Annotated in this window: 56 protein-coding genes (1 of these 56 cut by a window edge); 22 read left to right on the top strand and 34 right to left on the bottom strand. The window is 64.5% G+C overall.

Features of this window, described 5'->3' with window-relative positions; genetic code table 11:
• From trpB to FOY51_RS20740, 4 genes are all read right to left on the bottom strand, one after another.
• Positions 1-851: the 5' portion of a tryptophan synthase subunit beta gene (trpB, locus tag FOY51_RS20755; protein ID WP_187776407.1), read on the bottom strand. It extends 448 nt beyond the left edge of the window; only the first 851 of its 1,299 coding nucleotides appear in the window; its start codon is at positions 849-851; its stop codon lies beyond the left edge, outside the window.
• A 57-nt stretch (positions 852-908) separates the two neighbouring features.
• Complete coding sequence (trpC, locus tag FOY51_RS20750) at positions 909-1,718, bottom strand: indole-3-glycerol phosphate synthase TrpC (RefSeq protein ID WP_149432171.1); 810 nt, start codon at positions 1,716-1,718, stop codon at positions 909-911.
• A gap of 82 nt (positions 1,719-1,800) precedes the next feature.
• On the bottom strand, positions 1,801-2,475 hold the full coding sequence (locus FOY51_RS20745; RefSeq protein WP_149432170.1) for a TIGR02234 family membrane protein: 675 nt from the start codon (positions 2,473-2,475) through the stop codon (positions 1,801-1,803).
• Entirely contained in the window at positions 2,472-4,034 is a 1,563-nt protein-coding gene (locus tag FOY51_RS20740) for an anthranilate synthase component I (RefSeq protein ID WP_187776406.1), read from the bottom strand. The genes FOY51_RS20745 and FOY51_RS20740 overlap by 4 nt, the downstream gene beginning before the upstream one ends.
• A gap of 57 nt (positions 4,035-4,091) precedes the next feature.
• Between FOY51_RS20740 and FOY51_RS20735 the strand changes: the two genes are divergently transcribed.
• On the top strand, positions 4,092-4,559 hold the full coding sequence (locus FOY51_RS20735) for a peroxiredoxin (RefSeq protein ID WP_149432169.1): 468 nt from the start codon (positions 4,092-4,094) through the stop codon (positions 4,557-4,559).
• A gap of 9 nt (positions 4,560-4,568) precedes the next feature.
• A complete protein-coding gene (locus FOY51_RS20730; RefSeq protein ID WP_149432168.1) occupies positions 4,569-5,183 on the top strand; it encodes a permease in 615 nt (204 codons plus the stop codon).
• An 8-nt stretch (positions 5,184-5,191) separates the two neighbouring features.
• Here the strand turns inward: FOY51_RS20730 and FOY51_RS20725 are convergent, their stop codons facing one another.
• Positions 5,192-5,959, bottom strand: coding sequence for a dioxygenase family protein (locus tag FOY51_RS20725; RefSeq protein WP_149432246.1), 768 nt, complete (start codon positions 5,957-5,959; stop codon positions 5,192-5,194).
• A gap of 81 nt (positions 5,960-6,040) precedes the next feature.
• Here FOY51_RS20725 and FOY51_RS20720 point away from each other — a divergent pair, with 81 nt between their 5' ends.
• On the top strand, positions 6,041-6,541 hold the full coding sequence (locus tag FOY51_RS20720) for a MarR family winged helix-turn-helix transcriptional regulator (protein ID WP_149432167.1): 501 nt from the start codon (positions 6,041-6,043) through the stop codon (positions 6,539-6,541).
• Here FOY51_RS20720 and FOY51_RS20715 read toward each other — a convergent pair.
• The 14 genes from FOY51_RS20715 to nadA all read right to left on the bottom strand — a co-directional run bounded on the left by FOY51_RS20715 (position 6,489) and on the right by nadA (position 18,084).
• Positions 6,489-6,668: a tautomerase family protein gene (locus FOY51_RS20715; RefSeq protein ID WP_149432166.1), complete on the bottom strand. Its 180-nt coding sequence runs from the start codon at positions 6,666-6,668 to the stop codon at positions 6,489-6,491. The genes FOY51_RS20720 and FOY51_RS20715 overlap by 53 nt on opposite strands.
• Before the next feature lie 65 nt (positions 6,669-6,733).
• Positions 6,734-7,078, bottom strand: coding sequence for a phosphoribosyl-AMP cyclohydrolase (hisI, locus tag FOY51_RS20710; RefSeq protein WP_149432165.1), 345 nt, complete (start codon positions 7,076-7,078; stop codon positions 6,734-6,736).
• Positions 7,075-7,848 (bottom strand): imidazole glycerol phosphate synthase subunit HisF, encoded by a 774-nt coding sequence (gene hisF / locus FOY51_RS20705; protein ID WP_149432164.1) that lies wholly within the window; start codon positions 7,846-7,848, stop codon positions 7,075-7,077. The genes hisI and hisF overlap by 4 nt, the downstream gene beginning before the upstream one ends.
• Positions 7,845-8,663, bottom strand: a complete 819-nt coding sequence (locus FOY51_RS20700) for an inositol monophosphatase family protein (RefSeq protein WP_149432163.1) — start codon at positions 8,661-8,663, stop codon at positions 7,845-7,847. The genes hisF and FOY51_RS20700 overlap by 4 nt, the downstream gene beginning before the upstream one ends.
• A 6-nt stretch (positions 8,664-8,669) precedes the next feature.
• A complete protein-coding gene (gene priA / locus FOY51_RS20695) occupies positions 8,670-9,404 on the bottom strand; it encodes a bifunctional 1-(5-phosphoribosyl)-5-((5-phosphoribosylamino)methylideneamino)imidazole-4-carboxamide isomerase/phosphoribosylanthranilate isomerase PriA (RefSeq protein ID WP_149432162.1) in 735 nt (244 codons plus the stop codon).
• A gap of 11 nt (positions 9,405-9,415) precedes the next feature.
• The gene (locus tag FOY51_RS20690; protein ID WP_149432161.1) at positions 9,416-9,682 is read right to left on the bottom strand and encodes a hypothetical protein; all 267 of its coding nucleotides are present in this window, start codon (positions 9,680-9,682) and stop codon (positions 9,416-9,418) included.
• Complete coding sequence (hisH, locus tag FOY51_RS20685; protein WP_149432160.1) at positions 9,679-10,320, bottom strand: imidazole glycerol phosphate synthase subunit HisH; 642 nt, start codon at positions 10,318-10,320, stop codon at positions 9,679-9,681. The genes FOY51_RS20690 and hisH overlap by 4 nt, the downstream gene beginning before the upstream one ends.
• Positions 10,321-10,333: 13 nt before the next feature.
• Complete coding sequence (locus FOY51_RS20680) at positions 10,334-11,473, bottom strand: MFS transporter (RefSeq protein WP_235916576.1); 1,140 nt, start codon at positions 11,471-11,473, stop codon at positions 10,334-10,336.
• A 9-nt stretch (positions 11,474-11,482) separates the two neighbouring features.
• Positions 11,483-12,112 carry an imidazoleglycerol-phosphate dehydratase HisB gene (gene hisB / locus FOY51_RS20675; RefSeq protein ID WP_149432159.1) on the bottom strand — a complete coding sequence of 210 codons (630 nt, stop codon included), beginning with the start codon at positions 12,110-12,112 and terminating at the stop codon, positions 11,483-11,485.
• The gene (locus FOY51_RS20670; RefSeq protein ID WP_235916575.1) at positions 12,109-13,245 is read right to left on the bottom strand and encodes a histidinol-phosphate transaminase; all 1,137 of its coding nucleotides are present in this window, start codon (positions 13,243-13,245) and stop codon (positions 12,109-12,111) included. The genes hisB and FOY51_RS20670 overlap by 4 nt, the downstream gene beginning before the upstream one ends.
• A complete protein-coding gene (gene hisD / locus FOY51_RS20665; protein ID WP_149432158.1) occupies positions 13,242-14,570 on the bottom strand; it encodes a histidinol dehydrogenase in 1,329 nt (442 codons plus the stop codon). The genes FOY51_RS20670 and hisD overlap by 4 nt, the downstream gene beginning before the upstream one ends.
• A gap of 54 nt (positions 14,571-14,624) precedes the next feature.
• Positions 14,625-15,485, bottom strand: coding sequence for a carboxylating nicotinate-nucleotide diphosphorylase (nadC, locus tag FOY51_RS20660; RefSeq protein WP_149432157.1), 861 nt, complete (start codon positions 15,483-15,485; stop codon positions 14,625-14,627).
• Entirely contained in the window at positions 15,485-17,062 is a 1,578-nt protein-coding gene (locus tag FOY51_RS20655; protein ID WP_149432156.1) for an L-aspartate oxidase, read from the bottom strand. Before FOY51_RS20655 ends, nadC begins: the two co-directional genes overlap by 1 nt.
• A complete protein-coding gene (gene nadA / locus FOY51_RS20650) occupies positions 17,059-18,084 on the bottom strand; it encodes a quinolinate synthase NadA (RefSeq protein ID WP_149432155.1) in 1,026 nt (341 codons plus the stop codon). Before nadA ends, FOY51_RS20655 begins: the two co-directional genes overlap by 4 nt.
• 75 nt (positions 18,085-18,159) lie before the next feature.
• On the opposite strand from nadA, the gene FOY51_RS20645 reads away from it, so the two are divergent.
• On the top strand, positions 18,160-18,849 hold the full coding sequence (locus tag FOY51_RS20645; protein ID WP_149432154.1) for an NUDIX hydrolase: 690 nt from the start codon (positions 18,160-18,162) through the stop codon (positions 18,847-18,849).
• Between the two features lie 7 nt (positions 18,850-18,856).
• Here the strand turns inward: FOY51_RS20645 and FOY51_RS20640 are convergent, their stop codons facing one another.
• Positions 18,857-19,438, bottom strand: a complete 582-nt coding sequence (locus tag FOY51_RS20640; protein WP_149432153.1) for a DnaJ C-terminal domain-containing protein — start codon at positions 19,436-19,438, stop codon at positions 18,857-18,859.
• A gap of 135 nt (positions 19,439-19,573) precedes the next feature.
• On the opposite strand from FOY51_RS20640, the gene FOY51_RS20635 reads away from it, so the two are divergent.
• Entirely contained in the window at positions 19,574-20,428 is an 855-nt protein-coding gene (locus tag FOY51_RS20635) for a metal-dependent hydrolase (RefSeq protein WP_149432152.1), read from the top strand.
• Position 20,429: 1 nt separating this feature from the next.
• Here FOY51_RS20635 and FOY51_RS20630 read toward each other — a convergent pair whose 3' ends face one another.
• From FOY51_RS20630 to bioB, 3 genes are read right to left on the bottom strand one after another with little or no spacing between them, the layout of a single operon-like run.
• A complete protein-coding gene (locus FOY51_RS20630; RefSeq protein ID WP_149432151.1) occupies positions 20,430-20,984 on the bottom strand; it encodes a DUF2567 domain-containing protein in 555 nt (184 codons plus the stop codon).
• Entirely contained in the window at positions 20,984-21,232 is a 249-nt protein-coding gene (gene bsaP, locus FOY51_RS20625) for a biotin synthase auxiliary protein BsaP (RefSeq protein WP_235916574.1), read from the bottom strand. Before bsaP ends, FOY51_RS20630 begins: the two co-directional genes overlap by 1 nt.
• A 9-nt stretch (positions 21,233-21,241) precedes the next feature.
• A complete protein-coding gene (gene bioB / locus FOY51_RS20620) occupies positions 21,242-22,255 on the bottom strand; it encodes a biotin synthase BioB (protein ID WP_149432150.1) in 1,014 nt (337 codons plus the stop codon).
• A gap of 108 nt (positions 22,256-22,363) precedes the next feature.
• On the opposite strand from bioB, the gene FOY51_RS20615 reads away from it, so the two are divergent.
• On the top strand, positions 22,364-22,951 hold the full coding sequence (locus FOY51_RS20615; protein WP_149432149.1) for a TetR/AcrR family transcriptional regulator C-terminal domain-containing protein: 588 nt from the start codon (positions 22,364-22,366) through the stop codon (positions 22,949-22,951).
• Between the two features lie 101 nt (positions 22,952-23,052).
• Here the strand turns inward: FOY51_RS20615 and FOY51_RS20610 are convergent, their stop codons facing one another.
• The 7 genes from FOY51_RS20610 to FOY51_RS20580 form a co-directional block, all read right to left on the bottom strand.
• Entirely contained in the window at positions 23,053-23,520 is a 468-nt protein-coding gene (locus tag FOY51_RS20610) for a hypothetical protein (protein ID WP_149432148.1), read from the bottom strand.
• A 170-nt stretch (positions 23,521-23,690) separates the two neighbouring features.
• Positions 23,691-26,342, bottom strand: a complete 2,652-nt coding sequence (locus tag FOY51_RS20605; protein WP_149432147.1) for a helix-turn-helix domain-containing protein — start codon at positions 26,340-26,342, stop codon at positions 23,691-23,693.
• A gap of 130 nt (positions 26,343-26,472) precedes the next feature.
• Positions 26,473-27,633, bottom strand: coding sequence for an alpha/beta fold hydrolase (locus FOY51_RS20600; RefSeq protein WP_149432146.1), 1,161 nt, complete (start codon positions 27,631-27,633; stop codon positions 26,473-26,475).
• A gap of 18 nt (positions 27,634-27,651) precedes the next feature.
• Complete coding sequence (gene sthA, locus FOY51_RS20595) at positions 27,652-29,055, bottom strand: Si-specific NAD(P)(+) transhydrogenase (protein WP_149432145.1); 1,404 nt, start codon at positions 29,053-29,055, stop codon at positions 27,652-27,654.
• Between the two features lie 53 nt (positions 29,056-29,108).
• Positions 29,109-29,801, bottom strand: coding sequence for a dethiobiotin synthase (gene bioD, locus FOY51_RS20590; RefSeq protein WP_149432144.1), 693 nt, complete (start codon positions 29,799-29,801; stop codon positions 29,109-29,111).
• A complete protein-coding gene (locus FOY51_RS20585) occupies positions 29,798-30,937 on the bottom strand; it encodes an 8-amino-7-oxononanoate synthase (RefSeq protein WP_149432143.1) in 1,140 nt (379 codons plus the stop codon). The genes bioD and FOY51_RS20585 overlap by 4 nt, the downstream gene beginning before the upstream one ends.
• Positions 30,938-30,981: 44 nt before the next feature.
• Positions 30,982-32,247 carry an adenosylmethionine--8-amino-7-oxononanoate transaminase gene (locus FOY51_RS20580; RefSeq protein WP_371830474.1) on the bottom strand — a complete coding sequence of 422 codons (1,266 nt, stop codon included), beginning with the start codon at positions 32,245-32,247 and terminating at the stop codon, positions 30,982-30,984.
• Positions 32,248-32,349: 102 nt separating this feature from the next.
• On the opposite strand from FOY51_RS20580, the gene glgX reads away from it, so the two are divergent.
• From glgX to FOY51_RS20535, 9 genes are all read left to right on the top strand, one after another.
• The gene (gene glgX, locus FOY51_RS20575) at positions 32,350-34,473 is read left to right on the top strand and encodes a glycogen debranching protein GlgX (protein WP_149432141.1); all 2,124 of its coding nucleotides are present in this window, start codon (positions 32,350-32,352) and stop codon (positions 34,471-34,473) included.
• Complete coding sequence (treY, locus tag FOY51_RS20570) at positions 34,470-36,842, top strand: malto-oligosyltrehalose synthase (RefSeq protein WP_149432140.1); 2,373 nt, start codon at positions 34,470-34,472, stop codon at positions 36,840-36,842. The genes glgX and treY overlap by 4 nt, the downstream gene beginning before the upstream one ends.
• A gap of 45 nt (positions 36,843-36,887) precedes the next feature.
• A complete protein-coding gene (locus FOY51_RS20565) occupies positions 36,888-37,232 on the top strand; it encodes an ArsR/SmtB family transcription factor (protein ID WP_214633130.1) in 345 nt (114 codons plus the stop codon).
• Between the two features lie 46 nt (positions 37,233-37,278).
• Positions 37,279-37,923, top strand: a complete 645-nt coding sequence (locus FOY51_RS20560; protein ID WP_235916573.1) for a TetR/AcrR family transcriptional regulator — start codon at positions 37,279-37,281, stop codon at positions 37,921-37,923.
• Between the two features lie 15 nt (positions 37,924-37,938).
• Positions 37,939-39,201 carry a glycosyltransferase gene (locus FOY51_RS20555; protein WP_149432139.1) on the top strand — a complete coding sequence of 421 codons (1,263 nt, stop codon included), beginning with the start codon at positions 37,939-37,941 and terminating at the stop codon, positions 39,199-39,201.
• The gene (gene treZ / locus FOY51_RS20550) at positions 39,198-40,937 is read left to right on the top strand and encodes a malto-oligosyltrehalose trehalohydrolase (RefSeq protein ID WP_235916571.1); all 1,740 of its coding nucleotides are present in this window, start codon (positions 39,198-39,200) and stop codon (positions 40,935-40,937) included. The genes FOY51_RS20555 and treZ overlap by 4 nt, the downstream gene beginning before the upstream one ends.
• Before the next feature lie 374 nt (positions 40,938-41,311).
• Positions 41,312-41,704 carry a hypothetical protein gene (locus tag FOY51_RS20545; protein ID WP_214633129.1) on the top strand — a complete coding sequence of 131 codons (393 nt, stop codon included), beginning with the start codon at positions 41,312-41,314 and terminating at the stop codon, positions 41,702-41,704.
• Positions 41,701-42,414: a DsbA family oxidoreductase gene (locus tag FOY51_RS20540; protein WP_235916569.1), complete on the top strand. Its 714-nt coding sequence runs from the start codon at positions 41,701-41,703 to the stop codon at positions 42,412-42,414. Before FOY51_RS20545 ends, FOY51_RS20540 begins: the two co-directional genes overlap by 4 nt.
• Positions 42,415-42,470: 56 nt before the next feature.
• Entirely contained in the window at positions 42,471-44,009 is a 1,539-nt protein-coding gene (locus FOY51_RS20535) for an acyl-CoA synthetase (RefSeq protein WP_149432136.1), read from the top strand.
• On the opposite strand, the gene ilvA is transcribed toward FOY51_RS20535, so the two are convergent.
• Positions 44,010-45,362: a threonine ammonia-lyase IlvA gene (gene ilvA / locus FOY51_RS20530; RefSeq protein WP_149432135.1), complete on the bottom strand. Its 1,353-nt coding sequence runs from the start codon at positions 45,360-45,362 to the stop codon at positions 44,010-44,012.
• 63 nt (positions 45,363-45,425) lie between these two features.
• Positions 45,426-45,860, bottom strand: a complete 435-nt coding sequence (locus FOY51_RS20525; RefSeq protein WP_149432134.1) for a nitroreductase family deazaflavin-dependent oxidoreductase — start codon at positions 45,858-45,860, stop codon at positions 45,426-45,428.
• A 136-nt stretch (positions 45,861-45,996) separates the two neighbouring features.
• On the opposite strand from FOY51_RS20525, the gene FOY51_RS20520 reads away from it, so the two are divergent.
• Positions 45,997-46,224 (top strand): hypothetical protein, encoded by a 228-nt coding sequence (locus FOY51_RS20520; protein ID WP_149432133.1) that lies wholly within the window; start codon positions 45,997-45,999, stop codon positions 46,222-46,224.
• Here the strand turns inward: FOY51_RS20520 and dnaE are convergent.
• Positions 46,195-49,731 carry a DNA polymerase III subunit alpha gene (gene dnaE, locus FOY51_RS20515; RefSeq protein WP_149432132.1) on the bottom strand — a complete coding sequence of 1,179 codons (3,537 nt, stop codon included), beginning with the start codon at positions 49,729-49,731 and terminating at the stop codon, positions 46,195-46,197. The genes FOY51_RS20520 and dnaE overlap by 30 nt on opposite strands.
• 57 nt (positions 49,732-49,788) lie before the next feature.
• The gene (rarD, locus tag FOY51_RS20510; RefSeq protein WP_149432239.1) at positions 49,789-50,682 is read right to left on the bottom strand and encodes an EamA family transporter RarD; all 894 of its coding nucleotides are present in this window, start codon (positions 50,680-50,682) and stop codon (positions 49,789-49,791) included.
• Between the two features lie 149 nt (positions 50,683-50,831).
• Here rarD and FOY51_RS20505 point away from each other — a divergent pair, with 149 nt between their 5' ends.
• The 6 genes from FOY51_RS20505 to FOY51_RS20480 all read left to right on the top strand — a co-directional run bounded on the left by FOY51_RS20505 (position 50,832) and on the right by FOY51_RS20480 (position 57,044).
• Positions 50,832-51,965, top strand: a complete 1,134-nt coding sequence (locus FOY51_RS20505; protein ID WP_149432238.1) for a sensor histidine kinase — start codon at positions 50,832-50,834, stop codon at positions 51,963-51,965.
• Between the two features lie 39 nt (positions 51,966-52,004).
• Positions 52,005-52,772 (top strand): LytR/AlgR family response regulator transcription factor, encoded by a 768-nt coding sequence (locus FOY51_RS20500; protein ID WP_235916567.1) that lies wholly within the window; start codon positions 52,005-52,007, stop codon positions 52,770-52,772.
• A complete protein-coding gene (locus FOY51_RS20495) occupies positions 52,769-53,134 on the top strand; it encodes a DUF485 domain-containing protein (RefSeq protein WP_149432131.1) in 366 nt (121 codons plus the stop codon). The genes FOY51_RS20500 and FOY51_RS20495 overlap by 4 nt, the downstream gene beginning before the upstream one ends.
• Before the next feature lie 2 nt (positions 53,135-53,136).
• A complete protein-coding gene (locus tag FOY51_RS20490; RefSeq protein WP_149432130.1) occupies positions 53,137-54,885 on the top strand; it encodes a sodium/solute symporter in 1,749 nt (582 codons plus the stop codon).
• 171 nt (positions 54,886-55,056) lie between these two features.
• A complete protein-coding gene (locus tag FOY51_RS20485; RefSeq protein ID WP_149432129.1) occupies positions 55,057-55,419 on the top strand; it encodes a DUF485 domain-containing protein in 363 nt (120 codons plus the stop codon).
• Positions 55,416-57,044: a monocarboxylic acid transporter gene (locus FOY51_RS20480; RefSeq protein ID WP_149432128.1), complete on the top strand. Its 1,629-nt coding sequence runs from the start codon at positions 55,416-55,418 to the stop codon at positions 57,042-57,044. The genes FOY51_RS20485 and FOY51_RS20480 overlap by 4 nt, the downstream gene beginning before the upstream one ends.
• Positions 57,045-57,220 lie beyond the last annotated feature (176 nt).

Genomic DNA, 57,220 nt, shown 5'->3' with positions numbered 1-57,220 from the left:
CCGACCAAGCGAACGGACGCGTCGTCGATGAACGGATGGAAGATGCCGATGGCGTTGGACCCTCCGCCGACACAGGCCGTCACTGCATCCGGCAGCCGCCCTGTCATCGCAAGCACCTGTGCCCGCGCCTCGAGGCCGATGATCCGCTGCAGATCGCGCACGATCAGCGGGAACGGATGCGGACCGGCTGCGGTACCGAAGCAGTAATAGGTGTTGTGCGCGTTGGTAACCCAGTCGCGCAGGGCCTCGTTGATGGCGTCTTTCAAGGTGCGCGATCCGGACTCCACCGGCACCACCTCGGAGCCCAGCAGTCGCATGCGCGCGACGTTCAGCGCCTGCCGTTCGGTATCGACCGCACCCATGTAGATGATGCATTCGAGGCCGAGCAGTGCACACACCGTCGCGGTCGCGACGCCGTGCTGACCTGCGCCGGTTTCGGCGATGATGCGTGTCTTGCCCATCCGCTTGGCAAGCAGCACTTGACCGAGAACATTGTTGATCTTGTGAGAACCGGTGTGGTTCAAGTCTTCTCGCTTGAGCAAGATCCGAGCGCCGCCGGCTTCTTCGCTCAGCCGCGTCGTCTCGAACACCGGCGAGGGCCGACCCGTGTAGTCGCGCTGCAGCCGGTCGAGTTCGTTCAGGAACGAATCGTCACTGCGCGCCTTCTCGTATTCGGCGGTCACTTCCTCGATCACTGCCATCAGCGCTTCGGGGACGTGTCGACCGCCGTAGACGCCGTAATGCCCGCCGATGTCAGGCTCGTGCGTACTGCGTTCAGCTATGGCCGCGCTGGCCTTGGGCAGGCCGGCGCCCTTGAGGTCGAGAATCGATGGTTTTTCGCCTGTTGACACTTGTCCAGTTTGCCTCTCGAATGATGCGACACCGGCGCGAGTGTTTCTCCCCCGAAGTCAGCGCGCCGGTTTCGGGCACGACGGGTGCGTTCCCGCGGTGACCAGGTCTGAAACAGCGGTACGCGGATCACCGCTGGTCACGAGGCCCTCGCCGACCAGCACAGCGTCCGCTCCCGCGCCTGCGTACGCCAGCAGATCCGCGGTTCCACGCACACCCGACTCGGCGATGCGAATGACCTCGCTCGGCAGGCCCGGTGCGATGCGCGCAAAACTGTCGCGATCGACTTCGAGCGTCTTCAAGTTGCGGGCATTGACCCCGATCACAGAGGCGCCTGCTTCGAGTGCGCGGTCGGCTTCTTCTTCGGTGTGAACCTCGACCAACGCGGTCATGCCCAGCGATTCGGTGCGATCGAGCAACGACGCCAGCGCGTCCTGCTCGAGCGCCGCAACGATCAGCAGAATGACGTCGGCACCATGTGCGCGAGCCTCGTGAATCTGGTACGGGCCGACAACAAAGTCCTTGCGCAGCACCGGAATACCGACTGCCTTGCGCACCGCGTCGAGATCGTCGAGCGAGCCGTGGAAACGTCGTCCTTCGGTCAGCACGCTGATGATTCGCGCACCGCCGTCCTCGTAGGCGAGGGCGAGCTCTGCCGGATCGGCGATCTCCGCGAGCGCACCCTTGGATGGGCTCGCACGCTTGACTTCCGCGATAACCCCGATGCCCGGCTCGCGCAGCGCGGCCATGGCGTCGAGGGCAGTGGGGGCGGCAGCTGCGGCTGCCTTGATCGCCGCGAAGTCCAGGGCCGCTTCGCGCACAGCGACGTCGGCACGTACCCCGTCGAGAATCGAGTCGAGAACAGTCATGTGGCCCGAGTCCTTTCTGGGTGTCGTGTATCACGGCGAGTGTGTTGCTTGTCATCCAGAATAGATGGCTACCGGTCCGCGACTATCGCCGGGTACCTGCCTCACCATCGCCTCCAGCGGTAGGATCTTCGCCCGCGTCGAGGGCATCCCACAGCACGCGTTCGGATGGCTGTTCGCCCGGCTTGTCGTCGCCGTCGTCGGCGATTTGCCGCGCAACATCGGCACGGCGGGCGGCGGGATTGTCGTACTTCGACGACATCGCCGGACCAGCGGTTTGCCGTCGTACCAGAAGCAGGCTGGCAAGAAAGGCCGCGATCGCACCCACAAGGGCCAGCGCCGGCGGAAATGCGAAGGTATCGACGCTGGTCACAGTCGACCTTCCGGGCAGCTCGGCCAATTGCTTGGCGCGCTCGTCCGTCGTGGCCCCGATGAGCAACGCCAGTGCGGGCACCGCGCAGGCAGCTGCGACCAACGCGATTACCACACCGAGCACCTGCCGCAGGCGACCTCGCAATGCGAACAGTGCGGCGATCGCGGCAACCAACGTCAACGCCAACGGCGTCAGCACCGCAACCCAGGTACTACCGAGCAGCGAGTCGGTCTTGGCCTCCCCCAGCCCGTCCGACGAATGCACCCGAACCCACGTCAGCCGCGACGAGCCCCACAGGCACGCGGCCGCCGCCACGATCAGGACGACCGCGGGAACGGGGCTGCGCCTGGTCGGCAAAGATTTGTCCGGCACGGGAGCGGCCGTCACTTCTCGGCACCGCCATAGGCTCGCACCGTCGCTGCTGCCGCGATCGCGCTCAGTACTGCCATCGCCTTGTTCTGCGCCTCGGTGTCCTCGTACTCCGGATCAGAATCGGCGACGATGCCCGCGCCGGCTTGCACGTATGCGATGCCGTCTTTGACCAACGCCGTTCGGATGGTGATCGCGGTATCCGCGTCGCCCGCGAAGTCGAGGTAACCGATGATGCCCCCGTAGATGCCGCGCCGAGTCGGTTCCAATTCGTCGATCAATTCCATTGCACGAACCTTCGGGGCCCCCGACAGCGTTCCGGCGGGAAAGCACGCGGCGACGGCGTCGAGAGCCTGCTTTCCGTCGGCGAGGTGACCCGACACGGTCGAGACCAGATGCATCACATGGCTGTAGCGCTCGATGTGGCGATAGTCGCTCACCTTGACGGTCCCCGGTTTACAGACACGCCCAAGATCGTTGCGCCCGAGATCCACGAGCATCAGATGCTCGGCGTTCTCCTTCTCGTCGGCGAGCAAATCTTTGGCCAGGAGAATGTCGTCCTCGTCGGTCGCACCGCGCCACCGCGTGCCCGCGATCGGGTGCGTTGTCGCAACGCCGTCGCTGACGGACACCAATGCCTCGGGACTCGACCCGACGATCGAAAACGCTGTCCCGCCTTCGCTGTTCGGCACGTGCAGCAGGTACATGTACGGGCTGGGATTCGACGCGCGCAGCATTCGGTACAGGTCGATCGGGGCCGCGTCGAAGTCCATCTCGAAGCGCTGCGACAAGACGACCTGAAACGCCTCGCCTGCCTCGATCTCCCTCACCAGCCTCCGCACGTCGACACCGAATTCCTCGGTTGTGCGCTGTCTGCGGTAATCGGGCTTCGGTCGATCGAAGGTGGACACCGTCGATGCCGCCGGTGCGCCCAGATCTGCGGTCATCCGGTCCAGTCGTGCGACGGCGTCGTCGTACGCCTCGTCGACACGTTCGTCGTTGCCGTTCCAGTTGACGGCATTGGCGATCAGCGTAATGGCGCCTTCGTGATGGTCGAAGGCGGCCAGATCGGTCGCCAGCAGCATCACCATTTCCGGAACGTGCAAGTCGTCGACGGCGTTGTTCGGCAAGCGTTCGATGCGACGGACGGCGTCGTAGCCGAGGTAGCCGACCATGCCACCCGTCAGCGGCGGCAAGCCCGCCATCCGCTCGGTGCGTAACAGTCGCAGCGTCTCACGGAGGGCATCGAGCGGATTTCCGCCGGACGGCGCATCGGCGGGTGTCGCGCCCAGCCACGAAGCTTCGCCGTCCACGACAGTCAGGGCTGCCGGACTACCCGCGCCGATGAACGACCACCGCGACCACGATCGACCGTTTTCAGCGGACTCGAACAGAAAGGTTCCGGCCCGATCGGCACCGAGCTTGCGGTACGCGGACAACGGTGTTTCCGAATCTGCCAATACTTTTCGGGTGACAGGGACAACACGATGCTCGGCAGCGAGCAAGCGAAACTGCTCGCGCGTGGTCGTCGAATCGCCCGCCGGGGCGGTTGGAATCGTCGTGGACTCTCCGTGCATGCGGACCATCATCCCAGCCGCACGGTCGTTCACGTTTCACCGGTAGTGTCCGAAGCTATGAAAGCAGGCGATCGCGCTCCCCAGTTCGAACTTCCCGATCAGACCGGGACGGTGCGGTCGCTCGACGATCTGCTGGCCGACGGTCCCGTAGTGCTGTTCTTCTACCCCGGCGCGAATACGCCGGTCTGCACGGCGGAAGCGTGCCACTTCCGCGATTTGGCAAGCGAGTTCGCAAGCGCAGGGGCAAGTCGGGTCGGAATCAGCACCGACTCCGTGGACACCCAGGCGGGCTTCGCCGGCAAGCAGGGTTTCGACTACCCACTACTCTCCGACGTCGGCGGCACGGTCGCCGAGCAGTTCGGTGTGAAGCGCGGATTGTTGGGCAAATTGGCGCCCGTAAAGCGTCAGACCTTCGTCATCGATACGGACCGAAGCATATTGAGAGTTATTGCAAGCGAATTCAAGGCCGACGCGCACGCCGACCAGGCATTGGAATTCCTGAATAACCGGAGCACTTCCCCGTAAACTACTTTCATGACACTGCACAGCGAAGATCGCGCAACAACAGTCAAAGCTGGGATGGCGAGCTGGCTCAAGCGATTGATCGCAATCGCGATCATCGTCGTGATTCTTGTCATCACCTACTTCATCCTTGCCGCATTCATTCCACGGTGGTGGGCGCAGCGGGCGGGCAGAATGTCCGACGGCAGCTTCGCCAAGGGCATCGCCTGGGGTTCCATCTGGGGTGGGGCATCGACTCTGATCCCGCTGCTGCTGCTCCTGGTCGCGGGCTTGGTGTTCCGCAAGCGTGGCGGAAAGGTCATTGCGGGGCTCGCGGCCCTTCTCGCGCTGGCGGCTGCAGTTCCGAATCTGATGACCCTCGTCGTGGTACTCGGCAACAACGATGCCGCGCACGCAGGCGAGCGAATCATGGACGTCGACGCTCCCGGATTCCGCGGGGCATCCCTCATCGCCGCCATCGTGGCCGCACTTATCTTTCTCGGTATCGCCTTCCTTGTCGCGAAGTACAAGCGTCGAGGAAGTCAGCTGAAGAAAGCGCGCAACGCCGAGCAAGAACGCGAACTGGAACGGGAACGGGTGCAGGAGGCTGCGCGCGACCACGACCTGGACTCGCGCACCAACCTCTGACCCCGCTCTCAGACCACCTGGATCGAACGCTTCGACAGCCCCATCCAGAACCCGTCGATCACCTGTTGCGGCGTTTGCTCCGGATCGCTGGATGCGCCCAGCGTGACGAACAACGGCGCGAAATGCTCGATGGTGGGGTGCGCGTACGGCATGCCCGGCGCCTTCGATCGAAAGTCGATCAGGGCGTCCAGGTCGCCTGCGGCGAATCGTTCCGCTGCCCACGCGTCGAATTCGGCCGACCAGCCCGGCGCAACAGCTTGCGGCGACGGGTCGCGCAGGAACGGCAGTCCGTGGGTGGTGAATCCGGATCCGACGATCAAGACGCCCTGCTCGCGCAACGGTCGCAGACGTTGCCCGAGTTGCAGCAATCGTTCCGGGTCGAGCGTCGGCATCGATATCTGCAACACGGGGATGTCGGCGTCGGGATACATGACCGTCAGCGGCACGTACGCGCCATGGTCGAGTCCGCGATTGCCTTGGTGCGCAACGGATTCGCCGTCGGGCATCAGGGCGGCGACCTGACGGGCCAACTCGGGTGCGCCGGGCGAGCGATAGGTGACCTGGTAGTACTTGGGCGCGAAACCGCCGAAATCGTAGGTGAGAGGGGTGCCGGTGGTGGTCGACCCGATCGTCAACGGTGCCGACTCCCAGTGTGCCGAGACCACGAGGATCGCGGTGGGCTTCGGCAAGTCCTCGGCCCAGGCGCCGAGTTGCGCCACCCAGGTGGCGTCGTCGACCAACGGCGGTGCACCGTGGCTGAGGTAGAGAGCAGGGATCGTCACGATATCTCCTAACTTGAAGCTTCAAGTATCGTACGATGAAACACCGATGACGCACAATTATTCCGTGGGGAACCGATGACCGACTGGCTGAAACCCGAGCAACAACGAGCCTGGCGAGCGATCATCGCTCTGTCGATGCGCTTGCCCGCCGCTCTGGACACCCAACTGCAGCGCGACAGCGACATCACCCATTTCGAGTACTTCGTCCTCGCCGTGCTGTCCGAAGCACCCGAACGCCGACTTCGCCACAGCGAGTTGGCCGAGCGCGCGAACGCGTCGCTTTCCCGGCTCTCTCACGTCGTCGGAAAACTCGAGAAGCGCGGCTTGGTAGAGCGGATCACGATCACAGGCACACGCGGATCGACTGCGGTGCTGACCGATGCCGGCCATGCCAAGCTGGTCGACGCCGCGCCCGGGCACGTCGACACCGTGCGTACGTTGCTGTTCGACGGACTCGACGACGCCCAGGTAGCGCAGCTGATTCCGTTGGGCGAAGCCATGATCGATCAGCTGGATCGCACCATCACCCCAGCGGAGTCCCGCCGACCCCCCAGTGCTCCCGAGGAACCTCGGTGATCGTCACCCACACCGATTTCGGATCCTTACCCGTCGCCTCGGCGTAGGCCTTGGTGACCGAGTCGATGGTCGCCCGCTTCTGTTCGGCGGACAATCCTGGCGTCTGGCTGATCTGAATGAGTGGCATGGCGGCAATTCTGCCCGAGCCGGGGGACCCCGCGTGCGCCTAGACGTCGTGAGGGGACCATCGACTCACTCGGCGGGGAGCAGGACATCCGCATCGAAGCAGGTGTGCGTGCCGGTGTGGCAGGCCGCGCCCTCTTGATCGACAACCAACAGCACCGAGTCGCCGTCACAGTCGAGACGAACCTCGTGCACATACTGTGTGTGGCCGGACGTCTCGCCCTTCACCCAGTACTGCTGGCGCGAGCGCGAATAGTAAGTGCCTCTGCGGGTTTCGAGGGTGCGGGCGAGTGCTTCGTCGTCCATCCAGGCGACCATCAGCACATCGCCGGTAGCGCGCTCCTGGGCGACGGCGCTGAACAATCCGGCGTCGTTGCGCTTCAGACGCGAAGCAATTGCAGGGTCGAGACTCATCTCACCGTTATACCCTGAGCGCGCATTGCGTCCTTGACCTGGGGAATGTTCAGATCGCCGAAGTGGAACACGCTCGCGGCCAACACCGCATCCGCACCGGCTTCGACAGCGGGCGCGAAGTGGTCGACCGTGCCGGCGCCACCGCTGGCGATGACCGGGACGTGCACGGCGGCACGAACAGCGCGGATCATCGGCAGATCGAATCCCGCCTTGGTGCCGTCGGCGTCCATCGAGTTCAGCAGGATCTCGCCGACGCCCAATTCCGCTCCGCGAACGGCCCATTCGACGGCGTCGAGTCCGGTCCCCCGCTTGCCGCCGTGGGTGGTGACCTCCCAGCCCGACGGCGTGTCCTGCTGTCCGTCCGGAACGGTGCGCGCATCGACCGACAAGACGATGCACTGCGATCCGAATCGCTCGCTGAGTTCACGGAGAAGCTCCGGCCGGGCGATGGCCGCCGTGTTGACCGAGACCTTGTCGGCACCGGCCCGCAGCAGCCGGTCGACGTCGTCGACGCTGCGCACGCCGCCGCCGACCGTCAACGGGATGAACACCTGCTCGGCAGTGCGGCTGACCACGTCGAGCATGGTCGCGCGCTCCCCCGACGACGCGGTGACGTCGAGGAAGGTGAGCTCGTCGGCGCCCTGCTTGTCGTAGATCGCGGCAAGCTCGACGGGATCGCCTGCGTCACGCAGGTTTTCGAAATTGACACCCTTTACGACCCGGCCCGCATCGACGTCCAGGCACGGGATGACGCGCACAGCTACGGTCATGGTGTGTCCTCCTCAGCGCCTTTGATTCGGGTGATGATCTCTAGCAGTTCGTCGTGCACGCCGGGCGCGGACGCGAGCACCGAATCCGACGTGATGGTCCACGGTTCGCCGTCGAGGTCGGTCACGACTCCGCCCGCGGCACGAACCTGAGCGACGCCTGCGGCGTTGTCCCACGGGTGATGACCGAAGACCACCGAGCCGCCGAGGACGCCTGCGGCGGTGAACGCCAGGTCCACACCCGTCGACCCGGTCATGCGCAGTCGTCCGGAGACCTTGCTGAGCTCGCCGAGCACCTCCATGCGGAACCGTCCCGGGATCCGCCCACGACTTGCCACGTTGAACGTCCCGAAACCGATCATCGAATCGCGAAGGGTGCCAGGCTCCAGCAGTGGAAGAGGCGCACTGTTGTCGAACAGCGGGCCGTCGATCCCGGCGGCGTAGCGGTGGCCAAGCAGTGGCAACCAGGTCAGGCCGAGAACCGGCCTGCCCTCGTCCACCAGCGCCAACAGCATGCCCGCCAGCGGCAGGCCCGCCGAGTAATTGAAGGTGCCGTCGATCGGATCGAGCACCCACGTGGTACCGGTGGCCAACTCGGGTCCGCCGAATTCTTCGCCGTGCACCTCTATGCCGGTGCGGTCGACGAGCTCACCGGTCAGACGTCGTTCCAACTCCAGGTCGACGGCGGTCGCGAAGTCGGTCGGCCCCTTGGCGACTGCACTCGGCGCACCGAGACCGGCGACGAACCGATCGGACGCCGCATCGAGCAACTCGCTCGCGATCGCCAGCAGTTGCGCGGGATCCTGAGTGAGTGCCATGCGGTCTCAGCCCGAAACCGCGGCGAGGGCATCCGGCAGAGTGAACCGGCCCGCATAGAGCGCTTTACCGACGATCGATCCCTCGACGCCCTCGTCGACCAAACCGGCGATAGCGCGCAGGTCGTCCAGGGTCGACACACCACCGGACGCAATGACGGGCGCGTCGGTGGCCGCACAGACCTGGCGGAGGAGTTCGAGGTTGGGGCCGGTCAACGTGCCGTCCTTGCCGACGTCGGTCACCACGTAGCGCGAGCAGCCATCCCGATCCAGGCGCTCGAGGACCTCCCAGAGGTCACCGCCGTCGCTGACCCAGCCGCGACCACGCAAACGCCACTCGCCGTCGATCAGCTTCACGTCCAGGCCCACCGCGATGCGGTCGCCGTGCTCGCCGATCGCGCGTGCGCACCACTCCGGGTCCTCGATCGCGGCCGTGCCGAGATTCACCCGGGCGCAGCCGGTCGCGAGCGCGGCGACCAAGGAGTCGTTGTCGCGAATGCCGCCGGACAGCTCGACCTTCACGTCGAGTTCACGGACCACATCGGCAAGAAGATCGCGGTTGGATCCGCGACCGAATGCCGCGTCCAGGTCGACGAGATGCACCCACTCGGCGCCGTCGTTCTGCCACGCAAGAGCTGCGTCGCGGGGCGACCCGTAGTTGGTTTCGCTACCGGCCTCTCCCTGAACGAGGCGAACAGCCTCACCGTCGGCAACATCCACAGCGGGTAAAAGAACCAGGCTCACGTGGGTGAATGCTACTGCGTCGCAGGTCCGTCACCGCTATCGGGCTTGTTCGGCTCGACGTCGGCGAATGCTCTGTTGGTTATCCGCGTGGCCACGAAACCCATGGCGGCGATCGCACCGAACACGCCGAGCAGCGCGATCGTGAGACCGAGATCAGGACCCGGCTGGATGACGGACACCAGCACGGTGGTGAGCACCAACACCAGCGTCGCCGCGCCGATCGAGAGGAAAGCAAGCCTCGCGTACGAGAATCCGGGACTGCCATCGGGGTTCTTCACAAGCTGTTCACCCAGTTCTCCAACAACACCGCACCCGCATCGCCGGACTTTTCCGGGTGAAATTGGGTAGCCCACAACGGCCCGTTTTCCACGGCCGCGAGGAATTTTCCACCGTGCTGCGCCCAGGTCAACTTCGGGGCCGCGAAAGTCCCGTCGGACTCCAACTCCCAGGTCTGCGCTGCGTAGGAGTGGACGAAGTAGTAGCGCGTGTCGGCGTCGGTCCCTGCGAACAACGCGCTGTCGGACGGTGCTGCCACGGTGTTCCACCCCATGTGCGGCAACACGGGGGCATCGAGACGGTCGACCGTGCCAGGCCACTCGCCGCAGCCGGTGGTCTCGACTCCGAACTCGACGCCGCGCTCGAACAAGATCTGCATACCGACGCAGATGCCGAGGACGGGTCGTGCACCCGCGAGCCGTTGCCCGATGATGCGGTCGCCCTTCACCTCGAGTAGTCCCGCCATGCAGGCGGCGTAGGCGCCGACGCCCGGAACAACAAGGCCGTCGGCAGCGAGCGCGATCTTGGGATCCGACGTCACCTCGACGTCGGCGCCGGTCCGCGCTAATGCGCGTTTCGCGGAATGCAGGTTCCCGGAGCCGTAATCGAGCAGCGCAACGGACTTCTTCGCGTTCGTCATGTGACCGACATCCTCATCTCTTCAGCGTAATTGGCGTGGCCGCCAGGACCACGACCGCCGCGATCAGGAAAGCGATCGGAAAGCCCCCGAGGGTCGCGGCAACTCCCAAGGACAGCGCGCCGATCCCGGTACCGCCGTCGTAGGCAATGTTCCATGCGGCGCTCGCGGCACCGAATCGGCGTGGTCCTGCCGCCGAGAAGACTGTGACCAGGCTGTCGTTCTGACAGATCCCGAAGCCGAGGCCCAACGCGACGGCACCAAGGGAAAGAAAGACGGTCGACACCTCGCCACGCACCGCCACAGCGAGCAGAACAGCACCGGCCGACGCAACCAGCAACGACGGCAGCAGCATTCGACCGGGGCCGATCCGATCGGACAGTGCCCCACTCACGTATCTGCCGACAACCATGGCCGCACTCAACAGCACCAGTGCGATGCTTGCGGCGGGTGTCTTGTCCTGTGCGGCAATAGGTGCGAGGCTCGAAAACCCACCGAACGCAGCCGCAACGACCACCATCGCAAGGCACGGCGCAAGCAGAACGGTGCCCGGCAGGCGCTCTCGACGCTCGCCGGGTGGCGTCCCCGCGGGCCGAACATCGGGCAGCAGCCACACTGCCGCCACGGACACAATCGGAACGACCGCACCGACGACAAAAGCGGAGCCGGTCGAGAATTGTTGCACCAGAGCAAGTCCCACTGGAAGTCCGACCATCTGCGCCGCTGCCGCCGAGATCCCGTTGAGCGCGCTCGCCCGTCCCAGCAACGCCGGTGGCGCAAGCTCGGCGATCAGAGCACTGACCGACACGGTCAACAATCCGAAGCCGATGCCCCGAACCGCCGAAACAACAAGCGCCGGAACAGGATCTACCGATAGCAGAAGCAACAGCGCGGGTGGCCCCAGCAGGGCGCACCCGAGAGCCAGCACCGCGCGATAGCCCCACAGGCAAAGTACTCGGGGCGTGCCGAGCTGGCTGGCCACAGTCGCCGCCATGAACACGGCGGTGCTTGCACCGGCGACCGCATCCGACGAGCCGTTCAACGACAAGGCCAGCGGCACAACGGGAAGCATCAATGCCCAACCGCCGAACGCGGAGAACGCGACTGCCAGAACTATCGGCAGCCCGCGGACGGAGAGTGGGCCGCTACCTGCCACGAACGAGCATCACAATGTGCCCTTGGTCGACGGCACACCCGTCACCCGAGGATCGGGTTCGACGGCCGCGCGCAGGGCCCGAGCGACGGCCTTGTATTCGGCCTCGGTGATGTGGTGCTGATCGCGGCCGTAGATAACCCGAACATGCAGGGCGATGCGGGCGTTGAGTGCGATCGACTCGAAAACGTGCCGGTTGATGACGGTGGAGTACGGTGCGCCCGCCTTGTCGCCGGTGGTGGCACCGGGAATCACCGCGTGCAGCAAGTGGTCCGGCTCACCGGTGTGCACGCAGTACGGCCGACCGGACACGTCGACAGCGGCGTGCACCAACGTCTCGTCCATCGGGATGAAGGAGTCGCCGAACCGACGAATGCCCGCCTTGTCGCCGAGCGCCTGACCGAGTGCCTGACCGAACACGATGGCAGTGTCCTCGACAGTGTGGTGCGCCTCGATCTCGGTGTCACCGACGGCGCGCACGGTCAGGTCGAAGCTGGCGTGCGTACCGAGGGCGGTCAGCATGTGATCGAAAAACGGCACACCAGTGGAGATGTCGACGATTCCGGTGCCGTCGAGATTCAGCTCGACGGTGATGTTCGACTCCCTGGTGACGCGCTCGATGCGCGCTGTCCGTTCGGTCATCGCTGTCCCTCCAACTCCGCTGCCGCGAGTTTTTCGCTCACCCTGAGCAACTCGTCGTTCTCGGCTGCGAGTCCTATCGTCGCACGTAGGTAGCCCGCGATGCCCACATCACGAATCAGGACACCCTCGTCGAGGTAGTGCTGCCACGCACGCGGAGCATCGGAAAAGTGGCCGAACAGTAGAAAATTGGCGTCGCTGGGAATCACGTCGTAGCCGATTTCGGTGAGCCGTGCGGCCACCCGATCCCGTTGTGCTGCGAGCTCGGCGACGCTCGCCAACGTCTCGTCGGCGTGCCTGATCGCCGCACGCGCTGCTGCCTGCGTGACCACTGAGAGGTGATACGGCAAGCGCACCAACAACATTGCGTCGATCACGGCAGGTGCGGCAACCAGGTAGCCCAGCCGACCGCCGGCAAAGGCAAAGGCCTTGCTCATCGTTCGGCTCACCACCAGCTTGGCGGGATAGCGGTCGAGCAATGCCAGGGCGCTGGGAGCGGCGGAAAACTCGCCGTACGCCTCGTCGACCACCACGATCCCCGGTGCCGCATCGAGCAATCGCACCAGGTCGTCGGGCGCGATGCTGTGCCCCGTCGGGTTGTTGGGGCTGGTGACGAACACGACGTCGGGGTGACGCTCCTCGATCGCAAGGACGGCGTAGTCGATGTCGAGGGAAAAGTCCGAGTTCCGCTTCGCCTCCACCCATTCGGTGCTGATGCCTTCCGAAATGATCGGGTGCATCGAATACGACGGGACGAAACCGAGCGCGCTGCGGCCGGGTCCACCGAACGCCTGCAGCAGCTGCTGCAGAATCTCGTTGGAGCCGTTGGCCGCCCACACGTTGGCGGCGTCGACGGCAACTCCGGTCTGCGTGGTCAGATACGCCGCCAAATCGGTACGCAACGCAACGGCGTCTCGATCCGGGTAGCGGTGCAATTCGGCCGCCGCGACCCGAATCGATTCCGCCACATCGTCGATCAGCGCCTGGGTCGGCGGGTGCGGGTTCTCGTTGGTGTTCAGTTGCACCGGCACGCTCAGCTGCGGTGCGCCGTAGGGCGATTTGCCGCGAAGGTTGTCGCGCAACGGCAGATCGTCGAGCCCGACAGTATTTCCGATAACTGCGTCGTCGCCCGTCACTGCAGTGCCTCGAATCGCAGGCGCACCGCTTCGCCGTGTGCCGGAAGGTCTTCGGCGTTGGCGAGAGTGATCACGTGGCCGGATACCTCCTTCAAGGCGGCCTCCGAGTAGTCCACGACATGAATTCCACGCAGGAACGTCTGTACGCTCAACCCCGACGAGTGCCGGGCGCAACCTGCTGTCGGCAGCACGTGGTTGGACCCCGCGCAGTAGTCGCCGAGACTGACCGGCGACCACGGTCCGACGAAAATCGCTCCGGCACTGCGCACCTGGGCGGCGACAGCGGACGCGTCGGCCGTCTGAATCTCCAAGTGCTCTGCGGCATAAGCGTTCACGACACGCAGCCCGTCGTCGATCGACGACACCAACACCGTCCCCGACTGGCTCCCAGCGAGTGCGGTCGCAACGCGCTCAGCGTGCTTGGTCAGCGCCAACTGCGCGGTCAGGGCGGTGTCGACGGCGTCCGCAAGCTCGACACTGTCGGTGACGAGCACACTTGCGGCCATCACGTCGTGTTCGGCCTGACTGATCAGGTCGGCAGCGACGTGCACCGGATCGGCAGTCGCGTCGGCAAGGATCGCGATCTCCGTCGGGCCTGCCTCGGAGTCGATGCCCACCAGACCACGGCACAGCCGCTTCGCGGCGGTGACGTAGATGTTGCCAGGTCCCGTGATCAAGTCGACCGGATCGAGGCCCGCAGCGTCGTCACCGTAAGTGAGCAACGCGACGGCCTGGGCGCCGCCGACGGCCCACACCTCGTCCACGCCGAGGAGCTGCGCTGCAGCGAGGATCGTGGGGTGCGGAAGGCCGCCGAACTGCGCCTGCGGCGGGGATGCCACCACCAACGACTCGACGCCCGCGGTCTGCGCGGGAACCACGTTCATCACGACACTGGACGGGTAGACGGCGTTGCCGCCGGGCACATAGAGGCCTACTCGGTCTACGGGAACCCACCGCTCGGTGACGGTGCCGCCGGGCACCACCTGTGTGGTGGTGTCGGTGCGGCGCTGGTCGGCGTGCACCAGTCGGGTCCGGTCGATGGCCACTTCGAGGGCGGTGCGGATCGCGGGATCGAGTTCGTCCAGCGCCTTCTCGAGCTCCGCTGCAGGCACGCGGACCTGCGCAGTGCGAACGCCATCGAACTTCTCGCTGAACTCCTGCGCCGCCTCGGCACCACGCTCACGGATCGCATCGACCACCGGCTGCACCAGATGCAGCACCGAGTCCACGTCGACGCCCCCGCGTGGCAGCGCCGCGCGGAGTTCGGAGGTGGATGGAGTACGACCGCGCAGATCGACGCGGACGAGCTCGGTGCGGGCAGACATGGGTGTCCCTTCGGTTCTCACAGTCGGTAGACCCTCAAGTATGGCGGGTCCGACTTACATGTCGAGGCCGAGGTCCAGCACGGTCACGGAGTGGGTGAGGGCGCCGATCGCCAAATAGTCGACTCCGGTCCCGGCGTAGTCGGCGGCCACGTCGAGGGTCAGACCGCCCGACGATTCGAGTTTGGTCTGCGGCGCAGCGGCGTCCCTGCGTTGGACGGCCACCTGTGTCTGCCACAGCGGAAAGTTGTCGAGCAAGATCAGTTCGACGTCCTGAGCCAGCACGGCGTCCAGTTGTTCGAGGCTGTCGACCTCCACCTCGCAGGGAATGTCGGGGCGTAGCTTCCGCACCGCCGCCAACGCCGCAACAACCGATCCGGCGGCCACAACGTGGTTGTCCTTGATCAGCGCGGCATCGCCGAGGCCCATGCGGTGATTCACACCGCCACCGGCCCGCACCGCGTACTTCTCGAGCGCGCGCAGACCGGCGAGGGTCTTGCGGGTGTCGCGGATGCGGCACTGCGTTCCCTCGACCGCATCGACCCACGACGCGGTGGCGGTCGCGATGCCGGACAGGTGGCAGACCAGGTTCAACATGGTGCGCTCGGCCGTCAGCAGAGCGCGCGTCGGCGCCGAGACCGTCAGTACGGCGGTCCCGTGTTCGACGCGGGTGCCGTCTTCGACGCGGTCGAGAATCTGGTAGTTGCCTGTTCCGATCACCTCGTCGAGCACGAGGAGGCCGACGTCGATGCCCGCAACAGTGCCCGGCGATCGTGACACGACTGCCGCCTTGGCAATCGCATCGGCAGGCACAGTTGCTTCGCTGGTGACGTCCGGGCCGTAACGCAGGTCTTCGTCGAGTGCGGTGCGGATCAGCCGCAGCACTTCGTCGCGATCGAGGGCGGGATCCAACGCCATCAGTGCACTCCTGCCAGTCGTGGTTCGGATGCGTGCAGTTCGCCTGCCTCATCCATGTGTACCTCGATGCTGTGACGCTGCGCCTCGTCCGATGTCGGACAGTCGGCCCGCGTGTGGCAGCCACGGCTCTCGGTACGGGCAGCGGCGGCAAGTACCAGCGCTGTCGCGGTGACGGTGAGTGCCGTGTCTTCCTGTTCGCGGAGCGTCGTCGGAACTGTGGAGCCGACAGCCGCGAGCGTTACCGTGGCCTCGGCGAGCCCGGCGCCGTCTCGGACCACTGACGCATTGCGAGTCATCAAGAGCTGCAACGCAGTCCGGTCCATTCTGGGCAGCGGCCTGTGTGTCACATCGGTGACTTCGGCTGCAACGCCCTGCCGCTCGGCTGCCGCGATGCCTGCCCGCTCCCCCACGACCAAACCTTCGAGCAGGCTGTTCGACGCCAATCGGTTTGCGCCGTGCAAGCCGGTGCGGGCGACCTCACCTGCCGCGTAGAGTCCGGCCACACGGGTACGACCGTGCACATCGGTGACGACGCCACCGCACTGATAGTGCGCCGCTGGGGCAACTGGAATCAGTTGCTCGCGAGGGTCGATTCCCGCTTCCAGGCACGACGCGGTGATGGTCGGAAAACGGGTCGCGAAATCGTCGACCCCACGCGCGTCGAGCAGTACGTGATCGGTGCCGAGGACGCGCATCCGATCGGCGATCGCCCGCGACACCACGTCGCGCGGCGCAAGATCGCCCAGCGGGTGCACGCCTGCGGTCACCGAATTACCCTCGGTATCAAGCAACTTCGCGCCTTCACCACGCACCGCTTCGCTGATCAGCGGTCGTCGGCCCACACCGCCCGCCGCAAACAACACGGTCGGATGGAACTGCACGAACTCGAGATCCGCGACGGTGGCACCCGCATCCAACGCCAACTCGATGCCGTCCGCGGTCGCGCCGGGAGGGTTGGTGCTGCAGGAATACAACTGGCCGCAACCGCCGGTCGCCAGCAGCACCGCGGGCGTGTGCACCACGCCGAAACCATTGTCGGACAGCACGACCAGGCCGCTGACCCCCGACGCACCGGTCACGATGCGCGATGCGGACGCGCCGAAGAGCACTGGCAATCCGGCCGCATTGAGCGCTCGCTGCACCTCGGCACCGGTCGCGTCACCGCCGGCATGAATGATGCGTCGTGTGCTGTGCCCACCCTCGCGAGTTCGAGACACCGCGCCGTCGCGTCCGAGATCGAACACGGCGCCGAGGTCTGTCAACGCTGCAACCGCAGCCTGACCGTCGGAGACGATCGAGCGCACGGCGTCCTCGTTGCACAGTCCGGCGCCGGCTTCGACGGTGTCGTGGACATGGGACTCGACCGAATCATTTTCGGGTGCGACGACGGCGATACCGCCCTGCGCATACTGCGTCGACGTGTCGGTCGGCCCACCCTTACTGACGGTAAGGACCTTCAGTCCGCGCAACGATGCCGCGCGGGCCGCGGTCAGCCCCGCGACGCCGCCGCCGATCACTACCAGGTCCGCATTGGCCTCCCAGGAGACATCGACTGCAGACCCGTCGGCGGGACTCACTCGCCGCCTCCTGGGGTACCGATCTCGATCATCCGCTGGACCGATTTACTGGCCAACGCAGCAGTCTCGGGATCGACGTGTACTTCGTCCTTCCCTTCGATCAAGCAGCGCAGCAATGCAGCTGGGGTGATCATCTTCATGTACTTGCAGGACGCGCGATCGTTGACGGCCTGGAAGTCGACATCCGGTGCAGCCTTACGCAATTGGTGCAGCATGCCGATTTCGGTGGCCACCAGCACCTGCCGCGCATTGGTGTCACGTGCGGCGTCGATCATACCGCCGGTCGAGAGAATTTTGACTCGGTCCGCCGGGTAGTGACCCTCGCCCGCGAGGTAGAGAGCGGAAGTGGCACAACCGCATTCGGGGTGCACGAACAGATCGGCGTCCGGGTGTGTGCGGGCCTGCTCGGTGAGCTCGTCGCCATTGATGCCAGCGTGCACGTGGCACTCGCCGGCCCAGATCTGCATGTTCTCGCGCTTGGTGAGGCGCTTGACGTGTGCACCGAGGAACTGGTCGGGCAGAAATAGAACGGGAACGTCCGGATCGATCGACGCGACCACCTCGACGGCATTGGACGAGGTGCAGCAGATGCCGGTGAGGGCCTTCACTTCTGCCGTTGTGTTGACATACGAGACGACCATCGCGCCAGGGTTGTCCGCTTTCCAAGCGCGAAGTTCGTCGGCCGTGATCGAATCCGCGAGGGAACAACCGGCGCGCGCGTCGGGGATCAGGACGGTCTTGGTCGGACTCAGGATCTTCGCGGTCTCGGCCATGAAGTGCACACCGCAGAATACGATGGTGCCCTCCGTTGCTTCCGCGGCGATTCGCGACAGCGCAAGGGAATCGCCGACATGATCGGCGATGTCCTGGATCTCGGGGAGCTGATAGTTGTGCGCCAGGATGGTCGCATCCTGCTCTCGCGCAAGGCGCTTGACCTCTGCGGCCCACTCCGGGGTGCCGTCGATACCGGAGAATCCGGTCGGCCCGTTCTCGATCTGCGCCTGCAACGTCGCTGTCGCCATCATCGGCTCCTTCCCCGTGTACCCGGCCTGGTGTCGGGTTTACACATTCGAGGTTTTCGACTTATGATCGAAAACATGCTTCATAGTAGCACCGTCCATGAATCGCTCACAGCGGTATTCCAGGTTCGTGAGTTCGACGGGCGTAGCCAACTGGGTGTTCTGCTGTGGCAGCGCGCACTCGATCCGCAGCAGGGCACGTGGTCGCTACCCGGTGGCAAACTGCGCGAAGACGAGGATCTCACCACCTCTGCGCGTCGCCAGTTGGCCGAAAAGGTCGATGTGAAAGAACTTGCCCACCTCGAGCAACTCGCGGTGTTCAGCGATCCACACAGAGTCCCTGGACACCGCCGAATCGCGTCGACATTCCTCGGCTTGGTTCCCTTGACCACGGATCCGCGACTGCCGTCGGATACCCGTTGGCACCCCGTGTCCGCGCTGCCCCGGATGTCCTTCGATCATGGCGTCGTCGTCGAATACGCCCGCACCCGACTCGCTGCCAAGCTGTCCTACACCAACATTGCGTTCGGCCTGGCGCCGAGCGAATTCGCGATGTCGACTCTGCGCGAAATCTACTGCGCCGCACTCGGCTACGACGTCGACACCACCAATCTGCAGCGGGTTCTCGGTCGCCGCAAAGTGCTGACCCCGACGGGGACCACCTCGTCCCCCGGTCGTTCCGGTGGTCGACCGGCCGCGCTCTACCGTTTCACCGACTCGCGCATCAGAGTGACCGACGAGTTCGCGGCGTTGCGTCCGCCGAGCTGAATGCCGATCAGCGCGACGGCGCTCCGCTCGGTGGGACCAGCTCGACGTAGATGTCGCCGGGCGGACCGCCGTTCGGCCCGACTTCCCCCTCGTTCGCCAGCCGCAGTCGTGCACCGTACTGCGCGCCGGCGGGAATTCCCGCGCCGACCGTGCGGGTCGCTCGAACCCGCCCCTGCCCTGCACACGTCGAGCACGGCGTCGATCCGGATCCGCCCCAGCCTGCGCATCGTTCGCAGCGAACGCCGGTCTCGACGGGGAACTGACGATGACCGCCCGTCCGCAACTCGTCGGGGTGGACGGCGATCTGCACCAGTGCATCCCTACCGCGCGGTGCAGTGTTATGCGGAGGCGCAGTGTTCGGCCGCCCGGCCACCGAATCGGCGAACTCCTTCGAGACCAGCGTCCGCGCAGCACAGAGCGTGCACTGCTGCACGTACTTGGTACTCGTCGTGAACAGTGGAATGAAGAAGAGCGTGAACTTCGTGCGCCGCTCGTCCACAGTCTGCGCACCTTCGTGCCTGCAGTGGCCGCAGACCGCAAAGAACACAGCGAGACGAGTCACGAATGTGCGCCACCCCCAGATGAGCATTGGCGAACTATAACTGGACGCGCTGAATCAGGTGATTGCGGCTTCGCCGTCAGGGCGTCGATATACATTTCGTAGCACTACGTAACTGCACACCGGGGGTCGCGGTGTGCGATATGGACTGCCGCTGGGAGTGTCATGACTTCACCTGAGATTTCGAAGCGCGCCGTGCGTGCTCGACGTATCCAGTTCGCCTATCCGACAGGTTCACTCGATCGGCACTACGTCGACGGCGACTTGGTGATGAGCCATATCGTCGCCTACCTGTCGTCGACGTTCCCCGAAGGCGAAGACTTCTTCGTCCGATCCGTCCGCAATCACGTCGACCGCGTCAGCGACCCGGAGCTCAAATCTCGCGTCCAAGGCTTCATCGGCCAAGAGGTGACGCACGGACGCGAGCATCGCGCCTTGAACGAGCGCCTGCAGGAGATGGGTTACCCCACAAGACGATTCGACAAGGCAACGCGACGTGCCATGAAGCTCTACGAGCGACGCCTGTCACCGATCTCCTGCCTCGCCATGACGGCAGCCCTCGAACACTTCACAGCCGTGTTCGCCGAAACCCTGCTGAGCGACGAGCGCGCACAGGCATTGCTCGGATCGACGGAGGTCAGGTCGATGCTGCTGTGGCACGCGATCGAAGAGTCGGAGCACAAATCTGTCGCCTTCGACGTCTATCGAGCGGCGGGCGGAAGCGAGCGCAGACGGATATGGATGATGCGCTGGATGACGCTGACGTTCCTGTCCAGCATCGTCGTCTATTCGGCATCATCGCTGGCGCACGACCGTGCTGCACGAAACCCCGCGCGCCTACTCCGCAGCATCGCTGCGCTCCGGCACTCGCCGTTTCTCTCGCGCCCGGTCAGACACCGCCTCAAGGCCTACAACAAACGCGGATTCCATCCGGACGACACCGACAACACCGCCCTGCTCGAGCATTGGACTGCCGAATTGTTCGGCGAACAGGGATCTCTGGTGGATCACCTGCGCTGAATCAGGTGATCGCGGCTTCGCCGTCAGCGCGAGTTCCGTCCGCTTCGTCGGGCGCATGGCGCGGACGCCCGGTGCCGAGATCGTCCAGCGGGTTGACCGATGCGATCACCAGAATGACGAAACTCGCGACCAACGGCTGCACGATCAACGTCAGTAACGTCCCGATTCCAGGGGCAATGGCGATGACGGTATCGACAACGGGCGAATCGACATGCGGAAAACGCAGTTTCGCCACGCCTTCGCCGACCCCCGCCATGATGCTCGCGCCGATGGCGGACCCGATCAGCAATCCCAAAAACAGCAAGGGTCCACGCATCGAGCGCCACTGCCAGCTTGCGACGGCACTGATCAGCCCGAGGAACGCAGCAATGCAGACGAAGATCGCGATGGCGTCGAACTGGTGCGCACTCTCACCGGTCAATGCGGCGCCGCGATTTTCGGTGACCACCAAGAGATGTTCGGCCGGAGCAAGCAGACCCCATACGACTCCGCCGAGCGCACCCGCGACGGCGCACCCGACGACCACGCGGGCAGCAGCCTTCACCTCGGCACGCATCAGCGGCGCCCCAGATCCGCGGAGTCGGTGACTCCGTGGCGTGAGCACTTCGCCCACCAGCCGTCCGGGCTGACCTGCACAACCATCCGTCGGCCGCAACATTCACAGAACCGCGGCGGCTCCAGGCCGAGCTGCGCTGCGAACGGCGACACATCGACGACGCCCGCAACCAGCCGACGACCCGTGAACGGGTTGTACCGCTCGGCGTCGTCGTCGGCGGGCCGCATCGGCGCAGCAGGAACAGTCATCCCGCCACCTTAGAGGGTGTCGTTGAGTGCTTTGATCGGCATCTGCAGCTCACCGAGCAGATCCAGATCCGCCTCGGCCGGCCTGCCCAGCGTCGTCAAGTAGTTGCCGACGATCACAGCGTTGATGCCGCCGAGGATGCCTTGCTTGGCGCCGAGATCGCCGAGCGTGATCTCGCGGCCACCGGCGAAACGCAGAATCGTGCGCGGCAACGCCAGCCGGAACGCCGCAACGGACTTCAGCGCCTCCGTGGCAGGCAGTACCTCGAGATCGCCGAACGGCGTGCCGGGTCGTGGGTTGAGGAAGTTCAGTGGAACCTCGTCGGGCTCCAACTCCGCAAGATTGGCAGCGAATTCCGCGCGCTGCTCCAGGCTCTCGCCCATACCGAGGATGCCGCCACAGCACACTTCCATACCCGCTTCGCGGACCATTTTCAGTGTGCCCCAACGCTCTTCCCACGTGTGAGTGGTGACGACGTTCGGGAAGTGCGACTTGGACGTCTCGAGATTGTGGTTGTAGCGGTGCACACCCATCGCAGCGAGCTGATCGACCTGCTCTTGGGTGAGCATGCCCAGCGAGCAGGCGATCTGAATGTCGACCTCGTTGCGAATCGCCTCGATACCGGCCGCGACCTGTGCCAGCAATCGCTCGTCCGGTCCGCGCACCGCCGCGACGATGCAGAATTCGGTAGCACCCGACTTCGCAGTCTGCTTGGCTGCCTCGACCAGGCTGGGAATGTCGAGCCATGCTGCCCGCACCGGCGATTGGAAGAGCCCCGACTGGGAGCAGAAATGGCAATCCTCGGGGCAACCGCCGGTCTTGAGGCTGATGATCCCCTCGACCTCCACCTCGGGTCCGCACCACTTCATCCGCACGTCATGGGCGAGGCCGAGGAGATCTTCGAGCCGATCGTCATCGAGCTGGAGGACATCGAGGACCTGCTCCTGCGTGAGCCCCTCCCCACGCTCGAGCACCTGCTCACGGGCGGTATCGAGAATGTCCGTTCGGACGGAGGCCTGAGTCATGCGCACGATCCCTTCGGTGTCACGCCAGTGTGGCGTGCAACTTGAACGGTGTTCAGGCTAGGGTAGCGACGTATCCGAGTCAAAGCGCACCTCACCCCGGGAGACTTTGTGCAACTGCACCGAAACGACGTGCTCGACGGCGCCGTTGCGATCCTGGACGAGTACGGCCTTGCCGACCTCACCATGCGGCGGCTTGCGGGATCGCTGAACGTGCAGCCGGGCGCTCTGTACTGGCACTTCCCAAACAAGCAAGCGCTCCTCGGTGCAATTGCCGACCGCATTCTCGCCCCGCTGGACGCGCCCGTCGATGCAACCGAGTGGGATACGCAGATGACCGAACTCGCGCATCGGCTGCGCGATGCGCTGCTTTCGCATCGTGATGGGGCGGAACTGGTTTCGGCAACCTATGCGTCGCGATTGACCACCAGTCAGGCACGAGAGAAATTCGTCAAGGCGACACTGCGTGCAGGCATGGTCCGCGAACAAGCAGAGCTCACGGCATTCACGCTGCTGTACTACGTACTCGGGCAGACCGTCGACGAACAGTCGCGCATGCAGATGGATTCGGTAGGCGCGCTCACCACAGACGCCTCTCCCCTGTTCGAATCACCCGACGCAACAGCACGTTTCGACTTCGGGCTGCAACTCTTCATCGGCGGCGTCCGGCACCTGCTCGGTGACCGCGTCCGCAACTAGACGTCCACACCGAGACGTCCACACTGAGACACTCATCCTGGACACGAGACTGGCCGCGACCCACACCCCGGCGGTCGCGGCCAGCTACTCGGTTTCGACAATCAGCAACCTGCACTGCCTGTCGGGATGAAGGCGCACCACGGCGGCTTCGCCGGATCAGGTGCAGCTGGGCCCGCGGGTCCAGCGGGAAGGGTCACGACCTTCTGCCCCATGAACGTCGGCAATGCTCCCATATCGCCGGGATCCGAACAGTACGCCACATACGTGTGGCCACCATTGCCCTGGAACCAGTCGACGGACGCCTGGCCACCCTGTGCCGGTGACACCGCTGAATCGGCAGATCCGGGCTGATCGGTGTGCAGCCAGCAATTCGCGTCGGCGCCACTCGACGTCGTGACGCTCTGGAAATCGCCGTGCACTGCATTGCCGGTCGCCGTGATCGTGGCCGTTCCACCCTGCACGAGTGCCGACGCGGAACCCGGTCCTACCAGTGCCAGCAGCGGCGCTGCTGCGAGTGCGACGACGGCTCCACCGATTGTCATCTTCTTGTGCTTGCCCATGTTCGGCATGGCGTTCCTTTCTGTTGATGTGCGGAGCGATCGCGCCGCGTTTCCTTTGACAAATTCCAGTGTCGTAGAGCGCCGCCCGCAGATCGTGAGCAATGCATTGCTCAACTTCTGCGAGCACCCAACGCGCGCGAATAGGCAACGGGCAGTGCGACTTCGAGCTGAGAGTGGCGTCAGGGCACCGCAGGCGCGCCGACGACTCGCTTCAGTGCAGTCCGACCGCTGACGCCGAGTTTGCGGTAGATGCGATTGAGATGGTTGTCCACCGTTCGGGGAGACAACACCAGATGGTCCGCGATCGATTTGGTGGTGAGATCGCGCGCAGCCAGGATCGTGATCTCCCATTCCCGACCTGTGAGGTCCGGTGCCTGCAGCGCACGAAGCGCGGGTGTCGCCGCACCGTCGCACTGGGCTAGCAGCCTGCACGCTCGAGCAGCGGCGGTGTTCGCCGCGATCGGCGCTCTGCAGGCTCGGTAGGCGGCACCGGCGTGCGCCGCGGCCTCGGCAGCGCAGAGAGTCATTCCGATCTCGGCGAATCCTTCACTGACGCACTCCAATTCCGCTCCGTCACGGGCGACGACGCCGGCCGCGTGCCGAGCGGCGAGCCTCGCGAAGTCGCCGTCGACGATGTCGGCGAGTTCGGCAAGCTGGGCCGCGACTTCAGCGGCGCCGCCGAGGCGAACCACGTCGTGGAGCACTTGCGCTGCTATAGGGGGGACCTTGCGGCGACGCAGCGAACGCGCCAGGTCGAGAAGACCCGACCGCGCGGCTGGAAGGTCGCCTTCCACTGCATAGACCCAACACGCGGCGATCTTGCTCGTGATGTCGAGCATCCGTGCCACTCTCGGCGTCCGCAAACGGGCCTGTTCGAGCGATGATCGAGCCGCTGTCGAATCACCCGAATAAGCTTCGCAGAGCGACTTTTCAGCCAAGCAGAATCCCGTGACGACGCCTTTGTTCGACATCGACGACGCAATCTGGTCACACCAGTCGATGCCGGCCTGTGGATTGCCACTCAGCCGGGACGCTTGTGCACGCAGCCCACCGAACAGCGAGATCGCCATGTCCCAACCATCGGCATGCGCTGCCATTTCATATGCCTCCGTGGCAACGCGATCGGCAAGAACGACTTCGCCCGAGAACGTGTGCGCCAGGAAGAGAGAGACGTACAGCCCAAGCTCCGCGAAGGGGGCCTGCGCTCGCCAATGCGGACGGGTCGCCAACTGCGCCGCCGCGATATCCGCCCCTCGGCGAGTTTGTCCGATGTGTGAAAGTGCAAACGACTCCACGGTCGAAGCTTCCGCGGCAAGTTTGTCAGTCAGCAGCCCGAGCGTACGAAACCTACCGATTACCGCGAGTACAGCCTTCATGTCCCCTCGAAGCAGATCGATGAGGGCTCGGGCCACGAGCAATTGCTGCCGCCAAGCTGGGCTGTGCACACTGCGGGCGGCCTCGTCGAGGATGCGCAGTGCGTCCTGCTCCTGTCCGAGACCCCACATCAGATTCGACGCACGCGCGAATGCGTAGAGAGCATGGCCGCGTTCGCCTCTCGGCCGTGGCGCCGAGGCGGACATGGCCTCGGCTTGGTCGTAGTCCTCCACTGCGGTCAGAATCCAGCTCAACGCAGCAACCGCTTCCGACCCACCGCCTGCATCGAGGGCTTCGCGAGCGAATCGGATTGCTAGTTGGACGTCTTGCGCCGCCCATGCGAGATGGCACGCCGCGAGCAAGGTTGTCGGTTCGACGCACACGCCGGCATCGAGACGCCACAGCGACACGCGGAGGGCGTCGTCGCAGCGAAGCGCTCCAGTGGCTTCGACCGCCGCCGCGAGGACGCGCAGCCGCAGCCTGCGCGTGCTCTCCGGGCAACTTGCCCGTACGACTTCTCCGAACAGCGGATGGGCTAGTCGTGCATCGACACGTCTGTGATCAGAGACGACGTCGATCAGCTGACGGGACTCCAGGAGTTCGACGGCCCTGTCCGATGTGGCCTTCACCAGCAGGTCGTAGCCGACGGGCTCACCGAACGCGACCAGTTCCAACGCGGTCCGCGACTCGGTGTCGAGAGTGCCGATTCTGCTGCTCAACAACTCGTGCAGGCGCGGAGCGCTGGTGGGTGCACCTGTCCATTCCCAGATTCCGCCGTCGCAGCGCAGCACTTCTTCTTCGCTTCCGGCACGCACGAGTTCCCGCAGATAGAGAGGATTGCCTGCCGACAGCCTGGTGAGGCGTCGAACCGTTCGCGCGCCGACCTTGCCGTCGAGAACGGCGGTCAACAACTCGGCAACGCCGTCCTCGCCGAGCGGCCCGAGCTCCACGCGCTGCACCAGATCGTCTTTCCACAAGGCCCGCAACACATCCCCGACCTGTTCGCCGGAACGAACGGTGGCCAACAAGAGTGCGCGTCCCGTACGAACCAGACCGTTGCACAATGCCAGCGATGAACCGTCGAGCATGTGCGCGTCGTCGATCCACAGCACGGTGGGCCTGCCGTCGGCACCGGCCAGAAGTGCATCGGCCGCCCAGCCCAAGACGTTCGACGGCTCGTCCACAGTGCGGGGATGCGGCGGCAGCAAGTGTGCGAGTGCCCCGAACGGCATGCTCCTCGCGGCGTCCGACGCATACGCGCGCACCACATGGTGTCGCCCGCCCGAGGTGAGTGAACCGACAAGCTCCGCAAGCAACATCGACTTACCGACGCCTGCATCGCCGACCACCACTACACCCGACGTCGCGCTATCGAGAGCCTGCTGTGCCAGTGTCAGCTCGGCTGCCCGGCCGACGAACGGCCAGGCCCGCATCGGGCCGACAACTCCGCTGGTCATGTTCGACCCCCTCGACTTCGGTTGTCAGGGGTTCGCCCCGACACTTCACAGCCTGCCGACCGAACGGTCTCCGGACACGAGTACCGGGCTACGCGTCTTTCCGTGAGACAGCTACCTGGGAGGTCGAAACTCATCGTCGACCCGCGGATAATTCCTCCCTCGACGCGTTCGCCGCCGAAATCTGTTGCAAGAAGGGCACAATTCGGTCCGCGATGGCAGTGTTGTATTCGACCGGCCGCTGATTCGGGTTGGCGTGGCCGGTATTGTCCAATTTCGCGACCAGCAAGGTGCCGTCCTGGCCACCTGAACGTTCGACCAAGATCTTCTGAGTCAGGTCGTCGTCGACCACGTTGTCGGCCAGCGCATTTCGTGGCCGCAAAAAGACCACCGCGGGCCGCGGCTTGTCTTCTCGCTCGGTTGCCAGCGACTTCAGATTGTCCACAGCACCGGAGGCAACGATCGTGATGAACTGCGACGCGATCAAACCGTTGCTCGCAACGTCGGCCGACAAGATTTTGTCCCGTAGTACCTCTCCGACAACGTCCTTCAGATCGCCGAATGCAACCCGCGGAATCCCACGACTGTCACGGTGCACGAATCGGTCTTCGCGCGCAGCGACTTCGACGGCAAATCGGAGCGTTCGGCTCTCCCGAGCTCCGGGCACCCAGCCGATCCAGCGCAGCAGTTCTTCGCCGGCATCACGGCTTTCGGGTCGGACGCCGTCGAGGTCGAGCGGCGTGCAGTCGAGCACCACGCCGAGCACATCGATCGCGGTGTCTCGATAGATGTGCTGCGCCACCTCGAGCGCGATCACGCCGCCCATGCTGTGGCCCACCAGCACAACGCGTTTCACCTTTGCACCCTGGGCCTTGTCTACGATGATGTCGCTGATGACCTTGGTATCGATACCACCGTCGTCGTAGCGAATCGCCCACACCCGGCCGATCAGATCGAGACTGGTCAGGGTCCGCGCGGTGTCGCTGGCATCGATGTTGCCCAGCCCCACCATGTCGACCACCGCCGTGGACGTATCGGCGGTGTCGCGAGCGTGGTCGATATCGAAAATCTGCGGCTGCGTCTGGGCCAGCCGCGCTCGTTCCGGCGCGACATCTCGGGTCCAATACTGGCCGCAGACCAGGAGCATCGGCACGCTCGCAAGCGCGATCAGCAGCAGAATTCGACGGACACCGGTCAGTCCGGACCCGATCCGTGTGTCGTGCAGACGCTGCTTCCGACGATCGTTGCTCCAGTCGGAAACGGTGGACGGATCGCGGCCAACACAATCGGACATTTAACGCAATGATACGTCTCAGTCACCGATGACTGCGAGCTGCCGAATCTTGTTCATCGCGTCCAGTGCTGCGACCTTGTAGGACTCGGCGAGGGTCGGGTAGTTGAAGACGGCGTCCACCAGATAGTCGACGGTTCCGCCACAGCCCATGACGGCCTGCCCTATGTGCACCAGCTCGGTCGCCTGCGTTCCGAAGATGTGAACGCCCAGCACTTTTCGGTCTTCTGTCGACACGATCAGCTTGAGCACTCCGTACGAGTCGCCGACGATCTGACCGCGCGCCAACTCGCGATAACGAGAGATACCGACCTCGAAAGGCACCTTGTGCTCGGTGAGCTCGTCCTCGGTTCGCCCGACAAAGCTGATCTCGGGAATCGTATAGATCCCGATGGGCTGCAACAGATTCAGATCGTGCACCGGCTCGTCGCAGGCGTGGTGCGCTGCGAGTCTGCCCTGCTCCATCGACGTTGCCGCCAGCGCCGGAAATCCGATGACGTCGCCGACTGCATAGATGTGCTCGACGCTGGTTCGGAAATGTTCGTCGACCGTGATGCGCCCACGATCGTCAGCCTCGAGTCCGGCCTTGGCCAGGTCCAGCTGATCGGTAACCCCTTGGCGCCCCGCGGAATACATCACCGTCTCGGCCGGAATCTTCTTGCCGGACTCCAGAATGGTGATCGCACCGTGTGCGTATTTCTCGACGGCCTTCACTGTTTCGCCGAAGCGGAAGGTGACGGCAAGATCGCGCAACTGGTACTTCAGCGCTTCCACCACTTCGCGATCGCAGAAGTCCAGAATGTTGTCGCGGCGCTCCACCACCGTGACCTTGGTGCCGAGTGCTGCGAACATCGACGCGTATTCGATGCCGATGACACCGGCGCCGACCACCACCATCGACTGCGGGATGCGAGCAAGATCGAGAATGCCGTCCGAATCGATGATCGTGGTGTTGTCGAATTCGACCGAGGACGGCCGTGCGGGCTTGGTGCCGGTGGCGATGATGATCTTGTCTGCCGTGACGATCCGATTCTGTCCGGTGCCGTCGTTGATCTCGAGGGTGTTGGGGTCGGTGAAATGCCCGACCCCCGTCAGCAGAGCGACGTGGTTGCGGCTGAGCTGGCTGCGGATCACGTCGATCTGCCTGCCCATGACGTGCTCGGTGCGAGACATCAGATCTTCTTTGGTGATTTCGTCTTTCACCCGATACGCGCTGCCGTACATCTCGCGTTGGGTCATGCCGGTCAGGTAGACGACGGCTTCACGCAACGTCTTCGACGGGATGGTGCCCGTGTTGATACAGACCCCGCCGATCATGTTTCGCAATTCCACCACCGCGACCGTGCGTCCCAGCTTGGCCGCGGCGATCGCCGCGCGCTGACCTCCGGGACCCGATCCCAACACCACAACGTCGTAGTCGCTCACGAGTTGGATTGTCGCAGGGTCAGCAGCAGCGTGCAGGGTTCCCGAAAAGGCCGCTAGCGACCGATCAGGTGTACAGCCGACCAACTCGAATCGAACCACCGCGGCGCCTCGCTTCGAAACGCGGATCGCGCGAGTGCGCCGCTGCCCGCGGGAACGCTGCCGACCAGGTCGACGCCGCACACCCGCGGAAGGTCCGTGATGTTGCATTGCTGTGCCAGATCGGGTCGAGCGGGCCACGACCCGATCACCAGTCCCGTACAGTCGAGACCTTCGGCGGCCAAGGCTCGCACCGTGAGTTCGCTGTGATTGAGCGTGCCCAGGCTCGCAGAAGCAACGACGACCACGGGCGCAGCCAATGCCCCTGCAACGTCGGCGAGTGTGAAGTTCTCCCCCAACCGAACCAGCAATCCGCCCGCGCCTTCGACCAACGTCAGATCGTTGTCGGCGTCGAGCTCACGAACCGCATCGACGACACCGTCCAGTGTGAGCGGCGGCAACCCACTGCGCCGCGCCGCGGTATCGGGAGCAAGCGGCTCGGGATATCGGGCCAATTCGAGGGTGCGATCGACACCGGACAGCCGTGCAATCTCGCTCAGATCTCCTGAGTCGCCGGGTGCGACCCCGGTCTGGCCCGGCTTGCACACCGCGACCCGACGATCCGCACGGTCTGCGATGGCCGCCAATGCTGCTGTGACAACGGTCTTTCCGACATCGGTGGAGGTGCCGGTGACGACGAGGACCGTCACGGAGCAATCGCCAGTACGTCGGCCAGCACTGCCTCGACCCTCGCCAGCTCGTCCTGCGTCAGCGTCGCTCGCGCGGTCAGCCGTAGCCGCGAGGTGCCGACCGGAACCGACGGTGGCCGGAAGCATCCGACGCTCACGCCGGCGTCCCGGCACATAGTCGCCGCTTCGAAAGCACGCTGCGGATCGCCCAGAATCACCGACACCACAGCCGACACAGGCGCTGCCACACCTGCGATGCGGGCGATATCGGCGGCGCGATCGAGAACGGCCTGCGCGCGCTGCGGTTCTCTGCGCAACACGGCAAGTGCGGCTCGGGCGGCGCCGACGGCGGCGGGCGCAAGACCGGTGTCGAAGATGAAGGTTCGGGCGGAATCGATCAGATGCGCGCAGACCTTGTCGCTGGCAAGAACGACACCACCCTGCGCGGCGAGTGATTTCGACAGCGTCGCGGTGACGACGACGTCGTACTCCCCTGCCAGACCCACCTCGGCAACCAAGCCCCGCCCGCCTGCGCCGCGCACACCGAGACCGTGCGCCTCGTCGACGAGCAGGACCGCCCCCGACTCGCGACAGATGCGATGCAACTCGGGCAGCGGAGCAAGGTCGCCGTCCGCGCTGAACACCGAATCGGTGAGCACCAGCGCGCGCTCTTCGGTGCGCGTCTGCAGTGCATGCGCGACAGCCTCGACGTCGCAGTGCGGCGTCACCACGACGCGGGCGCGCGACAATCGGCACGCGTCCACCAGCGAGGCATGGCTACCCGCATCCGACACCACAAGCGTGCCCGCGCCGGCAAGGGCGGTCACCGCACCCAGGTTCGCCGCATAGCCGGTGGCGAACACCAGGCCCGCTCGAGTACCGACGAACTCGGCGAGCTCACGCTCGAGTAGCGCATGCTCGGTGGTCGATCCGGTGACCAACCGAGAACCCGTCGAGCCCGCGCCCCAACGTCGTAGCGCGGCGACGGCGCCATCGATCACCTCGGGGTGGCGGACGAGGCCCAGGTAGTCGTTGGATGCGAGGTCGATCAGCGCCGATCCCGGCGTCCGCAGTCGCACTTCGCGCCGCAATCCGGCCTCACGACGCTCACGTTCACGGTCGTCGAGCCAGCTCAACGCTGTTCTTTCGGATCTCACGGGAACACAGCATACGCGACTTGAACAGTGTTCAACTACGGCTGTCACGCCACTCGGGTTGCTGCCACCATCGCCGCCGCGATCTGCGCCAGATCTCCGTCGGTGCACACGTACGGTGGCATCGCGTAAATCAGATTTCTGAACGGGCGTAACCAGACACCCGCCGCGACGGCGGCATCGGACGCCGCGCGCATGTCGACATCGTGGTCGAGTTCGATCACCCCGATGCCGCCCAACACACGCACATCGACGACGCCTGAAAGCCCTCGTGCGGCGGTCAACCCCCGCTCGAGGCCTGCCTGCAATGCCGAGACATCAGCGCGCCAGTCGCCGGACATGAGCAGTTCGATCGACGCGACGCCGACCGCGCATGCCAAGGGATTACCCATGAACGTCGGGCCGTGCATCAGTCCGCCCTGCGCCGCGCTGATGGTCTCTGCGATCGCAGACGTACACAACGCCGCCGCAAGCGTCATATAACCGCCGGTCAACGCCTTGCCGACGCACATCACGTCCGGCGACACACCGGCATGGTTCGCGGCGAAGAGTTCGCCGGTTCGGCCGAAACCGGTGGCGATCTCGTCGAACACCAACAGCACGTGGTGTTCGTCGCAGAGTCGTCGCAGCTCGGTCAGATAGCGCGGATCGTGAAATCGCATGCCACCCGCGCCCTGTACGACCGGCTCGACGATCACGGCGGCCAACTCGTCGGCATGATTGGAAATCAGGCGCTCCAGCTCGGCGATGTAACCGGGTTCGAACGCGGCGGGCGGCTTGGGGGCAAAGATCTGCTGCGCCAGCACGTCCGTCCACAGCGAATGCATGCCCCCGTCCGGGTCGCACACGCTCATGGGCGTGAAGGTGTCGCCGTGGTATCCCCCGCGCCAGGTGAGCAACCGTCGTTTCGCGGGCTTGTCCACGCTGCGCCAGTACTGCAGACACATCTTCACCGCGACCTCGACGGACACCGACCCGGAGTCGGCAAGAAATACCTTGTCCAGTCCCGGCGGGGTCAGTTCAACCAACAGTTGCGTGAGTCGGACCGCAGGCTCGTGGGTGAGGCCGCCGAACATGACATGGCTCATACGGCCGAGCTGATCCGACACCGCTGCGTCCAGTGCAGGGTTGCGGTATCCGTGGATCACGGCCCACCACGAGCTCATGCCGTCGATCAACTCGCGACCGTCCGCGAGCGTGAGCCGAACGCCTTCGGCACTCGCCACGACCAGCGGATCGGTGCTGGCGGGAAAGCCGCCGTAGGGATGCCAGACGTGTTCGGCATCGATCGCACGGAGCTCGTCTGCGGACATTCGGGAGCGCGTCACGACCCTCGACAGTAGTCAGGTAACGCCGCCCACCTCGTGGCCGCTGGCCGCCAGGAAACCCGCTGCCGTGCGCGATAGTGTTTCCTCATGGCTTTGCTCGACAACGATTCCGCCGAATCCGCACCGCACGCGGTGTGGCCCGGCAGCGCATACCCGCTGGGCGCAACCTACGACGGCGCAGGAACCAACTTTTCGCTGTTCTCCGAAGTTGCCGAAGAGGTGGAGCTTTGTCTGATAGCCCGGGACGGCAGTGAGACGCGCATCTCCATCGAGGAAGTCGACGGGTACGTCTGGCACGCGTACCTGCCTGCCGTCGTTCCGGGTCAGCGCTACGGCTATCGCGTCCACGGTCCGTCGGACGCCGAGAACGGCCATCGCTGCGATCCCAGCAAGCTCCTGCTGGATCCTTACGGCAAGGCGTTCGACGGCAGCTTCGACAGCGACCCGTCGCTCTACACCGAAGGTGACGACTCCCTCGGACACACGATGACCACGGTGGTCATCAACCCCTTCTTCGACTGGGCGTCGGATCGTTCACCAAAGCGTCCCTACAACGAGACGGTGATCTACGAGGCCCATGTGAAGGGCATGACCGCCACCCATCCGGGAATTCCGGAGGAGTTGCGCGGCACCTACTCGGGGCTGGCTCATCCGGTGATCATCGAGCATCTCAAGGAGCTCGGTGTCACGGCGATCGAGTTGATGCCGGTGCATCAGTTCATGCAGGATCACACCCTGCTCGATCAGGGCCTCCGAAACTACTGGGGATACAACACTTTCGGATTTTTCGCGCCCCATGCGGAGTATGCCTCGGTCGCCAAGCCCGGTGCCACGGTGTCGGAGTTCAAAGCGATGGTGCGTGCCTTCCACGAGGAAGGTATCGAAGTGATCCTCGACGTGGTCTACAACCACACTGCGGAGGGCAATCACAAGGGCCCCACCATCTGTTTCCGCGGTATCGACAACGCCGCGTACTACCGACTCGTCGATGGCGATCTGTCGCACTACATGGACTACACCGGTACCGGCAACAGCCTCAACGCGCGGCATCCGCACACGTTGCAACTGATCATGGATTCGTTGCGGTACTGGGTGACCGAGATGCACGTCGACGGTTTCCGCTTCGATCTCGCGTCCACACTCGCTCGCGAACTGCACGACGTCGACCGACTTTCCGCCTTCTTCGATCTGGTGCAACAGGATCCGATCGTCAGCCAGGTCAAACTGATCGCCGAGCCGTGGGACGTGGGCGAGGGCGGCTATCAGGTCGGCAACTTCCCCGGCTTGTGGACCGAATGGAACGGGCAGTACCGCGACACCGTGCGCGACTACTGGCGTGGCGAGCCTGCGACGTTGGGCGAGTTCGCATCTCGGCTCACGGGCTCGTCGGATCTCTACGAGGCCACCGGCCGTCGCCCCAGCGCCAGCATCAACTTCGTCATCGCACATGACGGCTTCACGCTGCGAGATCTGGTGTCCTACAACGAAAAACACAACGAGGCGAACGGCGAAGACAACAAGGACGGCGAGAGCCACAACAGGTCGTGGAACTGCGGCGTCGAAGGCCCCACCGACGATCCGGAAATTCTGGAATTGCGTGGACGGCAAAGCCGCAACATTCTTGCGACGATGATGCTGAGCCAGGGCACCCCGATGATCGCGCACGGCGACGAGATGGGTCGAACGCAGCAGGGCAACAACAACGTCTACTGCCAGGACTCACCGCTGTCCTGGATGGACTGGAGCCTCGCCGAGACCAATGCCGACCTTCTCGCGTTCACTCGCAACGTCATCGAACTCCGGCGCAAGCACCCTGTGTTCCGCCGTCGCAGGTTCTTCGCGGGCGGACCCATTCGGACCGGCGAAGAAGAATCGCGTGACATCGCGTGGCTCACACCGGCGGGCGAAGAGATGACGTCGTCCGATTGGGGCAGCGGGTTCGGCAAGTCGTTGTCGGTCTTCCTCAACGGCGACGCGATCCCCGAACCGAATCATCGTGGCGAGCGAGTGGCCGACGACTCGTTCCTGCTGTGTTTCAACGCACACGACGAGGCGCTCGAATTCGAAACGCCTGCTTCCGATTACGGCGCGCGATGGGAAGTGGTGCTGGACACGGCGGAACGCACGGGAGTGGCCGCCGCATCGTTCGCGGCGGAGGCCGCCGTGAAGGTGGCGTCGAGGTCGCTACTGGTGTTGCGGCGAGCGGAATGACCGCTGCCGACATCGTCAGCACCTATCGTCTCCAGATGCGAGGCGACGCATTCACCTTCGCGGATGCCGTCGATGTCGCTGCCTACCTGGATCAGTTGGGCGTATCTCACCTGTACCTGTCACCGATCCTGACGGCCGCCGACGGTTCGCAACACGGGTACGACGTCACCGACCCGACGACGGTATCGGATGCCCTCGGCGGTTCCGCGGGATTCGAGAAGCTGATCGCAGAGGTGCGCAGCCGCGGGATGGGCGTCGTGGTCGACATCGTGCCGAATCACTTGGGTATCGAGGTCCCTCGCCAGAATCAGTGGTGGTGGGACGTGCTGAAGCGAGGTCGCGGGTCCGACCACGCCGGGTACTTCGACATCGACTGGCGCGAAACCAACGGCGCTGACGGCAAACTCGCGCTTCCTGTGCTCGGTAGCGCCGCGGACCTCGCCCAGCTCACCATCGACACTAGCGATTCGGAGCCGATGCTCGCGTACGACGAGCACCGCTTCCCCATCGCTCCCGGCACAGAGGGCGACGATCCGAGGGCCGTGCACGATCGCCAGTCGTACCGGTTGGTCGACTGGAAGTCGGGGCTGTCCACCTATCGCCGGTTCTTCACCGTGAACAGCCTTGCCGCTGTGCGCCAGGAAGATCCGCAGGTATTCGACGCGACGCACTCCGCTATTGCGGAGTGGGCGCGCCGAGATCTGATCGACGGCGTGCGAGTGGACCATCCGGACGGATTGTCGCGCCCGGCAGCGTATCTGGAGCGGCTGCGCGCACTCGTCGGTCCGAGCCGGCGACTGTTCGTCGAGAAGATTCTCGGGTCGGACGAGCCACTGGACTCCACCCTCCCGATCGAGGGCACCACAGGCTATGAGGCTCTTGCCGAATTGGGTGGACTCTTCGTCGACCCCGCAGGCGAAGCGGACCTGACTGCGCTGTCGATCCGGATGACGGGTGAACCTGGCGACGCCGGTTGGCTGCACGACGCCGAACGCGAGATCAAACGGGGGCTTGCACAGACCGGCCTCGCGCCCGAAGTGCGGCGCCTCTTGGCGGCGATCGGACGAGACTCCGGCGAATCCGTGTCGACCGCGACGCTTGCCGTCGCCACCGTCGATGTGCTGGCGTCCATGCCTGTCTATCGCGCCGACTATGCACCGCTGGCCGGTCTGCTGAGCTCGACCATCGACGCTGTCAGGCAACGCAATCCGGAGTTGGCCGAGCCGCTGGCGGTACTCGAACGCGCATTGTCCGCCGATGGAGAGGCGGCTGTTCGTTTCAATCAGGTGTGTGGCGCGCTGATGGCGAAGTCGGTGGAGGACTGCCTCTTCTATCGCACAGCTCGACTGATCTCCTTGCAAGAGGTCGGCGGCAGTCCAGCACGTTTCGGCATCTCGCCCGACGACTTCCACGATGCCAACGTGGCACGAGCGCAGCAGTGGCCTGCGATGATGACAACGCTGTCCACGCACGACACCAAACGAGGCGAGGACGTTCGCGCACGGATCAGCGTGCTCTCACAGGTGCCCCAACTGTGGTCGGCCGTCGTGTCCGACTGGGAGCAGTCCGCACCGAGCCCGGACGGCGTCACCGGCTTGTTCCTGTGGCAGAACCTGTTCGGCGTGTGGCCCAGCGACGGCAGGCCCGCTGCCGACGTACCGGATCTGCGTGAGCGACTGCATGCGTACGCGGAGAAGGCCATTCGGGAGGCTGGTTTGCGCACGTCATGGGATCGCGTGGACGACGAGTTCGAGGCGCGCGTGCATACCTGGCTGGACGACGTGATCGACGGTCCGGTCGGACGGTCGCTCGATGCTTTCGTGGCATCGCTCGCCTGGCATGGCTGGGCCATATCGCTGGGGCAGAAGCTGTTTCAGTTGGTCGGCCCGGGGATTCCCGACGTCTACCAGGGGACCGAGCTCTGGGAAGACTCGTTGGTCGATCCAGACAACCGTCGCGTCGTCGACTTCGATGTGCGTCGAAACCGGTTGGCGTCGTTGACGTCCGCTCCCCCGCTCGATGCGTCGGGCAGTGCGAAGCTCTGGGTCGTCGCTCATGCTTTGTGGCTACGCCGAGAACGCCCGGCATCGTTCGTCGGCGGATCCTACCTGCCGCTATCGGCCGAGGGAGTCGCAGCCGATCACATAGTTGCATTCGCGCGCGGTCCGGAGAACGACGGTGCAGATGTCGTGGCCGTTGCCTCGCGGCTGACCGTGGCCATCCCCGACAGCGGATGGGGCGACACCGCGCTCGACCTGCCCGAAGGATCGTGGACCGACCGCCTCTCCGGGCGTACGTACCGGGGTTCGGTGCCCGCTACCGACTTGCTGGCAGATCTTCCCGTCGCGCTGCTCGTGCGTGATCGGTAGCGCGATGTCGTTGACAAACCGTCGGATTCGAACATACTTAAGATTGTGCTTAACAAAAGTGGCGCCCCCGGCAAGGGGACGGCGCTCGACCTGATCTTTGCGGCGCTGGCCGATCCGAGCAGGCGCAACATGGTCGAACGACTCTGCCGCGGTCCGGCTTCGGTGAGCGAGCTGGCGAAGCCGCTCGACATGTCGCTGCCTGCAGTCGTGCAGCATCTGCAGGTCCTGGAAGCCAGCGGACTGGTCAGGTCGGAAAAGATCGGCCGGGTGCGCACCTGCCAAATCGAACCGACCACACTTCGCACTGCCGAGCACTGGATCTCGGAACGACGCACGATCTGGGAGGGCCGCCTGGATCGCCTGGGCGCCTTTCTGGACGACGACGAATAATGGCTGAACGGTTGCCCGCTTGAATCGATTGACCTATTGTTAGACCGTGCGGTCTAAGGATCTGGATGTCGACGGTAGAACGTTCATCGAGCGCGCGCGCCGCGCTCAGATCGTCACCGCTGCGATCGAGTTGATCGCAGCGGTCGGCTATCCGCAGGCCTCGATCGCGAAGATCGCCGATCGCGTCGGTATCGCCAAAAGTGTTGTGCTCTATCACTTCAAGTCCAAAGATTCACTCGTCGAGGCGATCGTGACGGAGATCTTCACCGCGGGCGCGATGGTGATGGTGCCTGCCATCGCCGCGGAAAGCACGGCGGCGGGCAAGCTCACCGCGTACATACGATCCAATATTGCGTTTCTCGATTCGCACCGCGTCCACAGCGTGGCGATGTACGAGATCTTGACCGGCTTCCGTACAGAATGGGGACTTCGCCTCGATCAGGCTGCTGCGGAGTCGGTGAAAGCCGAACCGCCGCAAGGCGATATGGCGACGATCGATCCGATCTGGATCTTCCAACTCGGCGTACGCAACGGCGAGTTTCGCGCCCTCTCCCCCATGCTCTACAAGAATGCCGTCCGTGCCGCCATCGACGGCGCGGTGTCCGAACTCGCCCGCGACCTCGAGTACGACGTAGTCGCCTACGGCGAAGAATTGGTGACCCTGTTCCAGCTCGGCACTCGTGCCCACTGACAATCGGAGGTATCCGTGACCAGAATCGTGATCGTCGCATTCGGCTCTCGCGGTGACGTCGCACCCTTCACCGGACTCGGCGTTCGGCTCCGATCCGCTGGGTACACGGTCGCGATTGCAGCGATGGCGGCACATGCCGACCTCGTTACCGATGCCGGCCTCGAATACCGCTTTCTGCCAAAGGATATGGAAGAGGAGTCGCGCTCCGAATTGAGCCAGCAGCTCATCGAGGGCACGGCGATGCGACCGTCGCGGAAGCAGTTGGCCGAGATGGTGGACAGCATGCGGGGTATGGGTCCCGCGATCGTCGAGGCAGCGCGCGGTGCCGACGTACTTCTTCTCAACGCGACCGGATCGATGTTCGGGTTCCACGTCGCGGAGGGGCTCGGCATTCCGAGCATGGGCGTCTTCATGCAGCCGATGGCTCCGACGGGAGAATTTCCGCCATCGGTCATCGGCACTCGCTCGCTCGGCCGGTGGGGCAATCGGACCTTGGGCAAGCTCGCTGCGTTGGGCGACAAGCCTTTTCTCGGGCAGATCAACGAGGTACGCGCCGCAGTGGGATTACGACCGACCACGGTCAAGGAATACGCTCCCCGGCGTAACACAACGTGGCCGATCATGCACGGCTTCAGTCCCACGGTGGTGCCGCGGCCCTCGGACTGGCGCCCCGGACTCGAGGTCGCCGGTTTCTGGTGGCCGGAGCTACCGACTAGGTGGGAACCACCGGCCGAACTGGCCGACTTCATCGACGCGGGAGCGCCACCTGTCTACGTCGGGTTCGGTAGCACCGCGACCAACGACGGCGAGCGCTACAGCGACATCATCGGTGCGGCGCTACGAAAGGCGGGCGTCCGTGGCGTCGTCCAATCGGGTTGGGCCAAGTTGCATTGCACCGGTGACGACGTGATCACCATCGACGAAATTCCTCACCGATGGCTGTTCCCACAGATGAGCGCGGTGGTCCATCACTGTGGCGCGGGCACTACCGCGGCCGGTTTGCAAGCAGGTGTACCCACCGTTCCGGTCACCGGAATCATGGACCAGCCGTTCTGGGCCAAGCGACTGACAACCTTGGGCGTGGCACCCACCGCCATCAGACGCAAGGAAGTAGACGCGGACACGTTGGCCGACGCGATCACCCGAGCTGTCTCCGAGCCCCGATTCCGAACACGTGCCAAGGAAGTATCCGCCGCCCTTGCACACGAAGACGGAGCAGGCGCGGTCGTCGATGCAGTAGAGGCGCTATGCGCACATGAGGCATGCTGGGAAACGTGACTTCCACGCATCGGTTCGAGGTTTGGGCGCCCACTCCGAGCACAGTTCGGCTCAGGGTCGACGACGCGGTGCACGACATGACGGCGTCGTCCGACGGCTGGTGGCGGGTCGACGCCCCCGCCGAACTGGAGTCGCGGTACGGCTTCCTGCTCGATGACGACGACACCGTGCTCCCCGATCCGCGATCGCCGCGCCAGCCAGACGGCGTGCACTCCCCGTCGCAGCTGCACGAGCTGGATCGCTCTGCCTGGACCGACGCGGCCTGGACCGGACGCCAGCTCGCTGGAGCGGTGCTCTACGAACTGCACATCGGAACCTTCACGCCTGCAGGGACTTTCGATTCCGCCATCGAGCGTCTGGATCACCTGGTCGATCTCGGAATCACGTTCGTCGAGATCATGCCGGTCAACGCGTTCAACGGCGATCACAACTGGGGCTACGACGGTGTGCTCTGGTACGCGGTTCACGAGAACTACGGCGGCCCTGACGGTTTGCAACGGTTTGTCGACGCCTGCCACACCAGGGGCCTCGCCGTGGTGCTCGACGCCGTGTACAACCATCTGGGACCGTCCGGAAACTACCTCGACCGGTACGGCCCCTACCTGGCCGAAGGAGCGAACACCTGGGGCCGGACCATCAACATCGCCGGGGCCGGCGCGGCAGAAGTTCGCACCTACATCATCCAGAATGCGCTGCGGTGGTTCCGCGAATTCCACATCGACGCACTACGTTTGGATGCGGTCCACGCGCTGGTCGACGACACCGCCATCCACATCCTCGAAGAGTTGGCCGTCGAGACGCAGCGACTCAGCGCGCACGTGCGCAGGCCGCTCACGCTGATTGCCGAGAGCGATCTCAACGATCCCAAGCTGATCTCTGCCCGGTCGGCGGGCGGCTACGGCCTGCAGGCTCAATGGGACGACGACCTCCACCACGCGATCCACGCCGCGGTATCCGGTGAGCGACAGGGCTACTACGGGGATTTCGGTTCGCTGAGCTGCCTCGCACACACGATGCGGCACGGCTTCTTTCATGCCGGAACGTATTCCAGCTTTCGTGGCCGGCAGCACGGTCGGCCGATCGATGTTCGCCGGACACCGGCGAGTTCGCTGATCGCCTATACCTGCACCCACGATCAGATCGGCAACCGCGCGATCGGTGACCGCCCCGCCTCGTATCTCGACGCGGGCCAATTGGCCTGTAAGGCAGCGCTCGTGCTGACGTCGCCGTACACGCCCATGCTGTTCATGGGTGAAGAGTGGGCGGCGAGCACGCCGTTCCAGTTCTTCACGTCGCACCCGGAACCCGAACTCGCGAAAGCGACTGCAACAGGTCGCAAGTCGGAGTTCGAAGAACACGGCTGGGACACCGACGACATACCCGACCCGCAGGACCCGGAGACATTCCTTCGATCGAAGCTCGACTGGTCCGAGCTCGGCGACCAGCCGCACGCGCAACTACTGGACTGCTATCGCCGCTTGATCGCGCTGCGGCGTGAACGCCCCGAGCTCACCGACCCCTGGTTGCCGCAGCTGACGGTCGACTACGACGAAGATCACCAGTGGATCGTGGTACGCAGGGGCGGCCTGCGTCTCGCCTGCAACCTCGGCACAGAGCCGGTCACTGTGCCTGCGGGCGGCCGTCCGCTGATCTGGTGGGAGCAGCCGACGCCGGACGAAACCGGATCAGCAACCCTGATTCCCGGCCACTCGTTCGCGGTGTTGGACGCGACGTAGCGCGTGCGATTCAAGGACGAACACATTGGCCGGCTAGCCGAATCAGGTTGGGCAACATGTCCGTCCGTCGTCAAGCACGTTACGACCTGCGGTCTCCCTGCGATCACAAGCACCTACCTGGACAACGCGTTCACCGACGACCAATGGGACCTGGCCGAGATGTCCGTCGCGGCATTGGCAAAACACTTCAGAAATGCGAGATTTGCCGACGACGTCGAATGGGGCGTCCTGTTGGTCCCTGATCCAGCCCTGCTGGATACGAGAAAGCTCATGCCTGAGTCCGTTCGGCGAGACCAGTTCGGGAGTCCGGCATCCGACGTGCTCGACGAGCGGCTCGGTGCAGGCTCAGCCGCGGTTCGGGTGCACCGTGGACGATGGTGACCGGTGTCGTCGGAGCTTATGGAATCTCGGTAGGCAGTTACGACGCGATCGTCGGTGCTGACAGGGCAGATTTCGAGTTCCTCGGTATCGACACCAGGCGAGCAATGACTCGCCAGCTATGGGGCGCCCGGGTGTTGCAACGAGGAGCCGCCTTCCCCGACTGGGAAGGCAACGACCGCTGGACGTTCACCCTGTTTCCCGGCGAGACGACCGTCGACGGCCTCGCCGAGTCCGGGACGGTCCTCAAAGGCAAGGTTCGGTTTCGGCTCGGCAAGACCGATCGTGGCATTGCATCTGCGCGCGTGGCCCCGGCGATCGTGATCGGATCCGCCCTTCACGAGGAGCCGGGAAGCGATACGTATCGCCCGTTGTTGCTACCACCATGAGCATGAAAGTGGAAATCTGGTCCGACGTCGTCTGCCCATGGTGCTACGTGGGCAAGCGGAGGTTCGAGGCCGCGTTGGCGCGATTCGATCATCGTGACGACGTCGAGGTGACCTGGCGCAGCTTCGAGCTGGACCCGACCGCAGCGCCCAGCAGCGACGCAGCAGTCGACTCGGCCGCGAAGCTGGCAGCCAAGTACCGGGTCTCGATTGATCAGGCGCAGGGAATGCTCGACAACATGACTGCGACCGCTGCAGCAGAGGGTTTGGACTTCCGCTTCGACATTGCTCGGCAAGGCAACTCGTTCGACGCTCATCGCCTGCTGCACCTGGCCTTGGCGCACGGAAAGCAAGACGAACTGAAAGAGCGACTCGACCGCGCAACGTTCTCCGAGGGATCGCCGACCTCGGATCACGACGCGCTGCGCGGGCTGGCCGTCGAGGTCGGACTGCCCGTCGACGACGTGAACGCGGTCCTGTCGTCCGATCGATACGCCGACGCCGTGCGTGCCGACGAGGACCAGGCCCGCGCATACGGGATCAGTGGCGTGCCGTTCTTCGTGATCGACGGCAAATACGGTATCTCGGGAGCGCAGCCGGCAGACGTCGTTCTGCAGTCGCTCGAGCAAGCGTGGTCCGAACACTCGCCACTGAGCATGGTGACGACACCCGGTTCAGCGCCCGGATGCGAGGGCGACTCCTGCGCGATCTAGCGGGCGGATTGCCGGACGTACCATCGAACTACGTCCGGCAATTTCGAGGAGTGGCAATGGATCGCGGCATCGGCAATTGGATACCAGCGCAGGCGTTGCGCCAGCCCGACAAGCTCGCACTGGTCGACTCGGACTCGGGTCGCAGGCAAACCTACGCCGAGCTGAATGCGCGCACCGACCGGCTGGCCGACGGGCTTCGACAGGCCGGCGTGCAGCGCGGTGACCGAGTCGCACTGCTGTCGCTGAACAGCGCCGAGTTTCTCGAAACACTATTTGCCGTTGCGAAACTCGGCGCGGTGACGGTGCCCATCAACTTCCGACTCGCGCCCGCGGAAGTCGGCTACATCCTCGCCGATTCAGGCGCGTCGGTGCTGATCTGCTCCGAGGTGTTCACAGACCTTGCCGGTGCCGCAACGGCATCCGCGGGCGTCGTCGTGACGACTCGGTTCGTGATCGGCACCGAGTTCGAGGCGCTGGTCGTATCCGGCTCCGACGCGACCATCGAGTGCGACGTCGAAGAATCCGACATCGCCGTCATCATGTACACATCGGGAACAACGGGCCGCCCGAAGGGTGCGATGCTGACGCACGCCAACATGCTCTGGAATGCGATCAACACGCTGACCGCCGCACCCGAAGGTCTCCGCAGAACCGACATCACGATCGCAGCCGCTCCCCTGTTCCACATCGGCGCCCTCGGCGTCCACTGCCTACCCTTGTTCTACATCGGCGGAACTTCCATCACCACAGCAGCTTTCGTTCCCGACAAGCTGCTGAAACTGATGACGGACGAGAAGGTGAGCGTGCAGTTCCTGGTCCCAGCGATGTGGGCTGCACTGGCGCAGAGCCCCGCGCTCGACAGCTTCGATCCATCGAACGTGCGCATGGCGGTATCCGGCGGTGCGCCGTGTCCCCTCACCTTGATCGAATTGTTTCTTGCGAAAGGCTGGTCTTTCGTGGAGGGATTCGGCATGACAGAGACCGCGCCGTCATGCCACCTGTTGGACGCCGCTCACATCGTCTCCAAGTCCGGCTCGATCGGGAAACCGCTGCGCCACATCGAATTCCGCATTGTCGACGACGACGACACGGACGTGACGGTCGGCACCGTCGGTGAGTTGACACTGCGCGGACCGAGCTTGTTCGCCGGATACTGGGGTCTGCCGGACGCCACCGAAGCAGCGTGGCGCGGTGGCTGGTTCCACACCGGCGACCTGGCACGCGAGGACGAGGACGGCTATGTCACGTTGGTCGATCGCAAGAAGGACATGATCATCACGGGCGGTGAGAACGTCTATCCCATCGAGGTGGAGCAGGTGCTCTACCGGCATCCGCAGGTCGTCGAAGCGGCTGTGATCGGTGTTCCGAACGAGAAGTGGGGCGAGAGCGTCGTCGCCGTCGTAGTGACCAAGAGCGATCCTTCGACAGAGTTAGCGGACGAACTGCTGGAATACACCCGAGAACACCTGGCGCGCTTCAAATGCCCCAGCTCCGTGGAGTTCGTCGACGTGCTGCCGCGCAACGCCACAGGCAAACTGCTCAAGCGCGAACTTCGGCAGACCTTCAGCGGAACAGCGGAATCCGTCTCCCGCTGATCAGGTCAGGTATCGATACGCCGGCGAACCCGGCTCCAAACGCTCGACCACCATTCCGGACGTCGCCATCCGCTCCAGCAACGCCGAAAGGCCATCCGCCGCACCGAGTTCGATGCCGACCAGCGCCGCACCGGTTTCCCGGTTGTTGCGCTTGACGTACTCGAACAGAGTGATGTCGTCGTCAGGCCCGAGGACCTCGTCGAGGAAGCGGCGCAGTGCACCCGGCTCCTGCGGGAAGTTCACCAGGAAGTAGTGCTTGAGCCCGAGATGGACCAGTGATCGCTCGAGGATCTCGCCGTAGCGCGACACGTCGTTGTTGCCACCCGAGACCAGGCACACCACTGTCGACCCCGGTGCCACGGACAGACCGTGCAGGGCAGCGACCGACAGCGCACCTGCGGGCTCCGCGATGACGCCTTCGTGCTGATAGAGATCGAGCATCGCTGTGCAGATCGCGCCCTCGTCGACGTGGATCATGGCGAACTCGCCCGCCTCGTTCGTGGGTACCGACGTCGCGATCAGCGGCAGCGATCCGTGCGAAACGACGCGTGCCCCGAGAGTGGACACGGCGGCGTACGGAACGTCGCCGATCCGCCGGACCGCCGCGCCGTCGACAAACGGATCGATATCCGGCAAGGTCACTGGTCCGCCGGCAACCAGAGCGGCCGTCATCGACGCCGCACCCGCAGGCTCCACACCGATGATCGACGTTTGCGGAGCGCGCTCGCGCAGATACGTCGCGACGCCGGCGATGCACCCGCCGCCGCCCACGGGGACGATCACGGTGTTCGGCGCATCATCGAGTTGCTCGAGGATCTCGGCGGCAATCGTGCCCTGGCCGGCAGCGGTCCGCACGTCGTCGAACGGCGGGACCATTGTCGCTCCCGTTCGAAGGACGTCTTCGTGAGCGGCCGCCGCGGCGGCGTCGTAGGTGTTGCCGATCGCGATGAGTTCGACGAAGTCGCCACCGTGCACCAGGATCCGGTCGCGCTTCTGCTTCGGAGTGTTGGCAGGCACGTAGATGCGTCCGACGATGCCCATCGCCTTGCACGCGAATGCCACACCCTGCGCATGGTTGCCCGCGCTGGCGGTGACGACGCCTGCCGCCCGCTCGGACTCGGTGAGCTGCACGATCAGGTTGTAGGCACCGCGCAGCTTGTACGAGCGCACGACCTGCAGATCTTCGCGCTTGAGGTAGACCGTGGCACCGGTCGCCTTCGACAGGCGTTCGCTGACCTGCAAGGGGGTGGCCGCGATGACGTCGGAAATTCGCTTTGCGGCAGCGTCGATCTCGTCCGCGGTCAACGCGGGGCGAGAATCCTGCAGGTCAGCGACATCACGGGAGAGGGACACCCCGAACATGCTGCCACTGGGCGCCTCACTATCCGGCGCCGGGTGGAGAGAACGCGCTGGTGGCTACTGCTCGGTCAGCACGAACAGCGGGATCTGTCGATCGGTCTTCTTCTGATAGTCGTCGTACGAGGGCCACACCTCGACGGCCCGAGCCCACCACGCCGCCTTCTCGTCACCCGTGACCTCGCGCGCCGTGTAGTCGTTCTTGTCGGCGCCGTCCTGCAACTCGACATGGGGCTCTTTGACGATGTTGTGGTACCAGACAGGATTCTTCGGAGCGCCACCCAACGAGGCGAGGACGGCGTACTCGCCACCGTGCTCCACCCGCATCAACGGGGTCTTGCGAAGCTTCCCCGTCTTGGCGCCCTTGGTGGTGAGCAAGATGATCGGTTTGCCTTGCATGGTGTTGGCTTCTTGGCCGTTCGACTGCTCGAATTTTTCGGCTTGTTCGCGCGCCCAGTCGGACTTGCTTGGTTCGTATTCTCCTGTGAGTGGCATGGCATCCAGTCAACTCTCGCCAGTTGATCTTGGCCACCCCAAGTTTCGGCGCGCCGAAAGTTCGGTAGACCGAAATCTCGAACGGGTATAGCCTGAACACGAAAGATCAGCTTCTCGAACAAGACGAGGAATGCACATGACGACAGCGGGCATGGAGACGACAACCCGGCAGTCGCGCGTCGTCGACATCGCGGGCACCGCATGGCCGCTCTACAAGATCGAAGCGCTGGTCGTCGGTCTGCTCGTCTTCGTGGTCGCAGTGGTCGTCGTGCAGTCGCTGCAGGTCGCTGTACTCAGCTCCGCAGCCATCGCGGCCGTCGTCTGGCTCGCCGGTCTAGCCCGCCAGGCAACCGGGACCGAGTAGCGCCTTCAAGTCCCCCATCAGCGCCGACGATGGGGTCACCCGCAAGCTGTCGTCCAATTTCAGTGTTGTGGTCCGCGCATTGCTGATCAGACGCAGGTGCACATCTGCGGTGCCCGGGTGGCTGGCAAGTACCCGCTTGAGCGCCCCCACCTTGTCGGCAGTGCACAGCCGCGTGGGGATGCTGACCGCGACCGGCTTGGCGACACCGACCGCCGACAGATCGGGAACAGCGAGGTCGTTGGCGATCAACGATGTCCGGTCGTCACGTACCGACACCCGCGCTTTGACCAGCACCACGGAGTCTTCTGTGACGTCCATGCCGTAGATCGAGTAGGCCTGCGGGAAGAACAGCACCTCCACCCCGCCGGTCAGGTCTTCGAGCTGAGCCGATGCCCAGGCCAGACCGTTCTTGTTGATCCTGCGGTTGACCGTGGTGAGGATGCCCCCGACCACCACCTGGGCGCCGTCCTTGACTTCGCCTTCCAGAATCGTCGGGATCGGCGTATCAGACTGGGCAGCGAGAACGTGCTCGATACCCATCAACGGGTGGCCGGAGACGTAGAGCCCGAGCATCTCCCGTTCGAGCGCGAGGCGATGCTTGGACTCCCACTCCTCGTCGGGCACGCGCACGTCGAACACCGACGACACCGATGCGTCCGCGTCGTCGCCGCCGAACAGATCGAACTGTCCGATCGCCTCGGCCTTCTTGGTGCCCATCACCGCGTCGATCGCGTCGGCGTGCACCAGCAGCAGACCCTTGCGCGGATGGCCGAGCGAATCGAAACCGCCTGCCTTGATCAACGATTCGGTGACCTTCTTGCTGCAGGCCGTTGCGTCGATCTTGTTCAGGTAGTCCGAGAAGTCGGTGAACTTCGACTTCTCGGCGCGGGCGGCGACAATCGACGCCACGACGTTGGCGCCGACGTTGCGGACAGCGCCGAGGCCGAACCTGATGTCGGTGCCGACGGAGGTGAAGTTGAGGACCGACTCGTTGACGTCGGGCGGCAGGACGGTGATGCCGAGCCTGCGGCAGTCGGCGAGGTAGACGGCGGACTTGTCCTTGTCGTCGCCCACGCTGGTGAGCAAGCCTGCCATGTACTCCGCGGGATAGTTCGCCTTCAGGTACGCCGTCCAGTAGGACACCAGGCCGTACGCGGCGGCGTGCGACTTGTTGAACGCGTAGCCGGCGAACGGAAGGATGGTGTCCCACAGCGCCTTGATCGCTGCCTTGGAATAGCCGTTGGCGACCATACCTTCCTCGAAGCCCTCGAACTCGGCGGCGAGCACTTCTGCCTTCTTCTTACCCATTGCTCGACGCAGAATGTCTGCTCGACCGAGCGAGTAGCCGGCCACCTTCTGCGCGACGTGCATGATCTGCTCTTGGTAGACGATCAGACCGTACGTCTCACCGAGGATCTCCTTGAGTGGCTCCTCCAGCTCCGGGTGAATCGGCTTGACCTCTTGGCGACCGTTCTTGCGGTCGGCGTAGTCATTGTGCGCGTTCATGCCCATCGGGCCAGGGCGGTACAGCGCGCCGACGGCGATGATGTCCTCGAATGCGTTGGGCTGCATACGCCGAAGAAGATCGCGCATCGGCCCGCCGTCGAGCTGGAACACACCGAGGGTGTCGCCGCGGGCGAGCAGATCGAAGGTGAGCTGATCGTCGAGTGGCAACGCGTCGAGGTCGATGTCGACGCCACGGTTCGTCTTCGCGTTGTCGATGGCATCACCGAGCACGGTGAGGTTGCGCAGACCGAGGAAGTCCATTTTCAGTAGGCCGATGGCCTCGCACGACGGATAATCCCAGCCGGTGATGATCGCGCCGTCCTGCGCACGCTTCCACAACGGGATCGCGTCCATCAGCGGCTCGGACGACATGATCACCGCGCAGGCGTGCACGCCCGCGTTGCGGATCAGACCCTCCAGGCCCTTTGCCGTCTTGTAGATCTTGGCGATATCGGGATTGGAATCGATGAGGCTGCGAACCTCGACGGCTTCCTTGTAGCGCTCGTGATTCGGATCGGTGATGCCGGACACCGAAATGTCTTTCGCCATGATCGGCGGTGGCAGGGCTTTGGTGATCTGATCGGCGATGGCGAAACCGGGCTGCCCGAACTGCACGCGCGCGGAGTCCTTGATGGCGGCCTTGGTCTTGATGGTGCCGAATGTGATGACCTGCGCGACGCGGTCACTGCCCCATTTCTCGGTGGCGTAACGCACCATCTCGCCGCGACGGCGGTCGTCGAAGTCGATATCGATATCCGGCATCGACACGCGTTCCGGGTTGAGGAACCGCTCGAACAACAGGCCGTGCGGCAGCGGGTCGATGTTGGTGATCCGCAGGGCGTAGGCGACGAGCGAGCCTGCCGCCGAACCACGACCGGGACCCACGCGAATGCCGACCTCGCGGGCATGGCTGATCAGGTCACCGACCACCAGGAAGTAAGCGGGGAAACCCATTTCCAGGATGACGCCGATTTCGTAATCGGCCTGATCGAGGTACTTCTTCGGCACGCCGTCCGGGAACCGCCCCCGCAGACCGAGCGCCACTTCCTTGCGCAGCCACGTCGCCTCCGTCTCCCCTTCCGGCACAGGGAAGATGGGCATCCGGTCGCGGTGCTGCCACACCTCGTCGTACGGCTGCACGCGTTCGGCGATCAACAGCGTCGAATCGCATGCGCCGGGCACCTGGTCGTCCCAGAGCGCTCGCATCTCCGCCGCGGACTTGAGGTAGTAACCGTCGCCGTCGAACTTGAAGCGCGCCGGGTCCGACAGCGTTTTGCCGGTCTGGATGCACAGCAGCGCCTCGTGGTTCTCGGCGGCTTCCTTGGTGACGTAGTGACAGTCGTTGGTGGCCAGGGGGCGGATGCCCAGCGTCTTGCCGATCTCCAACAGGCCTTCGCGAACCCGTCGTTCGATCGATAGGCCATGGTCCATCAGCTCGAGAAAGAAGTTCTCCTTGCCGAAGATCTCCTGCCACTTCGCCGCGGCTTCCAACGCCTCGCGGTCGTGGCCGAGGCGCAGCCGGGTCTGCACCTCACCCGACGGGCAGCCGGTGGTGGCGATGATGCCTTCGGCGTGCTCGGCGATGATCTCTTCGTCCATGCGAGCCCACTTGCCGAGCTGACCTTCCAGCGACGCTTTCGAGGAGAGCTTGAAGAGATTGCGCAGGCCCTTCGCGTTCTCGGCGACCATCGTCATGTGGGTATAGGCACCGCTGCCCGAGACGTCGTCGGACTTCTGGCTTCGCTCGCCCCACAGGACCCGCTTGGTGTCGTAGCGCGACGCCGGTGCGATGTAGGCCTCGATACCGATGATCGGCTTGATGCCGTGCTTGCGAGCCGAGTTGTAGAACTCCGACGCGCCGTACATGTTGCCGTGGTCGGTCATGCCGACCGCGCTCATCTCCAAGCGCTGCGCCTCGGCGAACAGAGGCGAGATCTTGGCCGCACCATCGAGCATCGAGTACTCGGTGTGGTTGTGCAGATGAACGAACGAGTCAGGCAAAGCGAATCCCTTCTGGGTATCGAGCGACTGTGATTCTAAGGGTGCCTACCGACAGGATCATGAGGCGCGCTGCGGCGTGACAGATGTGACGTTTGAGGTTCTACGGGCACGTCGAACCCTCCGCACCGAGTCGCTGGTGAACACCACCAACGCCACCCAGATCAGCGCGAAACCGATCCAGCGGGACGCAGGCATGTCCTCGTGCAAAACCGCTACTCCCCATGCCATCTGGAGTGCCGGCGTGAGGTATTGCAAGATCCCCATCGTCACCAACGGCAGCCGCTGGGCAGCCGCGCCGAAGAGGAGCAGCGGGACCGTGGTGATCGGCCCGCACGCCATGAGCAGCACCGTGTGGCCCACGCCGTCGCCGAAGGTTCCGGCCCCTGTAACCGCGAGAAATATCACGTAGCCCAGCGCGAAAGGGGCAGCGACGATGCCTTCGGCGGTGAGGCTGCGCAGCGGGTCGAGCGGCACCACCTTCTTCACAAGGCCGTAGGTCGCGAACGAACACGCAAGGATCAGGGCGATGTAGGGCGGCTTCCCGTAGTCGACTGTGATGACCACAACCGCGACAGTCGCAAGCACCAGGGCTATCACCTGCGCTCGGACCAGTCGCTCACGAAAGAGGACGACGCCCAATAGCACGCTGACCAACGGGTTGATGAAGTAGCCCAACGCGCACTGCACCACCTGATCGGTACCGACGCCGTAGACGTAGACGCCCCAGTTGATCGCGATTGCCAGCGACGCCCCCGCGACAAGGAGCCACGTCCGCGGCGCAATACCTCGCAGGCGGCCGAGCTTGCCGGCAACGACGAGCACCGTCAGCATCACGACGAGTGTCCACAGAATTCGGTGGGCGAGAACCTCGGCAGCACCGGCGAATGCGAGCAGACCGAAGAACGCAGGAAACGCACCCCACAGGACGTAGGCGCCTGACCCGAACGCCATCCCCGACGGAGCTGGGAGCGAGGATTTCGACGTCACTTGTAGACATTAGCGCGGACCTCGGACACCGAGTCGGCCACAATCGACACGTGCCCGGCATCGCAGTGATCGTGGTCGTCGTCGTGTTGCTGGGCGCTGCGATCTACGCGTGGATGCGCACCCGTCGAGTCCTGACGACGCCAGCCGAACGGGCCGTGCATGCCACCCTGCACACCGCCTCGTTGGCGGCCAGACCGTTGCGTCGCGGCGTCGACGAAGAGTCGGCCGTAGCGGCGGCACCGCATCTGCGTGTCCTCACGGGCGCCGCCGCGTTGGGCATCGCCGATCGCGACGGCGGCCTGCTGGCCTGGGACGGACCGTATCGCGATCTCGCCGACCAGTTCGTCGCTGCCGCGCGCAGGGCGGTCGACGGCGGGCGACGGGTGTTGATCTCGAACCCGACGGGCAACGATCCCGCGGTGCGCGCCGTGGTGGCGCAGCCGTTGCTGATCGACGGTTCCGGCGTGGTCGGCGTGCTGGGCGTGGTCACAACGGTGGCACCCGGTCCCGGCACGCTCGCCGCTGTGACCGAGGTGGCGCGATATGCGTGCAGTCAGATCGAGCTAGCCGAACTCGATGCCTCTCGGGCTCGGTTGGATCGTGCCGAGGTGCGCGCACTGCGCGCTCAGATCAGTCCCCACTTCATCTACAACGCGTTGGGCACCATTGCATCGTTCGTCCGTACCGACCCCGACCGCGCACGGGAGTTGATTCTCGAGTTCGCCGACTTCACTCGCTACTCGTTCCGGTCTGCCGGCGAGTTCACGGTGCTTTCCGAGGAACTGCGCAACATCGACCGCTACCTGACCTTGGAACGCGCACGATTCGGCAATGCGCTGCAGGTTCGGTTACAGGTGGCGCCCGAGGTGCTCAACGTGGTCTTGCCGTTTCTCGCGCTGCAGCCACTGGTGGAAAACGCCGTTCGACATGGCTTGTCGGGGAATTCCGACGGAGGGACGGTGAGCATCGTGGCCGCGGATGAAGGCACCGACTGCGTGATCAGCGTCGAGGACGACGGCGTGGGAATGGACCCGGAGCTCCTGCGATCCGGGGCATTGGACGCTGTGGTAACCGATACAGCAAAGCCCGGAACCAGCGAATCGGCGCATGTCGGACTCGCCAATGTCGACGATCGGCTGCGCGCCGCCTTCGGCAACGACTACGGGTTGGTCGTCGAAACAGCACCCGGTGCGGGCACCAAAGTCAGTATGCGGGTGCCCAAGTTCAGGGCAGGAGTCAGGGCGTAGCGCGGCCCCGCCGACGGAAGGGCCTAAATTGGACATGCTGTGACTCACACCACTCGACCGACGTTGCTCGACGTGCTCGCCGTCGACGACGAGAAGCCGGCGCTCGACGAGCTGGTCTTCCTCCTGCGCGCGCAAGACTGCGTCGGCGAGATACACGGTGCGAGCGATGCGACGACGGCGCTGCGGCTGTTGCGTGTAAAGAGCGTCCACGCCGTGTTTCTCGACATCAACATGCCGGGCTTGGACGGACTGGAGCTTGCGGGGATCCTGTCGGAATTCGCTACGCCGCCCGCAGTGGTTTTCGTTACGGCGCACGATGATCGGGCCGTCGACGCGTTCGACCTCGGTGCCGTCGACTACCTCCTGAAGCCGTTGCGGGAGGAGCGACTCGCCCAATCCATTCGGCGAATCCTCGCGACACGGCAAACGGCGCCCGCGCCGGACAACGATGCCGACGAGGTGATTCCGGTCGAGCTGGGCGGCGCAACGACGCTGGTTGCCAGATCGAGTGTCGGCTGGGTGGAAGCCGACGGCGACTACGCCCGGTTGCACACGAGGTCCGGCTCTCACCTCGTTCGCATTCCGCTCTCCACGCTGGAAACCCGCTGGGAGAACGCTGGTTTCACGCGAGTGCACCGGTCGTATCTGGTCGCGGTTGAGCTCGTGACCGGCATCCGCAGCGTCGGAACCGGGTTGGTGGTGTGCCTCCGTGCGAACGGCGACTCCCCCGCCGTCGAGTTGCCCGTCAGTCGCAGGCACACCAGAGCTGTCAAGAATCTACTGATTCGCCCGAGGCATGTCCGATGAACGTTCCGGAACCGCAACGGTCGCGGGTGGTGCTGTCCCAACGGCGCGGCGCACGAATGGTTCGAACCCGTGTCGAGGTGCAGGAGCACACGGAGATCGGCGACGCGATGATTCGCGGGCTCATGCGCGCTCAGCTGGGACTTGCGGTGCGGCTAGCACTGGTGACCGCGTGCACGCTCGGTGCAATTCCTTTGCTGTGCAGTGTGTTTCCCTCGTTGAGCTCGATTGTCGTGCTCGGCATTCGGCTGCCGTGGTTGGTACTCGGAGTATTGGTCTATCCCCTGCTGTTCGGCCTCGGCAGGCTCTACGTCCGGCTGGCCGAACGCAACGAACAAGACTTCACCGACCTGGTCGACGACTGAACATGAGCGGCAACGGCATTCCACTCGTCACCGTCTTCGCGCTCGTGGCCGCAGCATTGGCCACGATCGCCATCGGCATCTACGGAGTACGCCTTGCCCGTACTACATCGGACTTCCTCGTCGCCTCGCGCAGCGTCGGGCCGCGCTGGAATGCTGCAGCGATATCCGGTGAGTACCTCTCTGCCGCTTCGTTTCTGGGTGTCGCCGGCCTGATTGCGAAGTTCGGCACGGACGCACTGTGGTATCCGATCGGGTTCACTGCCGGCTATCTCGGACTGCTGCTGTTCGTCGCAGCACCGCTCCGACGGTCCGGCGCGTACACCGTCCCAGATTTCGCCGAGTTTCGGCTCGGCTCGGCGCGTCTGCGTTCTCTCGCGATGGTTGTAGTGGTCGTGGTGTGTGCGCTGTATCTGATACCGCAATTCCAGGGCGCTGGCCTGACACTGAACATTCTTCTCGGCGTTCCGGATTGGGTCGGGGCAGTCGCTGTCGGAGCAATTGTGATCGCGAACGTCGTCGGCGGCGGTATGCGCTCGATCACGTTCGTGCAGGCATTCCAGTACTGGCTGAAATTGACAGCAGTCGCGATACCGGCACTGGTGCTGCTCGCGCATTTCTACGGCACCGACGACCGCGAACTGGGATCGCCTGCGCCCCCGACCATCACGCAGCGAACGACAGTGGACATCACGACGGACGTCGTTGTCCAGGTTGCCGCGCCGGCGCAGGTTTCCGCACACGGCACCATCGACAGCGCAACAGTCGACGGATCGTTGGTATTGACTCCCGGTGAGCACACGTTGTCGTCGGGAACGGCGGTTGTGTTGGAGGCAGGCGCAACGGTCCCAGTCGTCGCAGGTGCCCCGGCCGACGGAGCGCAATGGCTGCGGCCCGGCAACGGATTCGGCGGTACGCACCCGATGTACCAGGTCTACTCGTTGATACTGGCGACGTTCCTGGGAACGATGGGGCTGCCGCACGTACTGGTCAGGTTCTACACGAATCCAGACGGGAAGTCGGCCCGCGCAACGGCTTTGGCGGTGATCGGCCTGCTGAGCGTCTTCTATGCGTTCCCCACTCTGCTCGGAGTGTTCGCACGCCTCTACGTCCCGCAGTTGCTGATCACCGGAACATCCGATGCGGCAGTACTTTTGCTGCCCGGCTCGGTGCTGGCGGGATTGCCTGGACAACTGCTCGCGGCCTTGGTCGCTGCAGGCGCGATTGCCGCGTTTCTGTCCACGTCGTCCGGGCTGCTCGTCAGCATTGCGGGCGTGCTGAGTACCGACGTCCTCCGCGGCCGTGTTCGCGACTTTCGAATCGCGGCACTGATCGCGGGTGCGGTACCGCTCGCCCTGTCGATTTCGGTGGTGTCCCTCGATCTGTCCCGGACGGTCGGATTGGCCTTCGCGGTTGCCGCGTCGACCTTGTGCCCGCTGCTGGTACTGGGGATCTGGTGGCGCGGGCTGACGCCGGCGGGGGCTGCGACCGGGTTGGTCGCGGGCGGGCTGGTCGCGGGTGGCGCGACCGTGGTGTCCGTACTCGGCGGTTCGTCGGCCACGGTCTGGAACGGGTGGCTCTCGGCAGCGTTGAGCTACCCGGCCGCGATCAGTGTGCCGCTCGCATTCGTGTCGATGGTCCTCGTTAGCAAAGCAACCCGACGCCAAGTGCCCATCGACATCGGCCGCATCTTCACGCGCCTGCACGCTCCGGAGCGGCTCGGGATGGGCAGCGATCGAGAGTTGCGGCTGTAGTTCTGGGTGACTGCCGTGCTGGCTGACTGCCGTTCGTCGTTCCGCACCGACCGTTCGTCGCACAGTCGAACAGCTCACCGAACGGTGCCGTCGTAGCCATTCTGATGTGACATGGGTCTCACTACCGTCGGACGCACCCCGCCCGATCCCTGTTCTGCAAGGAGCCTCACCGTGACCACAGCCGACCTCGACGCGTCAGCGAGGCAGCCGGAGCGAACGCCGGATGCGCAGGCGTTCATCGATATGCAAGCCAGCCCGGAGTTTCAGGAATTGCGACACCGCTTGCGCAGCTTCGTGTTTCCGATGACCGCATTCTTTCTGCTGTGGTACGTGGCGTACGTCCTGTTGGGGGCATATGCGCACGACTTCATGGCCACCAAGGTGTTCGGCAACATCAACCTCGGCTTGCTGCTCGGGCTGGGCCAGTTCGTCACGACGTTCGTCATCACGGGCCTCTACGTCAGGTTCGCGAACCGCGAGCTCGACCCTCGTGCAGCAGCAATCCGTGACGAACTCGAAGGAGTCCAGTCGTGAGGACACTGGCCGCCGACACCACAGTCGGTAACCCGATCGCCAACATCGCGATCTTCGCTGTGTTCGTGGCGATCACGATGGTCGTGGTCATCCGCGCCAGCCGCAACAACAAGAGCGCGTCGGACTTCTTCACCGGCGGCCGCGCGTTCTCCGGCCCGCAGAACGGCATCGCCATCGCGGGCGACTACCTTTCCGCCGCAAGCTTTCTCGGCATCGCCGGAGCGATCGCCGTCTACGGCTACGACGGCTTTCTCTACTCGATCGGCTTCTTGGTCGCGTGGTTGGTTGCGTTGTTGTTGGTAGCCGAATTGCTCAGGAACACCGGCAAATTCACTATGGCCGACGTGTTGAGCTTCCGCCTGAAGCAACGCCCGGTACGCATGGCGGCGGCGCTGACCACGTTGACGGTGTCGTTGTTCTACCTGCTCGCTCAGATGGCCGGCGCAGGCGGTCTGGTCGCCCTGCTGCTCGACATCTCGAGCAAGGCAGGGCAGTCCGTGGTTATCGCGGTGGTCGGCGTGCTGATGATCGTCTACGTGCTGGTCGGTGGAATGAAAGGCACAACCTGGGTGCAGATCATCAAGGCCTGCTTGCTGATTGCCGGTGCAGCCGTCATGACGGTCTTGGTGTTCGCGAAGTTCGGCTTCAATCTGTCCGAGATCTTGGGGTCCGCGCAAGAGACGGTATCGAAGTCGTCGAGCGAATCGGTTGCGGCACGCGACATGCTCGCCCCGGGTGCGCAGTACGGCGGCAGCGAAACGTCGAAGCTCAACTTTCTGTCGCTCGGCTTGGCCTTGGTTCTCGGCACGGCGGGCTTGCCACATGTGCTGATGCGGTTCTACACGGTTCCGACTGCGAAAGAAGCGCGCCGCTCCGTGGTGTGGGCCATCGCGCTGATCGGTGCGTTCTATCTCTTCACTTTGGTGCTCGGCTACGGTGCCGCGGCCATCGTGGGACCGGACAAGATTCTTGCCTCGGCAGGCGGACAGAACTCTGCTGCACCACTTTTGGCGTTCGAACTCGGTGGAGTAGTACTGCTTGGCATCATCTCTGCGGTGGCATTCGCAACGATCCTCGCGGTGGTTGCAGGTCTCACGATCACGGCGTCGGCATCGTTCGCTCACGACGTGTACGCCAGCGTCATCAAGCGTGGCGATGTCGACGAGGCGAAGCAGGTACGGGTGTCTCGGATAACGGCCGTGGTGATCGGCATCATGGCAATCGGTCTCGGCATCCTCGCGAACGGCCAGAACATCGCCTTCCTTGTTGCTCTCGCCTTTGCCGTCGCGGCCGCCGCGAACCTACCGACGATTCTCTACTCGTTGTTCTGGAAGCGGTTCAACACGACCGGCGCGTTGTTCAGCATGTACGGCGGGCTGATTTCGACGATCGTGTTGATCGTCTTCTCCCCAGCGGTATCCGGCTCGAAGACGGCGATGATTCCCGGCTCGGATTTCGCGTACTTCCCACTCTCGAACCCGGGCATCGTGTCGATCCCGTTGGCGTTCATTCTCGGCATCGTCGGCACCCTTGTCGCCAAGGATCACGACAACACCGCGAAGAATGCCGAGATGGAGGTGCGTTCCTTGACCGGCGTCGGCGCCGAAAAGGCTGTGGTGCACTAGCTCCCACATCGGACCGACCGGGCGGGCATCGCCAAATTGGTTGTGCTGCAGCATTTGTGCGCGTATTATCGAACCTATGTTCGACACCTTGCCGATGCGGATACCGGGTGACACCTCACCCGGCGCCGCGGCGACGGAACACATCTCGGAGATGCTGGTCAACCGAACCCAGGAAA

Origin of the sequence: Antrihabitans cavernicola (assembly GCF_008297975.1) — a bacterium.
Lineage (GTDB): Bacteria > Actinomycetota > Actinomycetes > Mycobacteriales > Mycobacteriaceae > Antrihabitans > Antrihabitans cavernicola.
The sequence above is the reverse complement of the archived record's forward strand: the minus strand, read 5'-3'. Positions and strand labels throughout refer to the sequence as shown.

What these genes read in the sequence shown, in the direction of transcription:
- hisD (WP_149432158.1), bottom strand. Translation starts at nt 14,570, where the DNA reads ATGTCTGCCCGCACCGAGCTCGTCCGCGTCGATCTGCGCGGTCGTACT.
- trpC (WP_149432171.1), bottom strand. Translation starts at nt 1,718, where the DNA reads ATGACTGTTCTCGACTCGATTCTCGACGGGGTACGTGCCGACGTCGCT.
- FOY51_RS20630 (WP_149432151.1), bottom strand. Translation starts at nt 20,984, where the DNA reads ATGCGTGCCGAGGTGAAGGCTGCTGCCCGCGTGGTCGTCGGGTGCGCC.
- FOY51_RS20495 (WP_149432131.1), top strand. Translation starts at nt 52,769, where the DNA reads ATGAACGTTCCGGAACCGCAACGGTCGCGGGTGGTGCTGTCCCAACGG.
- FOY51_RS20525 (WP_149432134.1), bottom strand. Translation starts at nt 45,860, where the DNA reads ATGCCACTCACAGGAGAATACGAACCAAGCAAGTCCGACTGGGCGCGC.
- FOY51_RS20535 (WP_149432136.1), top strand. Translation starts at nt 42,471, where the DNA reads ATGGATCGCGGCATCGGCAATTGGATACCAGCGCAGGCGTTGCGCCAG.
- FOY51_RS20610 (WP_149432148.1), bottom strand. Translation starts at nt 23,520, where the DNA reads ATGCCGAACATGGGCAAGCACAAGAAGATGACAATCGGTGGAGCCGTC.
- treY (WP_149432140.1), top strand. Translation starts at nt 34,470, where the DNA reads ATGACCGCTGCCGACATCGTCAGCACCTATCGTCTCCAGATGCGAGGC.
- rarD (WP_149432239.1), bottom strand. Translation starts at nt 50,682, where the DNA reads ATGGCGTTCGGGTCAGGCGCCTACGTCCTGTGGGGTGCGTTTCCTGCG.
- glgX (WP_149432141.1), top strand. Translation starts at nt 32,350, where the DNA reads ATGGCTTTGCTCGACAACGATTCCGCCGAATCCGCACCGCACGCGGTG.
- FOY51_RS20545 (WP_214633129.1), top strand. Translation starts at nt 41,312, where the DNA reads ATGGTGACCGGTGTCGTCGGAGCTTATGGAATCTCGGTAGGCAGTTAC.
- FOY51_RS20645 (WP_149432154.1), top strand. Translation starts at nt 18,160, where the DNA reads ATGCTTCATAGTAGCACCGTCCATGAATCGCTCACAGCGGTATTCCAG.
- FOY51_RS20640 (WP_149432153.1), bottom strand. Translation starts at nt 19,438, where the DNA reads ATGCTCATCTGGGGGTGGCGCACATTCGTGACTCGTCTCGCTGTGTTC.
- nadC (WP_149432157.1), bottom strand. Translation starts at nt 15,485, where the DNA reads ATGGCGTTGGATCCCGCCCTCGATCGCGACGAAGTGCTGCGGCTGATC.
- FOY51_RS20730 (WP_149432168.1), top strand. Translation starts at nt 4,569, where the DNA reads ATGACACTGCACAGCGAAGATCGCGCAACAACAGTCAAAGCTGGGATG.
- FOY51_RS20505 (WP_149432238.1), top strand. Translation starts at nt 50,832, where the DNA reads ATGCGCACCCGTCGAGTCCTGACGACGCCAGCCGAACGGGCCGTGCAT.
- FOY51_RS20540 (WP_235916569.1), top strand. Translation starts at nt 41,701, where the DNA reads ATGAGCATGAAAGTGGAAATCTGGTCCGACGTCGTCTGCCCATGGTGC.
- hisI (WP_149432165.1), bottom strand. Translation starts at nt 7,078, where the DNA reads ATGAGTCTCGACCCTGCAATTGCTTCGCGTCTGAAGCGCAACGACGCC.
- FOY51_RS20735 (WP_149432169.1), top strand. Translation starts at nt 4,092, where the DNA reads ATGAAAGCAGGCGATCGCGCTCCCCAGTTCGAACTTCCCGATCAGACC.
- FOY51_RS20700 (WP_149432163.1), bottom strand. Translation starts at nt 8,663, where the DNA reads ATGGCACTCACTCAGGATCCCGCGCAACTGCTGGCGATCGCGAGCGAG.
- FOY51_RS20740 (WP_187776406.1), bottom strand. Translation starts at nt 4,034, where the DNA reads ATGCACGGAGAGTCCACGACGATTCCAACCGCCCCGGCGGGCGATTCG.
- nadA (WP_149432155.1), bottom strand. Translation starts at nt 18,084, where the DNA reads ATGGCGACAGCGACGTTGCAGGCGCAGATCGAGAACGGGCCGACCGGA.
- bioB (WP_149432150.1), bottom strand. Translation starts at nt 22,255, where the DNA reads ATGACTCAGGCCTCCGTCCGAACGGACATTCTCGATACCGCCCGTGAG.
- FOY51_RS20635 (WP_149432152.1), top strand. Translation starts at nt 19,574, where the DNA reads ATGACTTCACCTGAGATTTCGAAGCGCGCCGTGCGTGCTCGACGTATC.
- FOY51_RS20605 (WP_149432147.1), bottom strand. Translation starts at nt 26,342, where the DNA reads ATGACCAGCGGAGTTGTCGGCCCGATGCGGGCCTGGCCGTTCGTCGGC.
- hisH (WP_149432160.1), bottom strand. Translation starts at nt 10,320, where the DNA reads ATGACGAACGCGAAGAAGTCCGTTGCGCTGCTCGATTACGGCTCCGGG.
- FOY51_RS20490 (WP_149432130.1), top strand. Translation starts at nt 53,137, where the DNA reads ATGAGCGGCAACGGCATTCCACTCGTCACCGTCTTCGCGCTCGTGGCC.
- FOY51_RS20715 (WP_149432166.1), bottom strand. Translation starts at nt 6,668, where the DNA reads ATGCCACTCATTCAGATCAGCCAGACGCCAGGATTGTCCGCCGAACAG.
- FOY51_RS20600 (WP_149432146.1), bottom strand. Translation starts at nt 27,633, where the DNA reads ATGTCCGATTGTGTTGGCCGCGATCCGTCCACCGTTTCCGACTGGAGC.
- hisF (WP_149432164.1), bottom strand. Translation starts at nt 7,848, where the DNA reads ATGACCGTAGCTGTGCGCGTCATCCCGTGCCTGGACGTCGATGCGGGC.
- bsaP (WP_235916574.1), bottom strand. Translation starts at nt 21,232, where the DNA reads ATGACTGTTCCTGCTGCGCCGATGCGGCCCGCCGACGACGACGCCGAG.
- FOY51_RS20580 (WP_371830474.1), bottom strand. Translation starts at nt 32,247, where the DNA reads ATGTCCGCAGACGAGCTCCGTGCGATCGATGCCGAACACGTCTGGCAT.
- FOY51_RS20520 (WP_149432133.1), top strand. Translation starts at nt 45,997, where the DNA reads ATGACGACAGCGGGCATGGAGACGACAACCCGGCAGTCGCGCGTCGTC.
- hisB (WP_149432159.1), bottom strand. Translation starts at nt 12,112, where the DNA reads ATGACCGAACGGACAGCGCGCATCGAGCGCGTCACCAGGGAGTCGAAC.
- FOY51_RS20720 (WP_149432167.1), top strand. Translation starts at nt 6,041, where the DNA reads ATGACCGACTGGCTGAAACCCGAGCAACAACGAGCCTGGCGAGCGATC.